The organism is Streptomyces sp. NPDC091371, from assembly GCF_040684275.1.
Taxonomy (GTDB): domain Bacteria; phylum Actinomycetota; class Actinomycetes; order Streptomycetales; family Streptomycetaceae; genus Streptomyces.
The window spans coordinates 1-57671 of the sequence record NZ_JBFBFP010000047.1 but is presented as its reverse complement, the minus strand read 5'-3'; the positions used below and the strand labels follow the sequence as shown (position 1 = coordinate 57671).

Sequence of the window (57671 nt, the reverse complement as noted above, 5' to 3'; positions counted from 1 at the left end):
CGGGCCGTGAGCTGGGGGAGGACCGGGAGCAGGCCCTCTTCTACGGGGGCCTGCTCCAGGCTCGTCAGGAGGACCACCAGCGAGCGGCGCGGGGCGCTGCGGAGGATGGTGGAGACCAGCGTGCGGGAGTCCGTCTCGACCAGTTCCGGTTCGAGGGTGGCCATGGTGTTGACGAAGGCCGGGAGGGTGTCGGCGGCCGAGCGGCCCTGGACCTGGGCGCGGGGGCGGCGGTCGTGGGCCAGGAGGTCCACGCGGTCGCCGGCGCGGGTGGCCAGGGCGGCGAGGAGCAGGGCCGCGTCCATGGCGGCGTCCAGGCGCGGGGCGTCGCCGACGCGGCCCGCCGAGGTGCGGCCGGTGTCCAGGCAGATGAGGATGTGGCGGTCGCGTTCGGGGCGCCAGGTGCGGACTGCCACCTTCTGCTGGCGGGCCGTGGCTCGCCAGTCGATGGAGCGGGTGTCGTCGCCGGGGACGTAGTCGCGCAGGCTGTCGAACTCGGTGCCCTCGCCGCGGGTCAGCACGCTGGTGCGGCCGTCCAGTTCGCGCAGGCGCGCGAGGCGGGAGGGGAGGTGCTTGCGGCTCGTGAAGGGTGGCAGGACGCGGACCGTCCAGGGGATGTGGTGGGAGGCCTGGCGGGCCAGGAGGCCCAGGGGGCCGTATGAGCGGATCGTGACGCGGTCGGCCTTGCGGTCGCCGCGGCGGGTGGGCCGCAGGCGCGTGGTGAGGCGTCGGCGTTCCCCCGGAGGGACGGTCATGGTGTGGCGGGAAGCGGGGCCTTCCGTGCCGGGGAGCCAGCTGCTGGGGGGCCAGGCGTCGCGGATGCGCGCGCGGAGCGTGCGGGTGCCGGGGTTGGTGAGGGTGAGGTGCACGTCCGCCGTCTCGCCCAGGCGGACCGAGGTGTCGCCCGAGCGGCTGAGGATCAGCGGGCGGACGGGGGCCGCGAGGGCGTAGTCGACCGCGCAGGCCAGGGCGAGCGTGCCGTTGACCGCGAGCATCCCCGTCCAGCTCGGCTCCAGGATGCCGACGGGGATGCTGCCGAGGGCCGCCAGCAGGGCGGCGCGTCCGGTGAGGGCCATCAGCGGGGGACGGGGACGTGGGAGAGGATCGCGGTGATGACCGAGTCCGCGGTGACGCCTTCCATTTCGGCTTCCGGGCGCAGCTGGACGCGGTGGCGCAGGGTCGGGAGGGCGAGGGCCTTCACGTCGTCGGGGGTGACGTAGTCGCGGCCGGTGAGCCAGGCCCAGGCGCGGGAGGTGGCCAGCAGCGCGGTCGCGCCTCGCGGGGAGACGCCGAGGGTGAGGGACGGCGATTCGCGGGTGGCTCGGCAGATGTCGACGACGTAGCCGGCGATCTCGGAGGAGACGGTGGTGCGTGCGACGGCCTGGCGGGCGGCTTCGAGTTCGGCGCGGCCGGCGACCGGGCGGACGCCGGCGGCGTGCAGGTCGCGGGGGTTGAAGCCGGCGGCGTGCCGGGTCAGGACGCCGATCTCGTCCTCGCGGGAGGGGAGGGGCACGGTGAGCTTGAGGAGGAAGCGGTCCAGCTGGGCTTCCGGGAGGGGGTACGTGCCTTCGTACTCGACCGGGTTCATGGTGGCGGCGACGAGGAAGGGCTCGGGGAGCGCGCGGGGCGTTCCGTCGACCGTGACCTGGCGCTCCTCCATGGCTTCGAGGAGGGAGGACTGGGTCTTGGGGGGCGTGCGGTTGATCTCGTCCGCGAGGAGGAGGTTCGTGAAGACCGGGCCGTTCTGGAAGGAGAACTCGGCGGTGCGGGCGTCGTAGACGAGGGAGCCGGTGACGTCGCTCGGCATCAGGTCGGGGGTGAACTGGACGCGCTTGGTGTCGAGTTCGAGGGAGGCGGCGAGGGCCCGTACGAGGAGGGTCTTGGCCACGCCGGGGACGCCTTCGAGGAGGACGTGGCCGCGGCAGAGCAGGGCGACGACGAGGCCGGTGACGGCCGAGTCCTGGCCGACCACGGCCTTGCCGATCTCGGTGCGGAGCGCTTCGAGGGAAGCACGGGCGCTGTCCGCGGTCGCGGTCGCGGTCGTGGCGGTGGCCGCGGACTCGGTGGTCGGGTACGTCATGACGTACGGACCTCTCTTTCGAGGGCGTCGAGGTGGTCGGCGAGCGCGACGAGTGCCGCGTCGTCGGAGGGGATGGAGCCGAAGAGGATGTCGGTCACGTCCCGGGCGCCGTCCGTGAGCCGGGCGGAGACCGCCGGGGCGAGGGTGGCGGGGTCGTGGGCCTGGGCGTGCGGTACGCCCGTCAGGGCGGCGAGGCGTTCGCGGGCGGCGGCGCGCAGCACGGTGGCGGCGCGGTCGCGGGCGCGGGCCTTGCGGTAGAGGCGGGCGCGGCCCTCGGTGGCCTCGGAGGCGCGGATGGCGACGGGGAGGTTCTCGGTGACGAGGGGGCCGAGTCGGCGGGCGCGCCACAGTGCGGCGAGGGCCGCGGCGACGAAGAGCTGGAGCAGGGCCCAGGACCAGCCGGCGGGTGCGAGGTCGAGGAGGCTCCGTTCCTCTCCGGCGGCCTGGGATTCGGCGTCGGCGTCCGCCAGCGACGGCATGTACCAGACGAGGTTCGGGCGGGAGCCGAGGAGTTGGAGGGCGAGGGAGGCGTTGCCTTCGTCGGCGAGGGCTTCGTTGAGGAGGATCGTGCCGGATCCGAGGAGGACGGTGTCGCCCCCGTTGGTGCCGGTGGGGAGGACCAGGAGGGTGGGGTGGCCGCCGGCGGGGTAGCAGGTGGTGGTGCCGGTGCCGGTGCCGGTGCCGGTGCCCGTGCTGCCGTCTTTGCCGGTGCTGTAGCGCGTGCCGTCGCCGAGGGTGGCGCGGCCGGCGGACGTGGCGGCGGGGAGGGCGCAGGCGGGGTCGAGGTTCTCGGCGTCGGCGTCGCCCTTGGAGTGGACGCCGGGGGCGAGCTCGGTGAGGGAGTGGCTGCCGGGGGCGATGAGGATGGTGCGGCCGCCGGAGAGGTCCGAGGCCCAGCGGATCTGGCGGCGCTGGGTGGTGCCGAGGCGGTCGGGGTCGGTGACCAGGAGGGTGGTGCGGGGGCCGGTGGCCTCGGCGGCCTCGCGGGCGGTGGTGACCACGCGGGTGGTGACGCCGCGCTCCTTGAGGAGCTCGGCGACGGCGCGGCTGCCGAAGGGGTCGGCGGAGCGGGGGTCGAGGAGGCCGTGGCGGCTGCCGGAGTTCAGGGCCGCCAGCACGGTGGCGCCCGCGGCGAGCACGCCGAAGAGGAGCAGGCCGCGGCGGATGCGGCGGGCGGTGGGGCGGCGCCGCTGAAGTGGGGTCGGGGTGCTTTCGCCGGGGGCGGGGGGATGGTCGGTTCCGCCGGGGGCGCCGGTTCCGCCGGGGCTGCCGGGGGCCGGGGCCGGGTGGCCGGTTCCGGCGGGGCCGGTGGCGCGCCGGGGCGTCTCCTCGGACACCGAACGTTTCCAGGGGTCGGTGGGCCGAGGGTGGCCCAGTTCGGTGTCCTGCGGGGAGCGCCCCGGCACACCCCCGACCCCGTCGGAACCGGCGGGCGGGATGGCCGGCTGCGGGTGGCCCGGCAGGTCCCCGGTCCGGTTGGAACCGGCGGGCGGCGTGGCCCCGGGTGGGGTGGGTGGCTGCGGGGGGACCGGCAGGTCCCCGGTCCGGTTGGAACCGGCGGGCGGCGTGGCCCCGGGTGGGGTGGGTGGCTGCGGGGGGACCGGCACGTTCCCGGCGCGGTCGGAGCCGGCGGGCGGCGTCATGCGGTGGGTCCCGTCAGGAGCGGCTTCGTGCGGGTCAGGGTGGTGTCCAGGGCGCGCATGCGGGCGTACGTGTCGGCGTCGGCGGTGCGGCCGCCGTACGTGATGTCGTCGAAGGTGCGGGCTGCCGAGCGGAGGTCGGTGGAGTGCTCGGGGAGGGAGACGGAGGCTTCGGCGGCGGCCTCGTCGGCGGTGCGGCCCGGGCGGGGGTCGAGGAGGGTGCGTTCCTCCAGGGAGCGGACGACGGCGCGCATGCGTTCCTGGACGGCCTCGGTCCAGCGGCCGGCGGCGGCGTGCGCCTCGGCGGCGGTTCGGTGGTCCGCGGCGCTGCGGATGCCGTCGTCGAAGAGGGTGTGGGTGGAGGTGGCGGTGCGCCGGGGGGAGCCGAGGCGCCACCACAGGGCGGCGATGGCCAGGGCTGCCAGGAGGACGATGGCGAGCAGGCCGAAGGTGCCTCCGGGGGTCGCGCCGGAGGCAGAGCCGAGTACGTCGTCGAGCCACTCGAAGAACTTGCGCAGGGCGCGGTCGAGCAGGCCCGGGTCGTTCTGGTGGTAGATCGGCTTGGACAGCTCGCGTTCGGCCGCTTCGCGGGCCGGGTCGTGCGGTGTCGTCACCGGTGGTGTCGCCGCGGTGATGAGGCCCCCCGTGCTCATCATGTGTGGGTCAGCCTCCGGTCGTGCCGTAGTTCTCGACGCCGGCCGCCCGCGCGAGCTCCAGGTCGAGTCCTTCGCGGCGGATGCGCTGGTCGACGTAGAGGAGGACGGTGACGCCGGACTGGATCGGCATGACCACGCTCTGCGCGATGATCAGGCCGACGGCGCTGAGGATCAGCGTTCCCCAGGCGTTCTGCGCGGCGGGGTCCTGCATGCTGTCGAGCCCGCCGCCGAAGAGGGAGAAGCCGAGCATCTGCAGCGGCATGACGATGATCGCCGCGAACAGGGCGGTGATGATGAGCGTCAGCAGCGTGATGCCGAAGATCCGCCACCAGGAGCCCTTGACGAGCTTGGAGGAGCGGGCGAAGGCCTTGAAGACGGTGCTCCGCTCCAGCATCAGGGCGGGCGAGGCCAGGCTGAACTTGACCCAGAGCCAGACGAGCAGCCCGAACCAGACGAAGAAGGCCAGGACCAGCAGGCCGATGCTCTGGGCCAGGGCCGCGGGCACGATCAGCACCACGCCCATGAGGACGGCGCCGACGGCCATCAGCAGGGTCAGGCCGATCAGGCGCAGCACCTGCGGGCGGGCGTCGCGCCAGGCCTCGGCGACGGAGGAGTGCTGGCCGAGCACGGCACGGCTGAAGATCATCGTGAGCATCGCGGTGACCACGATGCCGCCGAGGAACTGGAGGAACTGGGCCGCGGCGCCGGCCGGCAGGGCGGTGCTCAGGTTGTTGAGCACCTCCTCGGCCGATACGTCGTCCTGGTTCGCGGAGATGATGAGGTCTTCGAGCAGCAGCTTCTGGACGAGCATGCTGAGCACCTGGACCACGGTGGCGACGACCACGGTGATCGGCAGGACCGAGCGCCAGTGCGTGCGCATGGTGGCGACCGCGCCGTCGAGGATCTCGCCGACCCCCAGGGGGCGCAGGGGGATCACTCCGGGCTTGGCGGCCGGGGGCTGGCCCCACTGGCCGGGGCCGCCGGGATAGCCGTACTGGCCGCCGTACGGGGGCTGCTGCGGGCCGTACGAGCCCCAGCCCGCGCCAGGCTGGGGCGGGGGCGGCTGCTGGCCGGCGGCCGGGCCCGTCCTCCCCCAGACTCCGTCCGGGGGGACCCCGGGCCCGGGCGGCGGCTGCTCGGCGGACCACTTCGGTGCGTCAGCGGGTTGTGCGGGAGGCTGCGGCTGCTCGCCGTCGGACGGGGAGGACCCGGGCGTAGCCCAGCCCGGAGAGTCGTTCATCGTCGCTCCTTCACGTGCACCTGCTGTGGCGGGGGCGCTGGTCGGCTGCCATCGTGCCATGTGGGGTCCACGAACGGACCAGCCGTCCCCCCCGGATAAGCGGCAGCCCGTACCTTCAATTGTCACCCGGATCCGGGGCAGACTGGTCGACCTGTTCTCCACGCAGGTCCGAGGGGCGATTTCCAGCCCTTTTGGCTGTGGGGCAGCTCACCGCCGGGTAACGATTAGCTAATGGGATGATGTCAACCATGAAGGGACGCGTCCTTGTCGTCGACGACGACACCGCGCTGGCCGAGATGCTCGGCATTGTGCTGCGTGGAGAAGGTTTTGAGCCGTCGTTCGTAGCGGACGGTGACAAGGCACTTGCTGCCTTCCGGGAGGCGAAGCCGGACCTGGTGCTGCTCGACCTCATGCTTCCGGGTCGGGACGGCATAGAGGTCTGCCGCCTGATCCGGGCCGAGTCCGGCGTGCCGATCGTCATGCTCACCGCCAAGAGCGACACGGTGGACGTGGTCGTGGGCCTGGAGTCCGGGGCCGACGACTACATCGTCAAGCCGTTCAAGCCGAAGGAGCTGGTGGCCCGTATCCGGGCCCGCCTGCGCCGGTCGGAGGAGCCCGCGCCCGAGCAGCTGGCCATCGGTGACCTGGTCATCGACGTGGCAGGGCACTCGGTCAAGCGGGACGGTGCCTCCATCGCCCTGACCCCGCTGGAGTTCGACCTGCTGGTCGCGCTCGCCCGCAAGCCCTGGCAGGTCTTCACCCGCGAGGTGCTGCTTGAGCAGGTCTGGGGCTACCGGCACGCGGCGGACACCCGCCTGGTCAACGTGCATGTGCAGCGACTGCGCTCCAAGGTCGAGAAGGACCCGGAGCGCCCCGAGATCGTTGTGACGGTGCGCGGTGTCGGCTACAAGGCCGGACCGAGCTGACGTGCAGTCCGGCAGGCCCCGCGGCGGCTCCTTCTGGGGGGCGCTGCGGGGAGGCAGGCTGCTCCAGGACGGGGCGCCCGGCGGCCCGCTGCTGCGGCTGTGCGTACGTCTCGTACGCCGGCCGCTGCTTCCGGCTGTCCGGCTGTGGCGGCGCAACATCCAGCTCCGGGTGGTCGCCGCCACCCTGCTGATCTCGCTCTCCGTGGTCCTCGCGCTGGGCTTCGTCGTCATCGCACAGGTGAACAAGGGCCTCCTCGACGCGAAGGAGGAGGCGGCGCAGAGCCAGGCCGCGGGAGGGTTCGCGGTCGCACAGGAGAAGGCCAACGCCCCCGCGACCGTGGACGGACCCGACGCCGCCGACAGCAAGGTCGGCCGGGACGCCAGTACGTGGATGAACTCGCTGGTCAAGCAGCTCGCCAGTGGCGGTCAGACCGCCTTCGAGGTGGTCGCGCTCGGCGCGGGCACCGGTGAGCAGGCGCTGCCCGGCGCGCAGGGCGTCAAGGGCGCCCGTGCCTCCGGCAACGTGGATCCGACCGCGAGCGTGCCGGTCGGCCTGCGGCGGGCCGTCGACCACGCCACCGGCACCTTCAAGACCTTCTCCGAGATCCGCTACACCAGCGGGGCGGGGCAGAAGGCCCCGGAGCCCGCGCTGGTCGTCGGCAAGCGGCTCACGGACATCAACGGGGACCCGTACGACCTGTACTACCTCTTCCCCCTCACGCAGGAGGAGGAGTCCCTCAATCTGATCAAGGTCACCATCGTGACCGCGGGCCTGTTCGTCGTCGTCCTGCTCTGCGGTATCGCCTGGCTCGTCGTACGCCAGGTGGTGACCCCGGTCCGGATGGCCGCCGGGATCGCCGAACGGCTCTCGGCCGGGCAGCTCCAGGAGCGGATGAAGGTCACCGGCGAGGACGACATCGCGCGCCTGGGCGAGGCCTTCAACAAGATGGCCCAGAACCTCCAGCTCAAGATCCAGCAGCTGGAGGACCTGTCCCGGATGCAGCGCCGCTTCGTCTCGGACGTCTCCCACGAGCTGCGCACCCCGCTGACGACGGTCCGGATGGCCGCCGACGTCATCCACGACGCCCGCGTCGACTTCGACCCGGTCACCGCACGGTCCGCGGAGCTGCTCGCCGGCCAGCTGGACCGGTTCGAGTCGCTGCTGGCGGACCTCCTGGAGATCAGCCGCTTCGACGCCGGCGCCGCCGACCTGCAGGCCGAGCCCATCGACCTGCGGGACGTCGTACGCCGCGTCATCGACGGGGCCGAGCCGCTCGCCGAGCACAAGGGGACCCGGATCCGGGTCCTCGGAGACACCCAGCCCGTCATCGCCGAGGCCGACGCCCGGCGGGTGGAGCGGGTGCTGCGCAACCTCGTCGTCAACGCCGTGGAGCACGGCGAGGGCCGCGACGTGGTGGTCCGGCTCGCGTCCGCGGGCGGGGCCGTCGCCGTGGCCGTACGGGACTACGGGGTCGGGCTCAAGCCCGGCGAGGCCACCCGCGTGTTCAACCGGTTCTGGCGTGCCGACCCGGCGCGGGCCCGCACGACCGGCGGTACCGGCCTCGGCCTGTCCATCGCCGTCGAGGACGCCCGGCTGCACGGCGGCTGGCTCCAGGCGTGGGGCGAGCCGGGCGGCGGGTCGCAGTTCCGCCTGACCCTGCCGCGCACCGCGGACGAGCCGCTGCGCGGGTCGCCGATCCCGCTGGAGCCCGAGGACTCCCGGGCCAACCGGGCCAGGGCCGCCGCCGAAGAGGCGGGCAGCGCGGCGCCCGCCCGGCCGGCGGAGGGCGCCGACCGGTCGCCGATACCGCCCAGGTCGCCGGTGGCCGGGGCGGTGCCCGTGCCCACCGATCCGACAGCCCTTCCGGGGAACGGGGCCAGGGTCGTGGCCCGGCCCGCCGAGCAGGCACCACAGGAGGACCGAACCGATGGACGCTGAGCCCAGGAGCGCGCGCACCGTACGCTTGTGCGCCCTCGGCGCGGTCGCCCTGCTGGCGGCCGGCTGCGCCTCCATGCCCACCCACGGTGAGATCCGCCAGGTGCAGGGCTCGCAAGGCGTCGACTCGCAGGTCCGGGTGTTCGGCGTACCGCCCGCCGACAAGGCGGGGCCGGCCGAGATCGTCAAGGGCTTCCTGGAGGCCATGACCAGCGACGACCCGCAGCTGGAGACGGCCCGCAAATACCTCACCGAGGACGCCGCGAAGAGCTGGAAGCCCGGCTCCACCGTCACCGTTCTCAAGTCCGGCCTCAGCCGGTCGCCCGTGACCGGTGAGAAGGACCCCGACGGGCCCCGCTGGAAGGTGACCGGCGAGAAGCTCGCGACCGTGGACGAGCGCAGCGCGTACCAGCCGGAGACGGGCGGCGGGCAGTACGAGTGGTTCCTCCAGCTCGTCCAGGAGAAGGAGAGCAGGCAGTGGCGGATCGCGACCCCGCCCAAGAGCCTCGTGCTCAGTGAGTCCGACTTCCAGCGCATCTACATGCCGGTCAACAAGTACTACTTCGCGGGCGGTTCGCTCGTCGCCGACCCCGTCTACGTGCGTCAGCGCGCCGACCCGGACTCGCGCATGGACCCCACGACGCAGACCGTCCAGTCGCTGCTGGCGGGGCCCTCCAACTGGCTCGCCCCGGTCGTCGAGTCCAGCTTCCCCACCGGGACGGAACTGCGCGAGGGCACCAAGTCCCTGTCGTACGACGGCCAGAAGCCGCTGCGCGTGCCGCTCAACGAGAAGGCCGAGAACGTCACGCAGCCGCAGTGCCGGAAGATGGCCACGCAACTCCTGTACACGGTCAAGGATCTGACGGGCTCCCGGCTCGACCAGGTCGAACTGCTGCGCGCCGACGGCAAGACCTCGCTGTGCTCGGTGGACGAGGTGGCGGCGCGCACGATCGCAGGGCGGCCCAGGACCCCCGAGTACCAGTACTTCGTCGACAACGAGAAGCGGCTGGTCCGCATGAAGCTCGACGGGGTCAACGAGGACCAGCAGGCCCGGCCCGAGCAGGTGCCGGGACCGCTGAGCACCCCCGTCGCCTTCAAGGTCAGCTCGGCCGCCGTGACGTACGACGAGAGGCGCGCGGCCGTGGTCTCCGATGACGGGCACGGCCTGTACGTCGTGCAGCTGGCCGGGACCGGCGTCATGCCGCAGCAGCCGGTGCTCACGAGCAGGGGGACCGGTACGGACACCCTGACCGCGCCCAGCTGGGACGCGGCGGGCGATCTGTGGGTCGCCGACCAGGATCCGCAGCACCCGGGCCTGTGGCGGGTGCCGGGCGGGTCAGGGGTCCCCGAGAAGGTACAGGTGGCGGGGCTCGACGGCCGGAAGATCACCTCGCTGAAGGCCTCCGCCGACGGGGTGCGGATCGCGCTGCTCCTGGAGCAGGCCGGCAGCCGCAAGACGCTGTGGGTGGGGCGGATCGAGCGGCCCGAGGGCAAGGGCGGCACGGAGGCGGTGTCGGTGCGCGAGCTGCGCCCGGCGGCCCCGCAGATGGCGGACGTGACGGCGATGAGCTGGGCGCCGCGCGGCCGGCTGCTGGTGGTGGGCCGGGAGAGCGGCGGGGTCGTGCAGGCCCGCTACATGCTGGCGGACGGCTCGATGGTCGCGGCGAGCCTGCCCGGGGCCACCGGGCTGGTGGCGGTCGCGGTGGCCGTCTCGGAGGACGAGGCGAAGCCGAAGCCGGTGGTGGGGTACTCGGCGGACGGCATCGTGTGGCTGCCGCCGGGGGCGCAGTGGCGCACGGTGGCGGCGGGCGGCCGGGCTCCGGTGTACCCGGGCTGAGGCCGGGCGGCCGGACGGTTCCCGTTTGCCGCTGGGTGCCGGTTGACCTGCGGTTTCGTGGTTGTCCACAGGGGTGGCGGGCGTGCGGCGGGCCCGGCACAGTGGATCCATGCGGGGGTGGTGGCAGGAGCTCGCCGGGCTGGTCCTGCCGGTGGACTGCGCCGGGTGCGGCGCCGCCCGGGTGCTGTTGTGCGCCGGCTGCCGGGAGGCGCTGAGCGGGGCCGGGGCGGGGCGCGTGCGGCCCTCGCCGGCGCCGGTGGGGTTACCGGTCGTGCACGCGGCCGCGGGCTACGAGGGGGCCGTACGGGCGGTGCTGCTGGCCCACAAGGAGCGCGGGGCGCTGCCGCTGGCCGGGGCGCTCGGCCATGCCCTGGCGGCGGCGGTCCTGGCGGGCGGAGGGGGGCCGGGGGAGCGGGAGGTGGCCCTGGTGCCGGTTCCCTCCGCGCGGCGGCAGGTCCGGGCGCGCGGGCACGATCCGGCGCGCAGGATCGCGCTGGCCGCGGCGGGGAGGCTGCGGCGGGCCGGGGTGCCCGCGCGCGTGGTTCCCGTACTGCGGCTGCGGCGGGCGGTGGCGGACCAGGCGGGGCTGGGGGCCGGGGCGCGCCGGGAGAACCTCGCGGGGGCGCTGGAGGTGCGCCGGGGCGGGGCGCGGGCGGTGGCGGGCGCGGCGGTCGTGCTCGTGGACGACCTCGTCACCACGGGGGCCACGCTGGCGGAGGCGGCGCGGGCCGTGCGGGCCGCGGGGCTGGGGGCGGCCGGAGCCGGGCCGAGGGCCGCCGTGGTCGCCGCGACGGGCGGATACCCGAAGAGACCAAAAATCCCGTGAATAGATTTGGAACTGCCGGGGAAGGCCCATCGTTGCAGGTAGTAAGAGAGATCAGTGACGGGATCGGAAGAACGTCCCGGTAGCGGGTGCCGACAACCGTCATAGAGGGATATGTTCGGTTGTAAGGACTGGCGAGCCTTGGGCCAGCACGCATCGCTGTCTCTCGACTCCGAAGTCGGTGGGGTGTAGATCTTGCCGATGGGGGAGGAGGAGGTGGAAGTCGCCAAGTCCGTGGCTCCGGCCTTCACCGGAGCCTGGTGCGAAAGGGAGACGCTTCGCCCCATGAGGCGGAGCTATCCGGGAACGGAGTTCTGCGTGGACATCGTCGTCAAGGGCCGTAAGACCGAGGTGCCCGAGCGGTTCCGCAAGCACGTGGCCGAGAAGCTGAATCCCGAGCGGATCCAGAAGCTCGACGCGAAGGTGATCAGCTTGGACGTCGAGGTGTCCAAGGAGCACAACCCGCGCCAGGCCGACCGTTCCGACCGCGTGGAGATCACCCTGCATTCGCGGGGTCCGGTGATCCGTGCCGAGGCTTCTGCCGCCGACCCGTACGGGGCGCTGGACCTGGCTCAGGAGAAGCTGGAGGCCCGGCTGCGCAAGCAGCACGACAAGCGCTACACGCGCCGCGGCAACGGACGTCTCTCGGCGGCGGAGGTCGCCGACGTGGCGGGCGCCGCAACGCTCAACGGCAGTGGCCAGCCGGTCGGTGAGGAGAAGGCGAACGGGGTACCGATCACCCGGATCGGATCCATCGAGGTGCAGGGCGAAGGCCCCCTCATCGTCCGCGAGAAGACCCACTCGGCCGCACCCATGTCGCTCGACCAGGCTCTTTACGAGATGGAACTGGTCGGCCACGACTTTTATCTGTTCGTCGACTCCGAGACCAAGCTGCCCAGCGTCGTCTACCGCCGTCACGCCTACGACTACGGCGTCATTCACGTGAATCCCGACGGGGCCTCCAGCTCGGAGGAACCGCGAGGCGGTGCCGGCGGCGCGCTCGGCGGCTGAGACCACCCATTCGTCGCCCCTGCGGGTCGCTCAGGCGTCCGCAGGGGCACCTGTGTGACGGGTATGCGCCAGGCGTGGCCGTCGGTCGCCCCCGTGCCGTGGTGCGGGCATGGAATCATGGCGGACAGTCAACCGGCGGCGGAGTGCGTCCGGTTGGTCCGGCGGCTCAGCACATGCAGGGGGAGGAACGATGGCGGACGGCTTCGGGCCGGTGCGAGGTGACGACGGCGCGGGCTGTCGTGACGCGGACCGGGCGGCGGAGGGGGAAGCGGCCGGCTCGCGGGGCGGGGAGCCCATCCGGGTGCTCGTGGTCGACGACCACGCGCTGTTCCGGCGCGGACTGGAGATCGTCCTCGCGCAGGAGGAGGACATCCAGGTCGTCGGCGAGGCCGGGGACGGGGCGGAGGCCGTGGACAAGGCGGCCGATCTGCTGCCGGACATCGTGCTGATGGACGTACGGATGCCCAGGCGCGGCGGGATCGAGGCGTGCACCTCGATCAAGGAGGTGGCGCCTTCCGCGAAGATCATCATGCTGACGATCAGCGACGAGGAGGCCGACCTCTACGACGCGATCAAGGCGGGGGCGACCGGGTACCTCCTGAAGGAGATTTCGACGGACGAGGTGGCGACGGCCATCCGCGCGGTCGCGGACGGACAGTCGCAGATCAGTCCGTCGATGGCGTCGAAGCTGCTCACCGAGTTCAAGTCGATGATCCAGCGGACCGACGAGCGGCGGCTGGTGCCGGCTCCGCGGCTGACCGACCGGGAGCTGGAGGTCCTGAAGCTGGTGGCCACCGGCATGAACAACCGGGACATCGCCAAGGAGTTGTTCATCTCCGAGAACACCGTGAAGAACCACGTCCGCAACATCCTGGAGAAGCTCCAGCTGCACTCCAGGATGGAGGCCGTGGTCTACGCGATGCGGGAGAAGATCCTCGAGATCCGCTGATCGCCTCCCGCGGGGTCGGCAGGACTGGTGGGGCCCGCGTGTGCGATCGACTGCGGGCCGTGCGTGGCTGGTCGCGCAGTTCCCCGCGCCCCTGGGGGGCCCGGTCAGGTGGCCAGTGCCGCCAGTTCGGCGGTGACCGCGGCGGCCTCGGCGGCGTTCTGCGCGCGCTCCACCCGGACCGCGTCGCAGCCCACCCACTCGGCCGCCTCCCACAGGGCCTGCGCCATTGCGGGCGCCGCCTTCGGGGAGGCCAGGGAGAGCTGCCGGGCGACCAGGGTGCGGCCCTCGCGGGCCGGGTCGACGCGGCCCTGGAGCAGACCGCCCGCCAGCAGCGGCATCGCGAAGTACCCGTGTATCCGCTTCGGCTTGGGGACGTACGCCTCCAGGCGGTGGGTGAAACCGAAGATCCGCTCCGTGCGCGGCCGGTCCCACACCAGGGAGTCGAAGGGCGACAGCAGCGTCGTGCGGTGGCGGCCGCGGGGGGCCGTGGCCAGGGCCGCCGGGTCGGCCCAGGCGGGCTTGGCCCAGCCCTCCACCTCGACCGGGACCAGCCCGGAGTCCGCGACCACCGCGTCGAACTGCTCGCCCTTGAGGCGGTGGTAGTCCGCGATGTCGGCGCGGGTGCCGACGCCCAGGGACTGCCCGGCCAGTGCGACGAGACGGCGCAGGCACTCGCGGTCGTCCAGGTCGTCGTGGAGCAGGGCGTCGGGGACGGCGCGCTCGGGCAGGTCGTACACCCGCTTCCAGCCCCGGCGCTCACTGCACACCACCTCGCCGGTGTCGAGCAGCCACTCCACCGCGATCTTGGTCTCGGACCACTCGAACCACTCGCCGCCGTTCTTGGCGCCGCCCAGCTCGGTCGAGGTCAGCGGGCCGTCGGCCTTGAGCCGGTCCAGGACCGCCTTCGTCGAGTGGTCCTTGTCCTTGAGGTGGTGCCAGCGGTGGCCGCGGGCCCGGTTGGCGCGGCGCCGGAAGGCGAAATGCGGCCATTCCTCGATGGGGAGGATGCAGGCCGCGTGCGACCAGTACTCGAACGCGTGGCGGTCCGACCAGTACGCCTTCTCCACGGCGTCCCGGCCGACCGCGCCCAGGCGCGCGTACGGGATCAGCTCGTGCGAGCGGGCCAGGACCGAGATGGTGTCCAGCTGTACGGCGCCGAGGTGGCGCAGGACCCCGCGGACCCCGCCCCGGCGGTCGGGAGCCCCGAGGAAGCCCTGCGCGCGCAGGGCGATCCGGCGGGCCTCGTCGGCGGACAGCGAGAGCGGGGTCGAGGTCATCTCCGGAGCCTAGCGGCGGCCACTGACAGCGGGCGCGTACGGCAGCCGCGAGGGCAGTCCGAGGTCGGCGGGGAGGAGGGCGCCGGCCCAGCAGTCCAGCAGGGCGCCGTCGTGTTCCATGCCGGCGCGCTGGACGCCCTCGATGCGGAAGCCCGCGCGCTCGGCGGCGGCCCGGGAGGCGTCGTTGCCGACCCCGGCGCGCCAGACGAGGCGCACGACGCCCGCCTCGGTGAACGCCCAGCGGGCGACGGCGCGCAGGGCCTCTGTCATGTAACCGCGGCCCCGGTGACCGGCGACGGTCCAGTACCCGATCTCGTGGGTGTGGGCGCCGGTCCGGTGCACGGCGAGCGTGGCGACGAGGGGGCCGTCCGCCCCGAGCCGGACGGCGAAGTTGTACGCGGTGTCCTCGCGCCACCCGGTCGGGACGCTCTCCGTCACGTACTTCTCCGCGTGGGCCTGCTCGTACGGGACCGGCACCGAGATCCGGCGCTGGATCTCGGGGTCCTGGCAGGCGGCGTGCACCTCGGCCGCGTCCCCGGGAGTGTGGGGACGCAGCACGAGGCGCTCGGTGGTCAGCGTGATCGGCTCCACTACGCGGAAGCCGACGGCACGTACGGCACGCGAGAGGGCAGGCCGAGGTCGGTGGGGAGGAGGCCGGCGATGCGGCAGTCGAGCATGGTGTCGCGGCCCTGCATGCCGGCGCGCAGGGTTCCCTCCAGCTGGAAGCCGGCCTTGCGCGCGACGGCCCAGGAGCCGGGGTTGTCGACGTCGGCCCGCCATTCGAGGCGCGCGGCGCCGAGCTCGGTGAAGGCCCAGCCGGCTACGGCGCGGACGGCCTCGGCCATGTAGCCGTTGCCCCGGTGCTCCTTGGTGGCCCAGTAGCCGATCTCGTAGGCGCGGTTCCCGAACACCTCGTGCACGTGCACGCCGACCGCGGCGACCAGCGGGCCCTCGGCCCCGAGGCGGACGGCGAAGCTGTACGCCGTGTCCTCGCGCCACCCGGTCGGGACCAGCTCGTTCACGAAGGTCCGCGCGTGCTCGCGCTCGTAGGGGGAGGGCACGAGGGTGAAGCGCTGGATGTCCGGGTCCTGGGCGGCCGCGTACACCTCGTCCTCGTCGGAAGGGGCGAACGGCCTCAGGACGAGCCGGTCGGTGGTCAGTGTGGTGGGCTCCATGAATGGATTCTGCTGCCACCGCCACCTGCGGGGCGAACACTTTTCGGGAATCTCGCGGGGGAAGCGGCACCTTCCGTGTCACCCGTACGTTCTCAATACGGGCACCCGCGCCCTCGCGGCTACGGCGGACCTCCCGGCGCGACCACGTCCTCGCTTACGATGGCCGTTACGGTGGGGCCCACCTGCCGTGCCCGTGTACGTACAGTGCCCAGGCCCGACCGGCAAGGAGACAAACCTCGGTGTCCGTCTTCAACAAGCTCATGCGTGCAGGCGAAGGCAAGATCCTGCGCAAACTGCACCGCATCGCGGACCAGGTCAACTCCATCGAAGAGGACTTCGTCAACCTCTCCGACGCCGAGTTGCGGGCGCTCACGGACGAGTACAAGCAGCGGTTCCAGGACGGCGAGAGCCTGGACGACCTGCTGCCCGAGGCCTTCGCCACCGTGCGCGAGGCCGCGAAGCGCGTGCTCGGCCAGCGTCACTACGACGTCCAGATCATGGGTGGCGCGGCGCTGCACCTCGGCTACGTGGCCGAGATGAAGACCGGTGAGGGCAAGACCCTCGTCGGCACGCTGCCCGCGTACCTGAACGCGCTGTCCGGCAAGGGCGTCCACCTGATCACGGTGAACGACTACCTGGCCGAGCGCGACTCCGAGCTGATGGGCCGGGTGCACAAGTTCCTCGGCCTGGAGGTCGGCTGCATCCTGGCGAACATGTCGCCGGCGCAGCGCCGCGAGCAGTACGGCTGCGACATCACCTACGGCACGAACAACGAGTTCGGCTTCGACTACCTGCGCGACAACATGGCGTGGTCGAAGGACGAGCTGGTCCAGCGCGGCCACAACTTCGCCGTGGTCGACGAGGTCGACTCGATCCTCGTCGACGAGGCCCGTACCCCGCTGATCATCTCCGGCCCGGCCGACCAGGCCACGAAGTGGTACGCCGACTTCGCGAAGCTGGTGACCCGCCTGACCAAGGGCGAGCCCGGCCAGCCTCTGAAGGGCATCGAGGAGACCGGCGACTACGAGGTCGACGAGAAGAAGCGGACCGTCGGCATCCACGAGGCCGGTGTCGCGAAGGTCGAGGACTGGCTCGGCATCGAGAACCTCTACGAGTCGGTGAACACCCCGCTCGTCGGCTACCTGAACAACGCCATCAAGGCGAAGGAACTGTTCAAGAAGGACAAGGACTACGTCGTCATCGACGGCGAAGTCATGATCGTCGACGAGCACACGGGCCGCATCCTCGCCGGCCGCCGCTACAACGAGGGCATGCACCAGGCGATCGAGGCGAAGGAAGGGGTGGACATCAAGGACGAGAACCAGACCCTCGCCACGATCACCCTGCAGAACTTCTTCCGCCTGTACTCGAAGCTGTCGGGCATGACCGGTACGGCCATGACCGAGGCCGCCGAGTTCCACCAGATCTACAAGCTCGGCGTCGTCCCGATCCCGACCAACCGCGCCATGGTCCGCAAGGACCAGCCGGACCTGATCTACCGCACCGAGGTCGCGAAGTTCTCCGCCGTCGTCGACGACATCGCGGAGAAGCACGAGCAGGGCCAGCCGATCCTCGTCGGCACGACGTCGGTCGAGAAGTCCGAGTACCTCTCGCAGCAGCTCTCCAAGCGGGGCATCCCGCACGAGGTGCTCAACGCCAAGCAGCACGACCGTGAGGCGACGATCGTCGCCCAGGCCGGCCGCCGCGGCGCCGTCACCGTCGCCACGAACATGGCCGGCCGCGGTACCGACATCAAGCTCGGCGGCAACCCGGACGACCTCGCCGAGGCCGAGCTGCGCCAGCAGGGCCTGGACCCCGAGGAGCACATCGAGGAGTGGGCGCACGCCCTCCCCGCGGCGATGCAGCGTGCCGAGGCGGCCGTGAAGGCCGAGTTCGAGGAGGTCAAGGAGCTCGGCGGGCTGTACGTGCTGGGCACCGAGCGCCACGAGTCGCGCCGTATCGACAACCAGCTGCGCGGCCGCTCCGGCCGACAGGGCGACCCGGGCGAGTCCCGCTTCTACCTGTCGCTGGGCGACGACCTGATGCGGCTGTTCAAGGCGCAGATGGTCGAGCGCGTGATGGCCATGGCCAACGTGCCGGACGACGTGCCGATCGAGAACAAGATGGTGACGCGCGCGATCGCGTCGGCCCAGTCGCAGGTGGAGACCCAGAACTTCGAGACGCGCAAGAACGTCCTGAAGTACGACGAGGTCCTCAACAACCAGCGTGAGGTCATCTACAGCGAGCGCCGCCGCGTCCTGGAGGGCGAGGACCTGCAGGAGCAGGTGCGGCACATGATGGACGACACGATCGACGCGTACATCGCGGCCGAGACGGTCGAGGGCTTCGCCGAGGAGTGGGACCTGGAGCGCCTGTGGGGCGCGTTCAAGCAGCTCTACCCGGTGAAGGTCACCATCGAGGAGCTGGAGGACGCGGCGGGCGACCGGGCGGGCATCACCGCCGAGTTCATCGCGGAGTCCGTCAAGGACGACATCCACGAGCAGTACTCGGCGCGCGAGAAGGCGCTCGGCTCCGACATCATGCGCGAGCTGGAGCGGCGCGTGGTGCTGTCGGTGCTGGACCGCAAGTGGCGTGAGCACCTGTACGAGATGGACTACCTGCAGGAGGGCATCGGCCTGCGGGCGATGGCCCAGAAGGACCCGCTGGTCGAGTACCAGCGCGAGGGCTTCGACATGTTCAACGCCATGCAGGAGGGCATCAAGGAGGAGTCCGTCGGCTACCTGTTCAACCTGGAGGTCCAGGTCGAGCAGCAGGTCGAGGAGCTTCCGGTGCAGGACGCGGTGCCTTCGATGACGAAGGAGCCGGTGCCGGCGGCCTCTCGGCCGGAGATCCGGGCCAAGGGGCTGGACGCTCCGCAGCGGCCGGACCGGCTGCACTTCTCCGCGCCGACGGTGGACGGGGAGGGCGGGGTCGTCGAGGGCGACTTCGAGTCCGACGGCGTTGCCGGTGGCGAGGGTGACGGGATGACGCGGGCGGAGCGGCGGAAGGCCGCCAAGGCCTCTGGCGGTCGTCGCCGGAAGAAGTAACCCCTGCGGGGTTGAGCTCGTCGGCCGGGGCCGGACACCTTGGGTGGTGTCCGGCCCCGGCCGCGTTTGTGCGGTCGGCCGGGTGCCGCGCCGTTGCCGGGGCTCCGCCCCGGACCCCGCGCCTCAAACGCCGGCGGGGCTGGGTTTGCCTCCGGCGGGGCTGGAAACCTCAGGGCAGCGGGCCCTGGATTTCCACTGCCGCGCAGCGCCAGCGGAGGTCTGGGCCCTGTTCCAGGCGGAAGGCCATGGCTGTCAGGCGGTCGCCCGTGGCGATGCGGGCGAAGGCTTCGATGACGCCCGGGCCCGGGGTGAAGCGGCCGCACTGGCGGATGACCGGGCGTAGCCCCTTGCGGGCGGGGCCGTCGGCGGGGGCCAGGGTGACCAGCTGGTCGTAGGCCTCGCCAATGGTGTGGCCCAGGAGCGAGTGGACTGGGCGCAGGCCGCTGACGACCGCCAGCAGCCGGTCGGCGAACCAGTGGTGGGGGCCGAGTTGCAGGGTCCGCGGGGGGCCCGCCGGGCGACGGGTGTCGCGGCGGCCCGCGGGCCTGGTGCGGGAGGCTCCCGCCGGGCGCCGGCTGCCCCAGCCGCCGATCGTGCCGCGCAGTTTCGTCTCCATGATGACCTCCCGTACCAGTGAGTAACTTCGCCGGATCCTCCATGCGTCGATGACGTTGCGCAACCACTTGGCTACTTTCCGTGCGGGCGTGGTCGATTTCACCTATTCGAGTGGGTACAGGTCCGGGTCGGGCCTTCCTGAGCACCGGTCCGGGCCGGGAGTGGACGGCAGCAGGCCCAACTCCAACAGCCCGAAGGAGTACCGGGCGGTCACTCTGACGGTCAGGGCGCGGCCGGCCGTATCCTGGGGAGGTTTCCGACTACCGAAAGCAGCCGGCCATGCGCGTGTACGTCCCCCTGACCCTCCCCGGGCTCGCCGAGGCGCACAAGGCGGGTGAGCTGGGTCCCGCCCCGCTGCGTGCGTACGCCGTCACGCCCGGGCTGCGCGAGTGGTACGTGTCGGACGACATCGAGGAGCTGGAGTACGCCGCCCTCGGCCGGGCGGCCGCCGCCTCCCTGCGGATGCTCGCCCAGGAGGACGGGGCACCGCGCAAGCGGGTCGTCGTCGCGCTCGACGTGGACGACAAGGCCGTCAGCGCCATCCCCGGGGTCGACGAGGCGACGCTCGGGCAGGTGAGCCTGGCCGCGGCCGTCCGGCTCACCGTGGCCGCCGCCGTGCACGTCGACGCCGATGACGCCCTGGAAGACGTCTCCGCGGCCGCCGCCGCGCTGGAGGCCGCCGACGGCGGGGACGACGACGCGCAGTTCACCGTGGACGGGGCCGAGGACCACGAGCTGCTGTGGTTCGGGGTGCAGGAGATCCCGGGGCTGTTGCGATGACGAGCCATATCGTGTGGGACTGGAACGGGACGCTGCTCCACGACATCGATGCCGTGATAGCCGCGACGAACGCCTCCTTCGCCGAGCTCGGCCTCGCGCCGATCACGCTGGAGACCTACCGCGAGCTGTACGTCGTACCGGTGCCCAAGTTCTACGAGCGGCTCATGGGGCGGCTGCCCACCGATGAGGAATGGGTCGTCATGGACGAGACCTTCCACCGGCACTACTGGGCCGCCGCCGAGGACGCCGGGCTCGCCGAGGGCGCCCGCGAGCTGCTCCAGGACTGGCAGCGGGACGGGCTCACCCAGTCGCTGCTGTCCCTCGCGCCCCACGAGAAGCTCGTCCCGCTCGTCCGGGCCCACGGCATCGACCGGCACTTCCTGCGCGTCGACGGGCGGATCGGGCCCTCCCACACCTCCAAGGCGGGGCACCTCGTACGCCACATGGCCGCCCTGGACGGGACGGGTGTGACAAGCGGCCGTACGGTCCTCATCGGAGACGCCGTGGACGACGCGCTCGCCGCCGCCCACGTGGGCGCCCGGGCCGTCCTGTACACGGGTGGCTCCCACAGCCGCGCCAGTCTGGAATCGGCCGGTGTGCCGGTCGTGGACACCCTGGCAGAGGCCGTACGCACTGCTCGCGAACTGGCCGAATAGCGCCTGGCACGGTCCGCCGGCCGCGTCGCTGGCCAGAGTGTCAAAGTTCCACCCCGAGATTTGTACAGATGCAGTGAATGACGACCTGGGGGTGGGGCGAGATAGCCTTGTACCCGTGATCAGCGCGATAGTCATCGGCGGCACTGGAGCCTCCGGCATGCGCCCGGCGCACGACTGTGCCCGGGCCTTCGCTGATTCTCGCTCCCGGGACTCCCTGCCGAACATGGCTGATTCCCTCCCGGGTGCCTCTCCCGACGGCATAGCGTCGATATCGATCACTGACGGACATCCCGCCCCAGGGCGGCGCTCCGTCATTCCTTCCTTCACCTACGTCACGCAATGGCGCGCGACAGGAGCCAGAGGACATGCAGACCAAGCTGGACGAAGCAAAGGCCGAGCTGCTCGCACGGGCGGCCCGGGTAGCTGAGAACAGCCCGGCCGGGGGGCTACTTCCGACTGGGTCCGAGCAGGGAGAGCGTCCCGACCGGGACACCGTGCTCTCCTACCTCCAGCGCTACTACCTGCACACAGCCCCCGAGGACCTCTCGGACCGGGACCCGGTCGACGTGTTCGGGGCGGCGCTCTCGCACTACCGGATCGCCGAGAACCGTCCGCAGGGCACCGCGAACGTACGCGTGCAGACCCCCACGGTGGAGGAGAACGGCTGGACCTCCAGCCACTCGGTCGTCGAGGTCGTCACCGACGACATGCCCTTCCTCGTGGACTCCGTGACGAACGAGCTGTCCCGCCAGGGCCGCGGCATCCACGTCGTGATCCACCCGCAGGTCGTCGTCCGCCGTGACGTCACCGGCAAGCTCATCGAGATCCTCGGCCCCGACTGCGACGCGCACGGCCCCCGTACCGCGCGCCCCCACGACTCCCTCGTCGAGTCCTGGATCCACGTCGAGATCGACCGCGAGACCGACCGGGCCGACCTCAAGCAGATCACCGTCGACCTGCTGCGCGTGCTCTCCGACGTCCGCGAGTCCGTCGAGGACTGGGAGAAGATGCGCGACGCCGCGCTGCGCATCGCCGAAGGCCTGCCCGAGGAGCCCACCGCCCCGGACCTGCGCGAGTACGAGCTCGAAGAGGCCCGCGAGCTGCTGCGCTGGCTCTCCGACGACCACTTCACCTTCCTCGGCTACCGCGAGTACAACCTCGTCGACGGCGACGCCCTGGCCGCCGTGCCCGGCACCGGCCTCGGCATCCTGCGCTCCGACCCGCACCACAGCGGCAAGGACGACGGCCACCCGGTCTCGCCGTCCTTCAACCGGCTGCCCGCGGACGCCCGCGCCAAGGCCCGCGAGCACCGCCTGCTGGTGCTGACCAAGGCCAACAGCCGCTCCACCGTGCACCGCCCCTCGTACCTCGACTACGTCGGCGTGAAGAAGTTCGACGCCGACGGCAACGTCGTCGGCGAGCGCCGCTTCCTCGGCCTGTTCTCCTCCGCCGCCTACACCGAGTCCGTGCGCCGCGTGCCGGTCATCCGCCGCAAGGTCTCCGAGGTCCTCGAAGGCGCCGGCTTCGCGCCGAGCAGCCACGACGGCCGCGACCTGCTGCAGATCATGGAGACGTACCCGCGCGACGAGCTGTTCCAGACCCCGGTCGACCAGCTCCTGCCCATCGTCACCTCCGTCCTGTACCTCCAGGAACGCCGCCGGCTGCGGCTGTACCTGCGCCAGGACGAGTACGGGCGCTACTACTCGGCGCTCGTCTACCTGCCGCGCGACCGCTTCACCACGGGCGTCCGGCTGCGGCTGATGGACATCCTCAAGGAGGAGCTCGACGGCATCAGCGTCGACTTCACCGCCTGGAACACCGAGTCGATCCTCTCCCGCATCCACTTCGTCGTCCGCGTCCCGCAGGGCAAGGAACTGCCGGTCCTGACCGAGTCCGACGTGGAGCGCATCGAGGGCCGCCTCGTCGACGCCGCCCGCTCCTGGGCCGACGGCTTCTCCGAGGCCCTGGTCGCCGAGCTCGGCGAGGAGCGCGCCGCCGAGCTGCTGCGCCGCTACGGCACCTCCTTCCCCGAGGGTTACAAGGCCGACCACTCGCCGCGCGCGGCCGTCGCCGACCTGGTGCACCTGGAGAAGCTCTCCGCCAGCGAGCGCCCCTTCGCGCTCTCCCTGTACGAGCCCGTCGGCGCGGGCCCCGGCGAGCGCCGGTTCAAGATCTACCGGACCGGTGAGCAGGTCTCGCTGTCCGCGGTCCTGCCCGTGCTCCAGCGCCTGGGCGTCGAGGTCACCGACGAGCGGCCGTACGAGCTGCGCCGCTCCGACCGGGTCAGCGCGTGGATCTACGACTTCGGTCTGCGGATGCCCGTCGCCGGCAACGGTGAGAACTACCTCGGAGACGACGCCCGCGAGCGGTTCCAGGAGGCCTTCGCGGCCGTGTGGACCGGCGACGCGGAGAACGACAACTTCAACACCCTGGTGCTGGGCGCCGGGCTGACCTGGCGGCAGGCCGTCGTGCTGCGCGCGTACGCCAAGTACATGCGCCAGGCCGGCTCCACCTTCAGCCAGGACTACATGGAGGACACCCTCCGCAACAACGTCCACACCACCCGCCTGCTGGTCTCCCTCTTCGAGGCCCGCATGTCGCCCGGCCGCCAGTCCGCCGGCAGCGAGCTCGTCGACGCCATGCTGGAGGAGCTGGACGGGGCCCTGGACCAGGTCGCCTCGCTGGACGAGGACCGCATCCTGCGGGCCTTCCTCACCCTCATCAAGGCCACCCTGCGGACCAACTTCTTCCAGCTCAACGCCGCGGGCGAGCAGCACTCGTACGTGTCGATGAAGTTCGACCCGCAGGCCATCCCGGACCTGCCGGCCCCGCGCCCGGCCTTCGAGATCTGGGTGTACTCCCCGCGCGTCGAGGGCGTCCACCTGCGCTTCGGCAAGGTCGCCCGAGGCGGCCTGCGCTGGTCCGACCGCCGCGAGGACTTCCGTACGGAGATCCTCGGCCTGGTCAAGGCGCAGATGGTCAAGAACACCGTCATCGTCCCGGTCGGCGCCAAGGGCGGCTTCGTCGCCAAGAACCTCCCCGACCCGTCGGTGGACCGCGACGCGTGGCTCGCCGAGGGCATCGCCTCGTACAAGATCTTCATCTCGGCGCTGCTCGACATCACCGACAACATGGTCGCCGGCGAGGTCGTGCCGCCGAAGGGCGTCGTCCGCCACGACGAGGACGACACCTACCTCGTCGTCGCCGCCGACAAGGGCACCGCGACCTTCTCCGACATCGCCAACGGCGTCGCCGAGGACTACGGCTTCTGGCTGGGCGACGCCTTCGCGTCGGGCGGCTCCGCCGGCTACGACCACAAGGGCATGGGCATCACCGCCCGCGGCGCCTGGGAGTCCGTCAAGCGGCACTTCCGCGAGCTGGGCCACGACACCCAGACCCAGGACTTCACGGTCGTCGGCGTCGGCGACATGTCCGGTGACGTGTTCGGCAACGGCATGCTGCTCTCCGAGCACATCCGCCTGGTCGCCGCCTTCGACCACCGGCACATCTTCATCGACCCGAACCCGGACGCGGCCACCTCGTACGCCGAGCGCCGCCGCCTGTTCGACCTGCCGCGCTCCTCGTGGGCCGACTACGACACCTCGCTGATCTCCGCGGGCGGCGGCATCCACCCGCGCAGCGCGAAGGCCGTCCCGGTCACCGCGGCGATGCGCGAGGCCCTCGGCATCGAGGCGGGCGTCACCAAGATGACCCCGGCCGAGCTGATGCAGGCCGTCCTCAAGGCCCCCGTGGACCTGGTGTGGAACGGCGGCATCGGCACGTACGTCAAGGCCACGGCCGAGACGCACACGGACGTCGGCGACAAGGCCAACGACGCCATCCGCGTCAACGGCTCCGAGATCCGCGCCAAGGTCATCGGCGAGGGCGGCAACCTGGGCCTGACCCAGCTCGGCCGGATCGAGTTCGCCCACCACGGCGGCAAGGTCAACACCGACGCCATCGACAACAGCGCGGGCGTGGACACCTCCGACCACGAGGTGAACATCAAGATCCTGCTCAACGCGGTCGTCGCCGACGGGGACATGACCGTCAAGCAGCGCAACAAGCTGCTCGCCGAGATGACCGACGAGGTCGGCTCGCTGGTGCTGCGCAACAACTACGCGCAGAACACGGCCCTGGCCAACGGCTCGGCCCAGGCCCCGAGCCTGCTCCACGCCCAGCAGCGCTTCATGCGCCGCCTGGAGAGCGAGGGGCTGCTCAACCGCGAGCTGGAGTTCCTGCCCGCGGACCGCCAGATCCGGGAACTGCTCAACACCGGCAGGGGCCTGACCCAGCCGGAGCTGGCCGTCCTCTTCGCCTACACCAAGATCACGGTGGCGGACGAGCTCATCCACACCGAGCTGCCGGACGACCCGTACCTGCGCCGCCTGCTCCACGCCTACTTCCCGGGCGCGCTGCTCCAGAAGTTCCCGGAGCAGATCGACGCGCACGCGCTGCGCCGCGAGATCATCACCACGCTCCTGGTCAACGACACCGTCAACACCGGTGGTTCGACCTTCCTGCACCGCCTGCGCGAGGAGACCGGGGCCTCCCTGGAGGAGATCGTCCGGGCGCAGCTCTCGGCCCGCGAGATCTTCGGCCTGGCCGATGTGTGGGACGCGGTGGAGGCCCTCGACAACGAGGTCGCCGCCGACGTGCAGACCCGGGTGCGGCTGCACTCGCGCCGTCTGGTCGAGCGCGGTACCCGCTGGCTGCTGAACAACCGGCCGCAGCCGCTCCAGATCACCGAGACCATCGCGTTCTTCGCGGCGCGGGTGGCCGAGGTGTGGGCGGAGCTGCCGAAGCTGGTGCGCGGCGCGGACCTGGAGTGGTACCAGTCGATCGTCGACGAGCTGACGGGCGGGGGCGTCCCGGAGGAGCTGGCGGCGAAGGTGGCCGGGTTCTCCTCGGCCTTCCCGACGCTGGACATCGTCGCGATCTCGGACCGTACGGGTGTGGACCCGCTGGGCGTCGCCGAGGTGTACTACGACCTCGCCGACCGCCTGGACATCACCCAGCTGATGGACCGGATCATCGAACTGCCGCGGGCCGACCGGTGGCAGTCCATGGCCCGCGCGTCCATCCGCGAGGACCTGTTCGCGGCGCATGCCGCGCTGACCGCGGACGTTCTGGCGGTGGGCGACGGGGACTCGACTCCCGAGGAGCGCTTCAAGGCGTGGGAGGAGAAGAACGCGGCGATCATCGGCCGGTCGCGGACGACTCTGGACGAGATCCGGGGGTCGGACGACTTCGACCTGGCCAATCTTTCGGTGGCGATGCGGACGATGCGGTCGCTGCTGAGGGCGCACAGCTAGCCGGTTCTGCTGAACGGGCCGGGCCCGGGACCTTGGTGGTCCCGGGCCCGGCCCGTTCCTGTGTCTTCGGGTGCGGCGCCGTTGCCGGGGGCGCTGCCCCCGGACCCCCGCGCCTCAAACGCCGGCGGGGCTGGAATTGCCGCTGCGCGGCAACCCAGCCGCGCCTGGGGGACGGCAGTGGCCATATCCAGCCTCGCCGGCGTTTGAGGCGCGGGGTCTGGGGCGGAGCCCCAGGGTTTGAGGCGCGCGTCAGTTCCTGGCTGAGGTGAAGGCTTCGTACGCGTCGCAGACGACATCCGCCGGGCCGTCCATGCGGAGCACGCCCGCCTCCAGCCAGATCGCGCGGTCGCAGGTCTCGCGGACCGTGCCGATGCCGTGGCTGACCAGGAAGACCGTGCCCGCGTGTTCGCGCAGTTCCTCGATGCGGGCCTGGCTGCGCCGCTGGAACGCGGCGTCGCCCGTGGCCAGGGCTTCGTCGATCATCAGCACGTCGTGGTCCTTGGCGGCGGCGATGGAGAACCGCAGGCGGGCGCCCATGCCGGAGGAGTACGTACGCATGGGCAGGGAGATGAAGTCGCCCTTCTCGTTGATGCCGGAGAAGTCGACGATGTCCTGGTAGCGGTCCTTGATCTGCTCGCGGGTCATGCCCATGGCGAGGCCGCCGAGGACGACGTTGCGTTCGCCCGTCAGGTCGTTCATCAGGGCGGCGTTCACGCCGAGGAGGGACGGCTGGCCGTGGGAGAAGATCCGGCCCCCGGCCACCGGCTGGAGGCCGGCGATGGCCTTCAGCAGGGTGGACTTGCCCGAGCCGTTGGTGCCGATGAGGCCGATCGCCTCGCCCTTGTAGGCGGTGAAGGTGACGCCCTTGACGGCGTGCACCTCGCGGATGCCGGGGGCCGGCTTGCGGGAGAAGAGCCGGCTCAGGGCCGCGGTGGCGGCGCCCTTGGCCTTGCCTCCGCCGTGGACCTTGTAGATGACGTGGACCCCGTCCGCGATGACGGTGGGTACGCGGGTTTCGGTGAGCTCAGCCACGGCCGTACTCCTCCTCTGCCTTCCAGAAGTAGATGAAGCCGCCGACTCCGGCGAGCAGCGCCCAGCCGATGGCGATCGGCCACACGTGGTGGGGGAGCGAGCCCGCCTTGAAGCTGTCGATGAGTGCGAAGCGCATCAGGTCGATGTAGACGGCCGCCGGGTTGAGCTTGAGCATCATCAACACCCACTGCGGCAGGTGGTCCGTCTTCAGCATGGTGTCGATGGACCACATGACGCCCGAGGAGTACATCCAGGTGCGGAGGACGAACGGCATCAGCTGGCTCACGTCCGGGCTCTTGCTGCCGATCCGGGCCATGATCATGGCGCAGCCGGCGGCGAAGACGGCCATCAGGAGCAGGGTGGGGGCCGCCAGGAGCCAGGCCGGGTTCGGGGTCTGGCCGAAGGCGATCAGCAGGATGACCAGGGCGCCCATGGTGACCAGCAGCTGCTGGAAGAGCTGCACGACGGTGGAGATGGGCAGGCTCGCGCGGGGAAAGTGCAGGGCGCGGACCAGGCCGAGGTTGCTGTGGACGGAGCGGGTGCCGGCGTTGACGGAGCTGCCGATGAAGTCCCAGACGAAGACGCCGGTGATCAGGAACGGCAGGTAGTCCGCCACGCCGTGGCTGGCGTGCATGACGATGCCGAAGATGAAGTAGTAGACCGCCGCGTTGAGCAGCGGGGTCACCAGGTGCCAGACCTGGCCGAGCCGTTCGGTGCTGTACGTCGCCTGCATGCGGGCGGTCGCGTACGCCGTCACGAAGTGGCGGCGGTCCCAGAGCTCCGCGATGTAGCGGGGGAGGGTGGGGCGGGCGCCGCTGAGGGTGAGGCCGTGGGCCGCCGCGAGGTCCGCGAGCTGGGCGGAGGTCGGGGCGGGGGCCGGGGCGGCGGGTGAGGGTTTGGCGGGTGCGGTCGAGGTGGTCACGAGGGTCGCTTTCGCCGGGGGCGGGGCGTGGCGAACGATGGAACGGGTCCGTATCGTCGCTACGGCGAGGGTAGGACGTGATGCGTCGGAACGCAACCGTATCGTCGTGACGTGACGCGGTTATGCTCTGTGCATGACCACGGATCCTGCCGCTTCCGCCCCTGCCCCCCGTCGCGCCCCTGCGGGCGCCGCTGTTCTGCGTGAGGACGTGACCGAGGCGATCCGGGCGGCGGTGGTGGAGGAGCTGGCCGCGGTCGGCTTCTCGCGGATGTCGATCGAGGGGATCGCGCGGCGCGCGGGGGTCGGCAAGACCGCGGTGTACCGGCGGTGGAAGTCCAAGCTGCACCTGGTGCTCGACCTGGTGGGGGCCTTCGCGGTGGACGGGCTGCCGGTGCCGCGGACGGGGTCGCTGTACGGGGACGTACGGGCCCTGCTGGAGGTCATGTCGCACGTGCTGCGGCACCCGGTGGCGTCCGCGGTGATCCCCGACCTGCTGGTTGAGGCGGCGCGGAACCCGGAGATCGCGGACGCGGTGCGGGGGGCGTTGCTGGACGGGCAGCGGCGGCTTGCCGCGGGCATCGTCGGCGAGGCGGTGGCGCGCGGCGAGCTTCCGGACGGGGTCGATCCGGATCGGGCGCTCGATCTGGCGATCGGGCCGCTGTACTGGCGGCAGGTCGTGGTCCGGGACTCCGTCCAGGGGGACTACCTGGACGAGCTGGCGCGGTCCGTGGTGGCGGGGCTCCGCGCCGAGTAGCCCCGGCGGGGGTGGGGTGCCGCTGCGCGGAGCCGTCCCCTACCCGCCCTTCCTCCCCCAGCTACCGCTGGGAGGTGCCCCCGGTTCCCCGGGCGCTGCCCGGACCCGGTCCTCAAACGCCGGACTGGCTGAAAGACCCTGGGGCTCCGCCCCAGACCCCGCGCCTCAAACGCCGGCGAGGCTGGAATTGCCCTGCGGGCATCCAGCCGCGCCTGGCGGAGCCCCAGCAGCCGCGCCGCACCCGTACATCCCGCAGGGGTTACGGCCAGGCCGGGGTCAGGGTCGGGGTCGGGTTCGGGGTGGGAGCGGCGGTAGCCGGGGGGCAGGGGTGGCGGTCTTCCAGGGGGATGACCGCCGGGACGGGGTTCGGCTGGGAGAGGAAGACGCGGCGGACCACCCGCTCCGCCGCGTGCCCGTCGTCGTACGAGCAGAAGCGCGCGCGGAACGCGGCGCGCAGCTGCGCCGAGCGGGAGCCCTGCCAGTGGCCGGTGGTGAAGATGTCCACCAGCTCGTCCGCCGTGCGGGCGATCGCGCCGGGCGGGCACGAGCGGAGGTCGAAGTAGGTGCCGCGGGCGGCCTCGTACGCCTCCCAGTCGTCCGCGTGGATCACGATCGGCCGGTCCAGCGCGGCGTAGTCGAACATCAGGGACGAGTAGTCGGTGACCAGCGCGTCCGAGGCCAGGCAGAGCTCTTCGACCGACGGGTACGAGGAGACGTCGATCAGGCGCGGGTGGGACTCCGCCACCGCGTAGGAGTCCGCGTACGTGAGGTGCGTACGGGTCAGGATCGTGAAGCGCGGGCCCAGGTCGCGCAGGACCCGCTCGAAGTCCAGGTGGTCCGGCCGGCTGCGCCGGTAGTCGCGGTGCGTGGGGGCGTACAGGATCGCCGTCGAGCCCGCCGGGATGCCGAGGCGTTCGCGTAGTTCCAGGACGTCCGCCTGGGTGGCGCGGTGGAAGGGGTCGTTGCGGGGATAGCCGTATTCGAGGGTGGTGTAGGAGGCGGGTACGGCCTTCTCCCACACCAGCGTGGAGTGCCGGTTCGCCGAGAGCAGGTAGTCCCACTGGTCCGCGCCCCGCAGCAGGCCCGCGAAGTCCGTCGTCGGGGTGGCCGCCGGGCGGTCCTGGAGGTCCAGGCCGACCCGCTTGAGCGGGGTGCCGTGCTGGGTCTGGAGCAGGATCTGGCCCGGGCGCTTGACCAGGGCGCGCTCGAAGTTGACGTTCGTGGTGAGGTACGTGGCCCGGGCCAGGGCCGTCCAGTACGCCTTCGAGCCCGGCCGCAGGAGGGACGTCTCGCGGGGGAGGGTCGGGGCGTGCTCCGGGTCGCAGATCCACGCCGTCCGCATCCGCGGCGCCAGCTCCCGCAGCTTCGCCTCGATCGCGGCCGGGTTGCAGGCGTAACCGCCGTGCCAGTACGCGGAGAAGACCGCCAGCTCCGGGCGGAGCGGGAGCAGGCGCTGGGCGCGGTAGTGCAGGCGCAGGGCCGCTTCGCGCAGGCCCCGCCCGAGGCCGGCGGCGCCGCGGCCGGCGGCCAGGGCGAAGGAGCGCAGGACCGACAGCAGGCGGTACGTGCGGCGGGTGCCCAGCCGCATGAGGGCGTGGCGCAGCTGGTCCGTACGGGACAGGGACAGGGGCGGCGCGCCGACCCGGCCCGGCGCCCGGTAGCGGCGCAGGAGGACCGAGGCCCGCTTGAAGAACTCGGCCCGGGCGGCGCGCGGGAGGCGGCGCGGATCGGCGTACAGGGTGCAGAAGTGGCCGGCCATCCTGCGGTGCACGGCGGGGCGCCAGCGCTCCAGTTCGGGGCGGCCGCCGAGGTAGCCGAAGACCCGGTCGTACTGGTCGAAGATGTCGAGGTGGCGGCGGCTGGTCGTGGTCAGGATCGAGCCGGTGCGCCGCTGGCGGTAGTGCACGCAGACCCGGTCCAGGACGGCGACGGACTCGGCGGCCAGCAGCGCCGGGTAGGTCCAGGGGGTGTCCTCGTACAGGCCGGGCGGGAAGCGCAGCCCCTCGCGCTCCACGTACTCGCGGCGGTAGGTCTTGTTCCACACCACCATCAGCATGCCGAGGAGGGCCGGCCGGTCGGCCAGGCGGAAGCTGGCCGGGCCCTCCTCGGAGAGGCGGTGCGCGAGGCTGTTGCGGACCAGCTCGCCCGTCCAGAAGGTGCGCGCGTAGTCGTAGACGAGGACGTCGGGGGAGCCGGTGTCCTTCAGCCGGTCGGTGATGGCCTGCAGGGCGCCGGGGGCGAGGGTGTCGTCGCCGTCGAGGAAGACCAGGTAGTCGCCGGTGGCCCGGGCCAGGCCCGCGTTGCGGGCGGGGCCCAGCCCGAGGTTGTGCGCCAGGTGCACGGCGGTCACCCGGGAGTCCCGGGCCGCGTACTCGTCGATGATCGAACCGCAGGCGTCCGGGGAGGCGTCGTCGACCGCGATCAGTTCCAGATCCGGGTACGACTGCGTCAGGACCGAGTCCAGACTCTCCTGGAGGTACGCCTGGACCTTGTACGCGGGCACGATGACGCTGAACCGGGGCACGGCACATCCAGGGGTCGGCGCGGGCATATTTCCCAGCAACCCCCGGCGTGGCGATCGGGTTACGCAGCGTGTGGCATTCGGGTTACGGAGCGTCAACACCGCACGTCAACCGTGGTCTGCTACTTGATCGCGCCCGCCATCACCCCCGAGACGAACTGCCGCTGGAAGGCGAAGAAGACGACGAGCGGGACCACCATCGACAGGAAGGCGCCGGGCGCCAGTACGTCGATGTTGTTCCCGAACTGCCGCACCTGCTGCTGGAGCGCGACCGTGACGGGCGGGTTCGCCGAGTCCGCGAAGACCAGCGCGACCAGCATGTCGTTCCACACCCACAGGAACTGGAAGATGCCGAGCGAGGCGATCGCCGGACCGCCCAGCGGCAGCACCACCCGTGTGAACAGCCGCAGTTCGCCCGCCCCGTCGAGGCGGGCCGCCTCCAGCAGCTCGCGCGGGATCTCCGCGAAGAAGTTGCGCAGCAGGAAGACCGCGAAGGGCAGCCCGAAAGCGGTGTGGAACAGGACCACGCCCGCCGTGGTCTCGAACAGCCCGATGGAGCCGAAGAGTTCGGACACCGGGATCAGCGCCACCTGTACGGGGACGACGAGCAGCCCGACGACGACGAGGAAGAGCCAGTCCCGGCCGGGGAACTCCAGCCAGGCGAAGGCGTATCCGGCGAACGCTCCCAGGGTGAGCACGAGGAGGGTGGCCGGTACCGCGATCGCGACGGTGCTCAGGAGGGAGCCGGTGATCGTGTCGTTGGCCAACAGTCGCTCGTAGTTGGCCGCCGTCAGGCGGGAGGGGGCGGTCAGCACCTGCCACCAGCCGCCCCGGTTGAGGTCGGCGGGGGAGAGGAAGGAGGAGACCAGCAGGCCGAGGGTGGGCAGCAGCCAGAACAGCGCGGCGGCCACCAGGAACACGCGCGCGCCGCCTGCGGCGAGCCTGGCGAAGGCGGGGCGGGCCCCGATCCCGGCCCTGGCCCCGGACGCGGCCCCGGCTCCCGGCCTGGCCCCGGCTCCCGGCCCGGCCGCGGCGGGCCCGGTGTGGGCGGTCGGGCGCGCGGCGGGGTCGCCGGCGGTCGGCCGGGCCGGTTCGGCCGGGTTCGGGTCCGGTACCTCGTCGAAACCGGTCATCGGGAGCCCTCCTTCCTGAGCCGGCGGATGTTCACGAGCATCACCGGCACCACCAGCACCAGCAGCAGTACGGCGATGGCGCTGCCCAGACCCGGGTCGGCGTCCGTGCCGAAGGAGGTCCGGTACAGCTGGAGCGCGAGGACGTTCGCGTCGTCCTGGACCGCGCCCGGGGCGATCACGAAGACCAGGTCGAAGACCTTCATGACGTTGATGACGAGGGTGACGAGGACGACCACCAGCACGGGCGCCAGCACCGGGACGGTGATCCGGCGGAACACCTGCCACTCGTTCGCCCCGTCCACCCGCGCCGCCTCCAGCAGCTCGCGCGGTACGGCCGCCAGCCCGGCCCCGATCAGAACCATCGCGAAACCGGCCCACATCCACACGTACGCCCCGACGACCGCCGGGGTCACGAGCGCCGGGCCCAGCCACTGCACCCCCGCGTACGCCTCCCGGAAGTTCGAGGCGGGCAGCCGCAGCAGGGCGCCGTCGGCCGCCGCGGGCAGGGTGAAGGTGCCGTCGGCGCGGGTCGTCGCCGAAGCGACCACCCTGCCGTCCTTGACCGCCTCGATCCGCATGCCGGCGAAGGCCGACTCGCTCGGGTCGACCGCGTTCGTGCGGCCGCCGCCGCCCCGGGTGAAGTCCTGCCAGGCCGTCCCGGTCACCTTGCCCGGCTCGGCCGGTGCGGCCTTCGCCGTACGGGTGCCCTCGGGCAGGGCCTCGGGGGCCACGCCGACCAGCGGGAGGGCGGCCGGGGTGCCCGCCCGTACGGGATCACGGGTGACGAAGGCGCCCCCGTCGGCCGGGACCAGCGGGGAGTCCCGGCCCGGGCGGGCCTTGGGGAAGGCCGAGGACTCCGCGAAGGTGTCGTGGACCCCGACCCACACCGCGTTGGCGACGCCCCGGTCGGGGTCGTGGTCGTAGACCAGCCGGAAGATGATGCCCGCCGCCAGCATCGAGATCGCCATCGGCATGAAGACCAGCAGCTTGAACGCCGTTCCCCAGCGCACCCGTTCGGTCAGCACCGCGAAGATCAGGCCGAGGGCGGTGGCCGTGGCCGGCGCCAGGACCACCCACACCGCCGTGTTCTTCAGGGCGGTGCGGATGGTGTCGTCCTGGAGGATCTGGCGGTAGTTGCCGGCGCCCACGAAGGAATCGCCGGAGCGGTCGAAGAGGCTGCGGTAGACCGAGTAGCCGATCGGGTGCACGACCAGCGCGCCCAGCAGCACGAGGGCCGGGAGGAGGAACGCCGCCGCGATCAGGCGGCGGCGCCGCGCCTCCCGGGAGGTGGCCGCCACCGGGATCAGTTCCCGTAGGCCTTGGCGGCGTCCGCCTCCAGTTTCGCCTGGGTGCCCGCCACGTCCGACGGGTTCGCCAGGAAGTCCTGGAGGGCCTTCCACTCACCCGCGCCCGGGGTCCCGCCGAAGGCCGACGGGGCCTGGTCCGACATGTCGAAGCGGAAGTCGTCACCCGCCGCGATCAGCGCCTTCGCGATGTCCCGCTGGATGTCGTTGGGGTAGGCGGAGGGGCTGACCGCCTTGTTCGGGGAGACGAAACCGCCCTCGCGGGCCTGGATCTCCGCCGCGTCCGCCGAGGCCAGGAAGGTCAGCAGCGCCTGCGCGCCCTTCGACGGCTTCAGCGCGACCGCCACGTCACCGCCCGAGACCACCGGCGCCTTCGCGCCGACCGCCGGGAAGGGGAAGACGAGGGCGTCCTTGCCCACCTTCGCCTCCGTCTGCGCGATGTTCACCGCCACGAAGTCGCCCTCGTAGACCATCGCGGCCGCCGGCCGGTCCCCGCCCGTGAAGGTCTGGGTCACCGACTTCGGGAACTCCGTCGACAGGGCCCCGGTCGGCCCGCCCGCCAGGAAGTCCTTGCGCCCGAACAGCTCGGCCAGGGTGGTCAGCGCCTGCTTGACGCTGTCGTCCGTCCACTTGATCTGATGCTTGGCCAACTGGTCGTACTTCTCCGGGCCCGCCTGCGAGAGGTAGACGTTCTCGAACCAGTCGGTGAGGGTCCAGCCGTCCGCGCCGGCCACGGAAACCGCCGGGGTGCCGGAGGCGGAGAGGGTGTCGGCCGCCGTGATGAGGTCCTTCCACGTCTTCGGCGGCTGCACGCCCGCCGCCTCGAAGGCCTTCGCGTTGTACCAGATCAGCGACTTGTTGGCGGCCTTGTAGTACACGCCGTACTGGGTGCCGTCGACCGCGCCGAGCTTCTTCCAGCCCGCCGAGTAGTTCGCGTCGAGCTGGGCCTGGGCCTCCGCGCCCACCGGCTGCGCCCACTTGTTCTGCACCGCCGAGACCAGCGCCCCGACCTGCGGGAGCAGCGCCACGTCCGGCGGGGCCCCGCCCGCGATCTTCGTACCGAGGAAGGTGACGATCGGGTCCTGCGCCGGGACGAAGGTGACCGAGGCACCCGTCCGCTTCTCGAACTCCTTCAGGACCTTGGTGAAGTTCTCCTGCTCCGGGCCCGTCCAGACCGCCGCGACCTCCAGCTTCTCGCCGGTCAGCTTCGGTAACTCCACCCGCGGGGCGGCCGAACCGCCCTGGGGCGCCTTCGACACCTCGTCCGTGGCGGACTTGCCCTTGCCGTCGTCGCCGCAGGCGCTGAGCACGAGCGCGCCCGCCGCGGCCAGTGCGGCCCAAGTGAGTGTCGTACGGCCCGTTCCGTGCTTGCGCATGGTTCTGCCCCCGATGCCCGTGTGTGCACGTGGTGTGTCCCGGACCACAAGGTCTACGCCGACCCGCGCGCCCCGCGCAATACCGCCTCGCGGGGCGCGCGCCCACTTCTACGGCGAGGGCGGGAAGAGCACCGGTACGGCCGAGACCAGGTGCGAGGCCCGGTCCAGGGCGCTGGCCAGCAGGGCGAGGTCGGTCGGGCCGTTGCCCAGCTCGCGCACCGGGCGGCGGGCCGGCGGGTCGCCCATCCGCTCCCACTCCACCGGGACCACAGTGGGCCGCAGGGTCGCCGTCCGGGGGATCCGCCCGGTGACCCGGCCCGCCTGGAAGGGCACCGTCCGCCCGTCCGCGTGCCGCAGCAGGCCGCGGCCCGGGCCCGGCTGGTCGGGGGCGTCCAACTCCACCCGCAGGGTCGTCAGACGGGCGAGGAGGGTGTCGGCCGTACGGTCCGGACGGGCGCTCGTCGCCACCATGTGCACGCCGAGCCGGGCGCCCTCGCGGGCCACCGCCTCCAGCGCCCGGACCACCGAACCGGCGGCGGGCCGGCCCGTGGCCCCGAGCCCCGGCGCGACCAGCGCGTCGAAGTCGTCCACCAGCACCACCAGCCGCGGCAGCGGACTGGGCCCCGCCGGATCGGTACGGGTCGCGGAGGAGCGCAGCCGCAGCGTGCCCGAGCGCAGCGGGTCGAGGTCGCCGCGCAGCTCGCCCGCGGTGGGCTGGCGGGGCGACACCATCCGGTCGGCGAGCTCCCGGCCGGAGTGCCACTCGGCGAACGGCACGCCGTCCAGCAGCTCGGCGCGGCGCTTGAGCTCGGCGCCCAGCGCCTGCGCGAACTCCCGCATGCGCAGCGGATCGGAGGCCACCAGGTGGGCGGAGACGTGCGGGAGCTCGGTGCAGGGCAGCAGGCCGTCGCCGCGCTCGCCGCCCGCCCCGTCGAGCAGGACCAGGCCGAGCCGGTCCGGGCGGGCCGCCGCCGACAGCGAGGCCGCCACCGAACGCAGCAGCTCCGTGCGGCCGCTCCCGGCCGGCCCCTCGATGAGCAGGTGCGGGCCGTCGTGGACGAGTTCGGCGCCGACTGCCCCGCGCCGGCCGCTGCCGAGCACGATCTCGGCCAGGCCGCCCACGCCCTGCCCCTGGTCGGTGGCGGCGGCCCAGCGGGCCATCAGGGAGGCCGGGGTGGCCCGGGCCAGCCCCAGCTCGTCCAGCAGCCGCGCGGTGGCGGGCAGCGCGGCGGCGGCCGGGCGGTAGGCGCCGGCTTCCGCGGAGCCCTCGGTGGTGCGCAGGGGGGCCAGCGCGCGGGCGAAGCGTTCGGCCCAGGCGGCGGAGACGGCGTCGGCGGTGGCGGTGCCGCCGGTGGGCACCGGGCGGCCGCCGGTGACCGTGAAGGTCCGGACGGCCGTGGCCACGTCCCCGCTGAGCAGGGCGACCGCGCCGCAGTCCCGGAAGGCGGGGGAGCTCGCGCAGGCCGCCTCGTACGTGTCGGTGACCGGGGAGGCGGGGGTGGCGGCCGGGGCCTCGGCGAGCGCCAGGACGTGGATCCCGGCGGCCGGGCCGTGCGAGGCGAGCCGCCCGGTGAGGTCGCGGAGCGGGCCCGCGCCGGGATCGCCGTCGAGGACGAGCAGGGTGTACGGGCCCTGGTACACGGCGGCGGCCCGCCGGACCTGGTCGGCATCGGCGGCAGCCCAGTGCGTGCCGAGGGGTCCGTCGTCCAGCCGCCGGGTCAGCTCGCCGGTGCGTGCGGCGGCCTGGTCGCGGTCGTACGCGAAGAGGAGCCGGCAGTCCTGGCCGTGCGCGGGGCGTACGTGGGGCAGCCAGCCGAGCCAGCCCCAGTCGCGGCGGCGGTCGGCGAGGCCGCGGGCGCGGTCCGTGCTCAGCAGCACGATCTCCAGCTGCCCGGGTGCGTGCAGGGCGGCGGCCTGCGCGACCAGCCAGCGGGCGACCCCGGCCAGCCGGGCCCGCGGGCCGGCCACGCCGAGGCCCCCGACGGAGGTCAGGGACATCCGGCTGCCGGCGCCGAGCCCGACCTCCAGCAGGCGCGGGTCGCCGGGCGTACGCGACCACAGGCGCTCGGTGGGGCCGAGTGCTGCGAGCAGCAGTGCGGCGGGGTCGTCGGCGTCGGGGGCGACGGCGACGGCCGGAACCGGCTCGGGCGGAGCCTCGGCGAGGTCCTCCCCGCGCACCCACTTCCGCGCCCAGGCCCCGATCCCCTTCCGCCGCGCCCTCCCGGGGGGCTGCGCGTGGGGGTACTCGTCCGGCGTCCCGCCGGGGCCGGTCGGCGTGCCGCCCGCGCCCGGCCATCCGACCGCGCCGGAGGCGCCTGCCGGGCCGCCGGAGGCGGGTGCCCCGCCGGGGCCGTGCGGCCCGGGTACGGCCGTGCCGGGGGTGTCCGGCGTCGTGCCGGGGGTTCCGGGGTGCGCCCCGGGGGGCGTGGCGGTCCCGCCGGGGCCGGTGGGCGTGCCGCCCGGGCCCGGCCGTCCGTCCGCGTCAGGGCCCGTCACCTGGGCCGACAGGGAGAGGTGGCCCTCCAGGTCCGGGGTGGTGGGGCGGGGGGCCGCGCCCGCCGGGGAGAGGCGGAGGGTGGACTCGCCGACCCGCAGGAGCGAGCCCGGCGGCAGGGCGACCGGCTGCGGGCCCACCGGGGCGCCGTCCAGCGTGGTGCCGTTCGTGGAGTCCAGGTCGGCCACCGCCACCCGCCCGTCGGGCAGCACCGTCACCGCGCAGTGCAGCCGCGACACGTCGGGGTCGTCCAGCGGCACGTCGGCGTCGGCCGAGCGGCCCACGCGGATCTGCCCGCTGTGCAGCAGGTGCACGCCGCCCGCGTCGGGTCCGGCCACCACGTGCAGCTGCGGGGCGCCGAGGCCCTCCTCCGGCAGCACGTCCGGCACCGGCACGTTCAGCGCCAGCACCGCCCCGTCGACGAGCGGCGGCTCGCCCAGCACCCGCCGCTGGAGGTCGAGCCGCTCCGCACCGGCGTACAGCACGACCGTGCCCCCGGTGTCGGGTCCGCCGACGGTCGCCGCGAGCCCGGAGGCGACCGCGGCCAGCACGGTGCCGACGGGCGCGGTGACGAGCACGTCACAGCTGGCTGGGGCGCTCGCGGTCTGGTGGCCGCTGCGCGACCCGAGGACGGTCAGCCGGATCTGCATCGCCGTCAGCGGTCCCTTCTGCGCGGTGGGCGCGATGTGGCGCCCGGCAGGGGGAATGACGGGACGGGCATGGCTGCCCGGTCGTCGCCCCCCACCCGGCGCGGACGCACGCGTCGTCCGGTCAGGTCTGCAGGAAGGCGGGGCTCCCGTCCCGTGCCTTCCGTACGTGTGCATCCTCGCACCTGCCGCGGACAACACGCCCAGCACCCGCCGACAAGTGATCTTGATCGATCAGCGGACGTGCCGGACCTCGCGGAATCCGGATCAAAAAGCGCCAGGGGCATACGCCCGGAACGCCACCCTTCGTACATACGTGCGGCAACCAACCTCCGGCGACCCGCGTCTTCCACAGGGACACCCCCTAGAGTGGGCCGGAAAACCGATCGATACACACAGCAGCAGGGAGCGCGAGACGTGCGGCCAGTCGGCAGCAAGTACCTGCTCGAGGAGCCGCTCGGGCGCGGCGCCACGGGCACTGTCTGGCGTGCCCGCCAGAGGGAGACCGCCGGCGCCGAGGCGGCCGTGGCCGGCCAGCCCGGCGAGACCGTGGCCATCAAGGTCCTCAAGGAGGAGCTGGCCCAGGACGCGGACATCGTCATGCGCTTCCTGCGCGAGCGCTCCGTCCTGCTGCGCCTGACCCACCCCAACATCGTCCGCACCCGCGACCTCGTCGTCGAGGGCGATCTCCTCGCCCTCGTCATGGACCTGATCGACGGCCCGGACCTGCACAAGTACCTCCGCGAGAACGGCCCGTTCAGCCCGGTCGCCGCGAGCCTGCTGACCGCCCAGATCGCGGACGCGCTCGCCGCCAGCCACGCCGACGGCGTCGTCCACCGCGACCTGAAGCCCGCCAACGTGCTGCTCGACGAGCGCGGCGGCCAGATGAAGCCGATGCTCACCGACTTCGGCATCGCCCGCCTCGCGGACTCCCCGGGCCTGACCCGCACCCACGAGTTCGTCGGCACCCCCGCCTACGTCGCCCCCGAGTCCGCCGAGGGCCGCCCGCAGACCTCCGCCGTCGACATCTACGGCGCCGGCATCCTGCTCTACGAGCTGCTCACCGGCCGTCCGCCGTTCGCCGGCGGCACCGCCCTCGAAGTGCTCCACCGCCACCTCAGCGAGGACCCGCAGCGTCCCTCGACCGTGCCCGAACCGCTGTGGACGGTCGTCGAGCGCTGCCTGCGCAAGGAGCCGAACGAGCGCCCCAGCGCCGTCAGCCTGGCCCGCGCGCTGCGCGTGGTCGCCTCCGGCATCGGCGTGCACTCCTCGGCCGCCGAGGTGGAGGCCGCGCTCGGCGTCGGCGCGCTGCTCGCCCCCGACCCCTCCCCGGCGCCGGTCCCCGAGACCCCGGGCGCCGCCGACGCCACGCAGGTGCTGCCAGGCGGCGCCGGTGCGGGCGCGCCCATGGGCGCGTACGACCCGAACGCCATGACCTCCGTCATGCCGCCGGTCGGCGCGGCCGACGCGACCACGGTGCTGCCCAACACGGGGGGCCCGGGCGCAGACCCGACCTCCGTGATGCCGCCGGTGCAGCGGCCGGACTCGCCGCACCCGTGGCAGTCGCAGCTGCAGGCCGCCCGCGACCGCAACGAGCAGACGCAGATGCAGTACCTCGACCCGAGCGAGGACCCCCTGCGCCGCCGCCCGCAGCGCCAGGCGCCCCCGCCGCCGCAGCACCGGCCCCAGCAGCCCCCGCAGCAGCAGCCGTACCGGCAGGGCCCGCCGCCGCAGCAGCCTCCCCAGTACCGGCAGCCGCAGCAGCCGCAGCACCAGCAGTACGCGCCCCCGCCGCCGCAGCACTACCAGCCGCAGCAGCACCAGCCCCAGCCGTACCAGCAGCCGCAGCCGCCGCAGCAGCCCCAGTACCGCCAGCCGCAGCAGCAGCCCCCGCAGGCTCCGCCGCCGCAGGCCCCCCGGGAGCCGCGCGAGCCGCGCCGCCGGAGCGCCAACCCGGTGCGGATCCCCGGCCTCGGCTGCCTCAAGGGCTGCCTGGTGCTGGTCCTGATGTTCTTCGTCGCGGGCTGGCTCATCTGGACGTTCACCCCGCTCCAGGAGTGGGTCGGCACCGGCCGGGGCTGGTGGGACCAGCTGTGGACCTGGGGCTCCGAGATCGTCGACTGGGTGAGCGCCATCGGGGACGCGACGGGCTCCACCCAGCCCTGAAACGGAGCCCTGTAGCGCTGAGTTCGTGGATTTGTCGACTTCTGGGACGTGTTTTCGCCCGCAGAAGTGAAGGTCACCGCGAATCAGGGCCCCTGCTGGCCTCCAAGGCGCACCCGGCCGCGTAGCTTTGGTGCGTACGCCAGCCGCTGAGGGAGCAGTCGTGGCACGGAAGATCGGCAGCCGGTACACCGCGCACCAGATCCTGGGGCGCGGCAGCGCGGGCACGGTGTGGCTGGGCGAGGGGCCTGACGGGCCCGTCGCCGTCAAACTGCTGCGCGAGGACCTCGCCTCCGACCAGGAACTGGTCGGGCGGTTCGTCCAGGAGCGCAGCGCGCTGCTCGGTCTGGAGCATCCGCACGTGGTCTGCGTCCGCGACCTCGTCGTCGACGGCAACGACCTCGCCCTCGTCATGGACCTCGTACGGGGTACGGACCTGCGCACGCGCCTCGACCGTGAGCGGCGGCTCGCCCCCGAGGCGGCCGTGGCGATCGTCGCGGACGTCGCCGACGCGCTGGCCGCGGCGCACGCGGCGGGGGTCGTCCACCGGGACGTCAAGCCGGAGAACGTCCTCCTCGACATGCAGGGCCCGCTCGGGCCGGGCGGCGCGCATCCGGCGCTGCTGACCGACTTCGGCGTGGCCAAGCTGATCGACTCGCCGCGGCGGGCCGCCGGGGTCCGGACGTCGGCCCCCACCACCCGGATCATCGGCACGCCGGACTACCTGGCCCCGGAGATCGTCGAGGGCCTGCCCCCGCGGGCGGCCGTCGACATATACGCCCTGGCCACGGTCCTGTACGAGCTGCTGGCCGGTTTCACCCCCTTCGGCGGGGGCCACCCGGGCGCGGTGCTGCGGCGGCACGTCACGGAGACCGTCGTCCCCCTGCCGGGGATCCCCGACGAGCTGTGGCAGCTGATCGTGCAGTGCCTGGCGAAGGCCCCCGCGTCCCGGCTGCGCGCCTCGGAGCTGTCGGTCCGCCTGCGGGACCTGCTGCCGCTGCTGGCCGGGATGCCGCCGCTGGACGTGGACGAGCCGGACGACGCCGATCCGGATCCGGACCCCGCGGAGGAGCCGTCCGCGGCCGCCGCCGATCCGGTGCGGCGGCGGGGCGTGGTCCCGCTGGTGCCGGGCTCCTCCACCGACTCCAACCGGGACACCCACACCTCCATGCGGGTGCCGGGCCCGGACGAGCTGGCGGGCGGCGCGCTGGGCACGGCCCGCGTCCCCCGCCCGGCCGGCGGCCACCGGCCGGGCTCGGCCCGCCACCGCGCGGAGGCCGCGCGCAAGCGCCGGCTGGCGCTGTCGGGTGCGGCCGTGGCGCTGACCGCCGTGGTCGGCCTGGGCACGTGGCTCGCCGTCTCGGACGACGCGGCGCCCCCGCAGGACAACAAGCAGTCGGGCCCCCGCACCCCATAGCCGTGCGCCGCCGCTGCCGGGGCTCCGCCCCGGACCCCGCGCCTCAAACGCCGGCGAGGCCGGAGGGTGCGGCGGGTCCGCCCCGCACGCGGCCGCTTCGGCGCGACGATGCCCTCAAGCGCCGGGCGGGCTGGAATTGCCCTGCGGGCAATCCAGCCTCGCCTGGCTGACGGCATCAGCCACATCCAGCCCCTCCGGCGTTTGAGGAGCGGGTCTGGGCGGAGCCCAGGCGGCCCGGCGCAGCCGCACCGCCCGGCCCCGGCCCGGCAGGCGGGGGCTACGCCGGGACGACCAGTTCCGGGTGCCAGCGCCGCGCCACGGCCGGGTGGGCCCGGACCCAGCCCTTCAGCTCGTTGCGGCCGTACTCCGCGTGCAGCGGGTTCGACGCGTCGTGCAGGACGCCCGGCGCCGACCGCAGGTACTCGCCCGGCACCGTGTCGATCACGGCGTCCAGACGCGGGTTGTAGAAGAACGGCACCGAGTAGCGCTCCAGCGAGCCCGGCGGGCTGACCACCCGGTGGTCCGTCGCCGTCAGGTAGCCCTCCGTGGCGATCTCCAGCAGCTCGCCCAGGTTGACCACGAAGGCCCCCGGGAGCGGCGGGACGTCGAGGTAGCCCCCGTCCCGGACCACCTGGAGGCCGCCCACCGAGTCCTGGAGGAGCAGGGTGAGGAAGCCGTAGTCCTTGTGCGCGCCGACCCCCTGATCGGCGCCCGACGGCGCCGACCCGGGGTAGCGGATCAGCTTCGTGTGCAGGTGGGGGCGGTCCGCGAAGGCCGCGTCGAAGAAGTCCGCCGGGGCTCCGATCGAGGCGAGGAGCTCCTTGAGCAGCCGGTGGGCCACCGCCGCGAGCCGGGACTGCCACTCCAGGACCACCGTGCGGAGCTCCGGGAGCGCGGCCGGCCACTGGTTCGGGCCCTCCAGCCACAGGTACGCCGGGTCGCCCGGCCCCAGCACCGGCGCGGGCCGCTCCGCGCCGACGTCCAGCTGGTCCCGCCAGTCGGAGGCGCCGCCGGTCAGCTCGTGGCCGATCCGGGTGTAGCCGCGGAAGTGCGGGGAGTTGAGGTTGCTCACGGCGAGCCGGTCGGCCTCCGGGAGGGCGAAGAAAGCCCTGGTCAGATCCAGGATGCGGGCGCTCTCGGCGGCGGTGACGCCGTGCCCGGTCAGGTGCAGGAACCCGGTGTCCCTGGCCGCTGCGTGCAGCTGCTTGAGGAACTCGGGCCGCTGGGCCGGGTCGTCGGCCTGGGAGAGGTCCAGGACGGGCAGGGAGGAGGTCGAGGAGTTCGAGGTGTGCGCGGACGGCATGACGGCTCCGTTTCGGATGTCACGGGGTCCTGTTCCCCTTCAGGTGGCGGGGGCCGCGGGTGGGAGGTCCGCCGGCAGGGATGGCGCCGGGACCGCTGGGCCGCGTACAGGACCAAGTCGGATCGGGGTGGATCAGGCTTGGAACAGGTCCGGCGGCAGACAGCTCGTCGTGGTGACACGCATGTGGTCCACATGGCGGCGCTTGACGAGGAGAACGGTCATACGCTGAGCGTACGCCCGTACGAGCCGCCATCAGTACGGGTGATTCGGCCTGCCCGGACGGCCTCGTCCGCGGACCGGCTACGCTGGACCCGTGGCAGTCGTCGATGTTTCCGAAGAGCTGAAGTCCCTCTCCTCGACCATGGGGTCGATCGAGGCCGTCCTGGACCTCGACAAGCTGAGGGCAGAAATCGCCGTGCTCGAGGAGCAGGCCGCCGCGCCGTCCCTGTGGGACGACCCGGAGGCCGCTCAGAAGATCACGAGCAAGCTTTCGCACCTCCAGGCGGAGGTCCGCAAGACCGAGACCCTGCGCGGCCGCATCGACGACCTCGCGGTGCTCTTCGAGCTCGCCCAGGAAATGGACGACGCGGACACCCTGGCGGAGGCGGAAGCCGAGCTGACGTCCGTGCGCAAGGCGCTGGACGAGATGGAGGTCCGGACCCTGCTCTCCGGCGAGTACGCCGAGCGCGAGGCCCTGGTCAACATCCGCGCGGAGGCCGGAGGCGTCGACGCCTCCGACTTCGCCGAGCGCCTCCAGCGCATGTACCTGCGCTGGGCCGAGCGGCACGGCTACCCGACCGAGGTCTACGAGACCTCGTACGCGGAAGAGGCCGGCATCAAGTCGACCACCTTCGTCGTCAAGGCCCCCTACGCCTACGGCACCCTCTCCGTCGAGCAGGGCACGCACCGCCTCGTGCGCATCTCGCCCTTCGACAACCAGGGCCGCCGCCAGACCTCCTTCGCGGGCGTCGAGGTGCTGCCGGTCGTCGAGTCCAGCGACCACGTCGAGATCGACGAGGGCGAGCTGCGCATCGACGTGTACCGCGCCTCCGGCCCCGGCGGCCAGGGCGTCAACACCACCGACTCGGCCGTGCGCATCACGCACCTCCCGACCGGGATCGTGGTGTCCTGCCAGAACGAGCGCTCGCAGATCCAGAACAAGGCCAGCGCCATGAACGTCCTCCAGGCCAAGCTGCTCGAGCGGCGCCGCCAGGAGGAGCAGGCCAAGATGGACGCCCTCAAGGACGGCGGCAGCTCCTGGGGCAACCAGATGCGCTCCTACGTCCTGCACCCGTACCAGATGGTCAAGGACCTGCGGACGGAGTTCGAGGTCGGCAACCCGCAGGCGGTGCTCGACGGCGAGATCGACGGCTTCCTGGAGGCCGGTATCCGCTGGCGCAAGCAGCAGGAGCAGACCGCGTAGGACAGACATCGAGAAGGGCCCGGACACCTGTGGTGGCCGGGCCCTTCTCGATGTTCACGGCATGTGATCGGTACGCCTACGCGGTCTGCTGCGCCACCAGGACGAGCGCCGCCACGAGGATCACCATGAGCACGATGAGCGTCACGGGATTCAGGCCGGAGAAGGGGCCCTCCTGCTGCTGGAGGCGCTCCCGGTTCGCCCGGCACACCGGGCAGCGGCCCTGGCTGACGGGCGCGGCGCAGTTCGCGCACACGAGCCGGTCATATGTCATGCGCTCCTCCTCTCGTCCCCTTGGTCCTCTTACTCATGTACAACGGCACGGGGAACCACTCCGTTCCCCCTACCACTGTGCCAGCTTCGCCGACATTCGGCGCGGCCCGTCCGGGCAATCGCGGTCACAGGCCCCCCGGACCCGGGGACATATCGGGCAACTCCGGTAGCCGGGTCCACACCTCGCACTCGTTCGCGTATGGTCACGCACACCTACTCCCGGCGACCGTGGTGCACCCGTGATCCGATTCGACAGCGTCTCCAAGTCCTACCCGAAGCAGAGCCGTCCCGCACTCAGAGAAGTCTCCCTCGACATCGCGAAGGGCGAGTTCGTCTTCCTCGTCGGCTCCTCCGGCTCCGGCAAGTCCACCTTCCTGCGGCTCATCCTGCGCGAGGAGCGGGCGAGCCACGGCCAGGTGCACGTCCTGGGGAAGGACCTCGCCAAGCTCTCCAACTGGAAGGTGCCGCAGATGCGCCGCCAGCTGGGGACCGTCTTCCAGGACTTCCGCCTGCTCCCGAACAAGACGGTGGCCGAGAACGTCGCCTTCGCCCAGGAGGTCATCGGCAAGCCGCGCGGCGAGATCCGCAAGGCCGTCCCCCAGGTCCTCGAGCTCGTGGGGCTCGGCGGCAAGGAGGACCGGATGCCCGGCGAGCTCTCCGGCGGTGAGCAGCAGCGCGTGGCCATCGCCCGCGCCTTCGTCAACCGGCCCGCCCTGCTCATCGCGGACGAGCCCACCGGCAACCTCGACCCCCAGACCTCCGTCGGGATCATGAAGCTGCTGGACCGGATCAACCGGACCGGCACCACCGTGATCATGGCCACGCACGACCAGCAGATCGTGGACCAGATGCGCAAGCGCGTCATCGAACTCGAACAGGGCCGACTCGTACGCGACCAGTCGCGCGGCGTCTACGGCTACCAGCACTGAAAGGCCCTTGAGACGTCATGCGCGCCCAGTTCGTCATGTCGGAGATCGGCGTCGGCCTCCGTCGCAATCTCACCATGACCTTCGCGGTCATCATCTCCGTGGCCCTCTCGCTGGCCCTCTTCGGCAGCTCCCTGCTCATGCGCGAGCAGGTGACCAAGATGAAGGGCTACTGGTACGACAAGGCCAACGTCTCGATCTACCTCTGCAACAAGCAGGACGCCCAGGAGGCCAGCGAGGCCGCCGCCAAGCCCGACGGTTCGGCCGCGGGCTCCACGGGCGTCGCCACCTGCCGCAAGGGCGCGGTGACCGATGAGCAGAAGAGGCAGATCGAGGCCGAGCTCAAGCAGATGCCCCTGGTGAAGTCCGTCGCCTACGAATCGGCGGACGAGGCCTTCAAGCACTACCAGGAGCGCTTCGGCAACACGGCACTCGCCTCCTCCATCACCCCGGACCAGATGCAGGAGTCCTTCCGGGTCAAGCTGAAGAACCCGGAGAAGTACAAGGTCGTCACCTCCGCCTTCGCCGGCCGCGACGGCATCCACACCGTCGACGACCAGCGCCAGGCCATCGACGACCTGTTCCGGATCCTGAACTACCTCAACATCGCCGCGCTCGCCATCATGCTGATCATGCTGGTCGTGGCGCTGCTGCTGATCGTCAACACCGTGCGCGTCTCCGCCTTCAGCCGCAGGCGGGAGACCGGGATCATGCGGCTGGTCGGCGCGTCCAGCTTCTACATCCAGGTCCCCTTCATCATGGAGGCCGCCGTCGCCGGGCTCGTCGGCGCGCTCTTCGCCTGCGCGATGCTCGCCTCCGGCCAGTACTTCGTGATCGACCACGGTGTGAACCTGCGCGACAAGATCCAGCTCATCGACTTCCTCGGCTGGACCTCGGTGCTCGGCAAGCTCCCGTACGTCCTCTTCATCGGCCTGCTGATGCCCTCCATGGCCGCGTTCGTGGCTCTGCGCAAGTACCTGAAGGTGTGACAAGCGCCCCGCGAGCGGTCCGGCCAACCATCCGTACCGCAGCGGGGCTTGTCCTAGACTCGGCGCCATGCCGGGCTTGCCGAGTATTCCCGCCTTCTGTCTCCGGCCCCGCGACGCACGTCGCGGGGCCGTTTTGACGCTGGTCTTCCTCGCGTCCGTCACCGCCGCCGTGGGCACGGGCTGCTGGGACCGCGGGGAGAGCGCCGCCGCCGCACTCGTGGCGGACGCCCCCGAACCGCCCCGTGCCACGGGCACCGCCGACCGGGAGGCCGTGGCCCGCGCCGTCGCCGAGGCCGTCGCCGAGGGCAAGTCCGGCAAGAACGCCGCCCAGGAGGTGGTCAGCCGCAGCGGCGACCGCTGGGGCACCGTCTACGACCAGGGCGAGTACGCCGCCTTCGCCGAGGGCCTCGACGGCCGCTGGACCGGCGTCGGCCTGTGGGCCAAGCGGGCCCGCGACGGCCGGATCCAGGTCGACAAGGTCGAGCCCGACAGCCCCGCCGCCCGGGCCGGCCTGCGCGCCGGGGACCGGCTGCTGAGCGTCGACGGGCACGCCGTCACCGGCCTGGCCGTCGCCGACGTGATCTCCCTGCTGCGCGGCGAGGCCGGCACCCCCGTCGTACTGAACCTGACCCGCGACGGCGCCGACCTCACCGAGACGGTCCGCCGCGAGCAGCTGCGCACCGAGCCGGTGACCGTGCGCGAGCTCCCCGGCGGCATCACGGTCATCAAGGTGGCCTCCTTCACCCGCGGCTCCGGCGACCAGGTCAAGGCCGCCGTCCGCGCCGCCCCGCCCGGCGCCGGAGTCATGCTCGACCTGCGGGGCAACCCCGGCGGACTGGTCACCGAGGCGGTGACGGCCGCCTCCGCCTTCCTGGACGGCGGGCTCGTGGCCACGTACGACGTACGCGGAGACCAGCGCGCCCTCTACGCGACCCCGGGCGGCGACACGACCCGGCCGCTGGTGGCCCTCGTGGACGGCGGCACGATGAGCGCGGCCGAACTGGTGACGGGCGCCCTCCAGGACCGCGGCCGGGCGGTGGCGGTCGGCAGCCGCACCTTCGGCAAGGGCTCGGTGCAGATGCCGACGGAACTCCCCGACGGCTCGGTCGCCGAACTGACGGTCGGCACCTACCGCACGCCGGGGGGCCGCAGCCTGGACGGCAGCGGGATCACCCCGGACCTGGCGGCGGGCGAGCGGGCGGAGGAGCGGGCCGTCGCGGTATTGGGTGGCCTCGGGGTGGGTCGGTAGTGCGAAAATGACCGCACTATGGCTAAGGAAAAAGGGCGCAAGCTGATCGCCCAGAACAAGAAGGCGCGGCACGACTACACGATCCTCGACACCTACGAGTGCGGTCTCGTACTCACGGGCACCGAGGTCAAGTCCCTGCGCCAGGGCCGGGCCTCGCTGGTCGACGGCTTCGTGTCGGTGGAGAGCAACGAGGCGTGGCTCTACAACGTCCACGTGCCGGAGTACAGCCAGGGCACCTGGACCAACCACAGCGCCCGGCGCAAGCGCAAGCTCCTCATGCACCGCGAGGAGATCGACAAGCTGGCGCGCAAGGCGGACGAGGCGGGTCACACGGTCGTGCCGCTGACCCTGTACTTCAAGGACGGCCGGGCGAAGGTGGAGATCGCCCTGGCGAAGGGCAAGAAGGAGTACGACAAGCGCCAGACGCTCCGCGAGAAGCAGGACACCCGCGAGACGAACCGCGCGATCTCGGCGATCCGCCGCAAGCAGCGGGGCACCGTTTAACCTCCTGGCACACGGTGGTCCACTTCGCGTAGGATGGCGTCAGCACCACCTCACAGGGGTGGAGCAGTTTGAAAAATCAACATGGGGATGATCGGTTTCGACAGCGGATGTCGATGCAGGGGAAGCGAGCCGAGGAAGCGGCAATGATCTCGTAAACCATATGTCGCAAAAAATAATCGCCAACTCCAAGAGCGATAACTCCCGCTTCACCCTCGCTGCCTAATAACAGTGAGCTGAAGCCTCTGTGAGGAGCGTCAGCCCGGAAGTGGTCCCGGTCCGGATCCTGGCGTCAATTAGGGATCTAAACCTCTAGCCCCGGTCACGGGGGTTGGAGGGAAATCAAACAGTGACTGAGCCCGTCGGAGACTTGTCCGTGTGATCTCCGGGGCTGAGAAAAGCGCAGCGGAATGCGCTCGGAGAAGCCCTGCTTCTGCACCGTTGGACGCGGGTTCGATTCCCGCCATCTCCACTCATCCCATGTGGGCAAAGGCCCCGCAGCCTCTCGGCTGCGGGGCCTTTGTCATGTCAGTAGCGGTAGCGGGCCTTGAGGATCTTCACTTCTTTCTCGTCTGCCCGGTACACGAGGCGGTGCTCGTCGTCGATCCGGCGGGACCAGTAACCCGACAGCTCGCCCTTCAGCGGCTCGGGCTTCCCGATCCCGGTGAACGGGTCGCGCTGGATCTCGCCGATCAGGCGGGTGATCCTGCGAGCCATCTTCAGGTCCGAAGAAAGCCAGAACAGGAAGTCCTCCCAGGCGGCGGGGTCGAAGTGAACGCTCCTCATTCCTCGCCCCCGGACAACTCCCTCAGCTCGTCCAGGGTCTTGGCGACGGCGGACGCCCCTTCACGGTCGCGCGCGACAGCCTCCATCAAGCGCTGGGCGTTGGCGGGGGAGCGCAGGAGATAGACGGTCTCCTGCCACGAGTCGTAGTCGTCGGCGGACATGAGGACGGCGTCACCGCTCTTGGAGGTGATGCGCACCGGGGCGTGGTCGGTGTTGACCCGCTCGATCAGGGGGAACAGGGTTGCCCTGGCTTCGCTGGCGCTTATGGACATGGCGCCCACTCCTCTCTGAGTTGTACGGGTTCATGGTACAGGGTAGGTACCGGAAAGTGGTACGACTCGACTACGCAAAGGCCCCGCGGCCGGATGGCGGCCGCGGGGCCTTCGTCATGCGGGGAGGGGCGTCAGGAGCAGTACGAAACCTTGTTGAGGTTCAGCGCGTAGCGGGCCGTGATCCAGCCGGAGCCGTCGGCGAGCTTGTACCAGATCGCATTGCCGTCGACGCTCTGACCCTTGACCTTGCACTGCACGTTGACCACCGCGCCGCTGCCGATCTTGCCGACCTTCCCGTACTTGGTGCCGGGACCCGAGCGGACGCCCAGGCTCTTGCCCGGCTTGACGATCTTGGCCTTCGACTTGTGCGTGTGCTTCGGGGGCTTGGGCTTGCCGTGGTCGTGGTGGTGGCCGCCGCACTTCTTGCAGTGGCCGGGCTTGCCGGTGTCGCCCTTCGGGCCCTTGGGGCCCTGGGGTCCCTGCGGTCCCTGGGGGCCCTGCGGACCGGGCTTGCCGGGGCGGCCCTTCTTGCCCTTGTCACCCTTCTCGCCCTTGGGGCCCTGCGGGCCTTGCGGGCCCTGGGGACCCTGCGGGCCCTGCGGTCCGGGGGGACCGCCCGCGGGGCCCTGGGGTCCTTGCGGTCCCTGGGGGCCTTGCGGTCCCTGCGGGCCCTGGGGGCCTCCGGCCGGGCCCTGCGGTCCTTCCGGTCCCCGCGGGCCGGCCGGTCCGGCGTTGCCCGGGGTGCCCTGCGGGCCCTGGGGGCCGGGGACTCCCTGCGGTCCCTGGGGTCCCGGGGGGCCTCCGGCCGGGCCGGGGTTGCCCTGCGGTCCCTGCGGGCCGGCGGGGCCGGGGTTGCCCTGGTTGCCCTGCGGGCCCTGGGGGCCGGCCGGTCCGGGGTTGCCCTGCGGGCCTTGCGGGCCCTGCGGTCCCGGGGGGCCTCCGGCGGGGCCGGGGTTGCCCTGCGGGCCCTGGGGTCCGGCGGGTCCGCCGGGGCCGGCCGGGCCTTGCGGGCCCTGCGGGCCGGCGGGGCCCTGGTCGCCCTTGTCGCCCTTGTCGCCCTTGGGGCCGGGCTTGCCGGGCTTGCCGTGGTGGCCGGGCCTTCCGTCGTGGCCGTGGTGCCCGTCGTGTCCGTCGTCGCCCTTGTCGCCCTTCGGGCCCGCCACCGGGGTGGCGACGGCGAACAGTGCGGCGGGGGCGTCGGTGCCGGCCGCCCATTCGCCGCCGACCAGGGTGGTGCCCTGCGGGGCGTTCTTGTCGACCCGTACGGTCACGCCGAGCTGGGTCTGCGCGTTCGCCGCGAAGCGGAAGCCCGCGCGGGTGGCGGCGTTGCAGGTCAGCTGGCGTGCGTCGGCGGATCGCGTACACGTGGTGGCCGCGCGCTTGCCGTCCCAGTAGAAGCGGGCCTCCGGGAAGGTGGTCCGTTCCGGGGCGGTGATCCGGAAGGTGCTGCTGAGGGCCGGCTGCGAGCCGCCCTGGGCCGCGATGACGACGCGGCCCGTCATGCCGGGGGCGATCGAGGGGACGTACGGCTGGGAGAACCGGATGTTCGACGAGTCGGCCAGGGCCGGCACGGCCGGTACCAGAGCGGTCGCGGTGACGGCCGCGACGATCAGGGCCGACGAAACGGAGCGGGAAGCAGACAGCAAGGGGTGTTCCTCCGCACAGGGAAGGGCGTTGGGGGAAGACATCCCAGTTATTGCCGATCATGAGCGGCGCCGGTGCGTACCACGCGGGCACGATCACCCGCCCGCCGGATCAAATACGATTGATCGCCCGCCCTTTCGCCGCCACCGCAAGGGCCGCCAGCGCGGCCCCCGCGGGCAGTACGTACGCCACCACCGGGCCGGCGTGGTCGACCGTCAGGCCCGCGCACGCCGAACCGGCGGCGATACCGGCGAAAATGGCGGTGACGGCGAGGGTCATGCCCTCGTTGAGGCGCCCTTCGGGGGTGCGGGCGTGCACCCGGGACATCGCGGTGACCATCGTCGGGGCCGTGGCCATCCCGGCGAGGAGCAGGGCCACGCAAAGGGCGGCCAGGGAACCGGTGTTCGCCGCCGCCCACGGCAGGGTCATCAGCAGCGCCAGCGCGATCACGCAGGTCCGCAGCGAGCGGGGGCGCAGCGTGCCGTAGAGCAGGCCGGCCGCGCAGGAGCCCGCCGCCTGGAGGGCCAGCACCAGGCCGGAGGCCGCGCCCAGCCCGAGCTCGTCGAGGTGGGCGATGGAGGCGACCTCCATCGAGCCGAAGACCGTGCCGAGGGCCAGGAACAGGAGCAGCAGCGGCGCCAGGGCGCGCACGGGGGAGCCGCGCCGGGGCGCCGCCGTCACCGGGGGCTCCGTGGAGCGCTGGAGGGTGAAGACCACCATGCCAATGAGGAGCAGGGCCGCCCCGGCGAGGGTGCCCGCCTCGGGGAAGGCGGTGGTGCAGAGGAAGGCCGCGAGGACCGGGCCGAGCATGAAGGACAGCTCGTCGGCGGCCTGCTCGAAGGACATCGCCGTGTGGTGGGCGGCCGGGTCGCCGCGCAGCAGGTGCGTCCAGCGGGCGCGGGACAGGCCGCCGATGTTCGGGGTGGTCGCGGTCGCGGCGTAGGAGGCGAAGAGGGTCCAGGCCGGGGCCTCCGTACGGACGCACACGACCAGGCTGAGCGAGCCGAGGACGGCGATCAGCGCGGCCGGGAGGGCGATCCGGGCCTGCCCGTGGCGGTCGACGAGCCGGGCGGTCCAGGGCGCCACCAGCGCGGTCGCGGCCAGGCCGGTCGCGGTGACCGCGCCGGCGAGGGCGTACGAGCCGCGCTGGCCGGCGATCATCATGACCGCGCTGACCCCGAACATGCCCATGGGGAGCCGGGCGATGAGGTTCCCGGCGGTGAAGCCGCGGGTGCCGGGGAGGGCGAACAGGCGGCGGTACGGCCCGCGCGGCCGCCTGGTCCGGGCGGGTACCGGAGTGCGCGCCGGGGCGGCGATGACGAGGGTGGTGCCGGTGACGGTCATCCGGGGGGAGCGGGCGGTGGTGGCGGTGGTGGCGGGCATGGGTCAAGCCTCGGGCCGGGCCCGCGCCGTGGTCCAACACCTGTTCGGAGCCCATTCACGCCTTCGTGTTGTTAGTCTCCACGAGTGATACCCCGTGATGTGGAACCCCGCCTGCTGCGCGGGTTCGTCGCCGTCGCCGAGGAGCTCCACTTCACGCGCGCCGCCGCCCGCCTGTACGTCGCCCAGCAGGCACTCAGCAGGGACATCCGCCGGCTCGAACAGACCCTGGGCGCGGCCTTGTTCGTACGGACCACCCGCGCCGTCGAGCTTTCCGCCGACGGCGAGCGGCTGCTGCCGCTGGCGCGGCGGGTGCTGGCCGCGCACGAGGAGCTGGCCGCCGCCTTCACCGCACCCCGCGCCCTCCTCGTCGACCTCAACACCGACGGGCCCTGCACCCCCCGGACCGTGCTGGAGCGGGCCCGCGAACTCGCCCCGGACTGCGAGCTGATGGCCCGCTTCGAGAGCGGGCTCACCTACGCCGCCGCCGAGGTCGTCGCCGGGCGGCTCGACGTCTCCTTCGGGTACGCCGAAGGGCTCGACCCCGCACTGCGGGCGCGGCTCGCGGTGGCGCCCGTACGGTACGAGCCGCTCGCCGTGCTGCTGCCCGAGGACCACCCGCTGGCCGCGCTGGAATCCGTACCGCTGGACGCGCTGGCCGGGGAGACCGTGTACGCGGGCGCCGGGAACCCGCGGACCGTCGAGTGGACCGGGCTGGCGCGCGAGCTGTTCGCCGGGCGGGGCATCGAGGTGGCGCCGCCCGCGCCGGTGGCCATCGGCAAGGAGGAGTTCCTGCGGGTCATGGCCAAGACCCGCAACCCGGTGCTGGTGGCCGTCGGCTTCCTCGACATGCCGCAGTGCGTGAAGCGGCCGCTGACCGATCCGGTGCCGCTGTCGCCGCTGTCCATGGTGTGGAGGAGGGGCTTCACCCATCCCGGGCTGGACGCCCTGCGCGCGGCGGCCGCCGGCCTCGCCGCCGACGGCGGGTGGCTGGTTCCCCCTCCCGGCAGCCGACTGCCGAAGGGGCTCACACCCGGCCCCGGCGGTGGGTGAGAGCAAGGTTTCCCGGCGGTCATCCGGCGGGGACCGGGGCCGAAACGCGCCGTTCCTACGGTCGTCACCACGGACGCGACAGCTGTGGAGGCGTGTGATGACCGGTACGACCGCACCGCGCAGGGGAGGCCGCTGGATCGAGCAGTGGGATCCCGAGGACGAGACCTTCTGGAAGGAGACCGGCGAGCGGGTCGCCCGCCGCAACCTGGTCTACTCCGTGCTCTCCGAGCACATCGGCTTCTCCATCTGGACGCTCTGGTCCGTGATGGTCCTCTTCATGAGCCCCAAGTACGGGATCGACCCGGCCGGGAAGTTCTTCCTGATCGCCACCGCCACCTTCGTCGGCGCGCTCGTACGGGTGCCGTACACCTTCGCCGTCGCCCGCTTCGGCGGCCGGAACTGGACGGTCTTCAGCGCGCTGCTGCTGCTCGCGCCGACGGTGGCCGCACTGGTGGTCATGGAGCCCGGGACCTCGTACGGGACCTTCCTGCTCGTCGCGGCCCTCACCGGGGTGGGCGGCGGCAACTTCGCCTCGTCGATGACGAACATCAACGCCTTCTTCCCGCTGCGCAAGAAGGGCTGGGCGCTCGGCCTGAACGCCGGCGGCGGCAACATCGGCGTGCCCGTGGTGCAGCTGGCCGGACTGCTGGTCATCGCCACCGCCGGCGCCACGGAACCGCGGATCCTGCTGGCCGCCTACATCCCGCTCATCGTGATCGCGGCGGTGCTGGCGGCCGTACGGATGGACAACCTGGCACCCGTGCGCAACGACACGGGCGCGGTCCGCGAGGCCGTCAAGGACGCCCACACCTGGATCATGTCCTTCCTCTACATCGGCACCTTCGGCTCGTTCATCGGCTACAGCTTCGCCTTCGGGCTCGTGCTCCAGACCCAGTTCGGGCGCACCCCCCTCCAGGCCGCCTCGCTGACCTTCATCGGACCGCTGCTCGGCTCGCTGATCCGGCCGGTGGGCGGTGCCCTCGCGGACCGGTTCGGCGGGGCGCGGATCACCCTGGGGACCTTCGTGGCCATGGCGGCGGCGACCGGCGTGGTGGTCTTCGCCTCGCAGCGGCACTCGCTGGCGGTGTTCCTCGTCGGCTTCGTGGCGCTGTTCGTCCTCAGCGGGCTCGGCAACGGATCGACCTACAAGATGATCCCGGGCATCTTCCAGGCCAAGGCGCTGGCCCGCGGCATGAGCGGCGAGGCCGCGGCCGCCTACGGGCGACGGCTCTCCGGGGCCTCCATGGGGCTGATCGGGGCGGTCGGCGCGCTCGGCGGGCTCGGCATCAACCTGGTCTTCCGGGAGGCGTTCCTCAGCTCCGGATCGGGCACGGCGGCCTTCGTCACCTTCCTCGGCTTCTACGCCGTGTGCTGCGCGGTGACCTGGGCGGTATACCTTCGCCGGCCGGCGGCCGCGGTGCTCCCGACGGCCGGGGTCGAGGCGAAACCGCAGCTCACGTCGGTGTAACCGGGGCGAAATACGGGTGAACCGAGCCTGACACGCCACCTTGGCAGGCTCGGTCCACCCGTACCGCCCCCCGCACGCGTCAGCAAGGCAGGTCACGATGGACGACACCACCACCGGCCCCCTCGCGGGCTTCACCGTCGGAGTCACCGCGGCCCGGCGGGCGGACGAACTCATCGCCCTGCTGCGCCGCCGCGGGGCCGCCGTCGTGCACGCGCCGGCGCTGCGGATCGTGCCGCTGGCCGACGACAGCGAACTGCTCGCCGCCACGAAGGAACTCATCGGCTGCGCGCCGGACGTCGTGGTCGCCACCACCGCCATCGGCTTCCGCGGCTGGATCGAGGCCGCCGACGGGTGGGGGATCGGCGAGGAGCTGCTGGAGCGGCTGCGGGCCGCCGAACTGCTGGCGCGCGGGCCGAAGGTGAAGGGGGCCATCCGGGCCGCCGGGCTCGTGGAGACCTGGTCCCCGGACTCGGAGTCCCTCGCCGAGGTACTGGAACGGCTCCTCGCCGCCGGAGTCGCCGGGCGGCGGATCGCGCTCCAGCTGCACGGGGAACCGCTGCCCGGCTTCGTCGAGGCGCTGCGGGCCGGCGGGGCCGAGGTGGTGGTCGTCCCCGTGTACCGGTGGATGGCCCCGGAAGACCTGGCGCCGCTGGACCGGCTGCTGGACGCGGTGATCGGCGGCGGGATCGACGCGGTCAGCTTCACCTCCGCCCCGGCAGCGGCCTCCCTGCTGTCCCGCGCGGAGGAGCGGGGCGTACGGGAATCCCTGCTGGAGTCGCTGCGGGGCGGGGTGCTGTCCGCGTGCGTGGGGCCGGTGACCGCGCTGCCGCTGCAGGCGCACGGGGTGGACACCGTGCAGCCGGAGCGCTTCCGGCTGGGCCCGCTGGTCCAGCTGCTCTGCCAGGAGCTGCCGGGCCGGGCGAAGGTCCTGCCGGTGGCGGGGCACCGGCTCGAGGTCCGCGGGCACGCGGTGCTCGTCGACGCGGAACTGCGGCCCGTACCGCCCGCCGGGATGGCCCTGCTGCGGACGCTGGCGCGGCGGCCGGGGTGGGTGGTCTCGCGGGCCGAACTGCTGCGGGCACTGCCGGGGGCGGGCCGCGACGAACACGCCGTGGAGACGGCGATGGCCCGGCTGCGGGTGGCGCTGGGGGCGCCGAAGCTGATCCAGACGGTGGTCAAGCGGGGGTACCGGCTGTCGCTGGACGCGGGCGGGGAGGTCAAGTACGGGGACGTGCCGCTGGGTTGACCGGTGTGGGCTAGCGTGGCCGGATGATCACTGACGGGGTGGAGATGAGGGGCCTCGAGCTCGGCGACGCCGCCGCGCTGGCCGAGGCGTTCGCGCGCAACCGGGAGTACATGCGGGCGTACGAGCCGATCAGGCCGGAGGCCTACTACACCGAGGCGGGTCAGCGGGCCCGCATCGAGGACCTGCTCGCCGACCGGGACGGGGGGCGGCTGGTCCCGTGGGTGCTCGTCGAGACGGCCGGCGGTGCGGTGGTCGGCGCGATCAACCTGGGGTCCATCGCACTCGGGCCGCTGTGCAGCGGCGGGGTCGGCTACTGGGTCGACACGGCCTGGCACGGGAAGGGGCTGGCGACGGCCGCGCTGGCGGAGGTCCTGCGGGTCGCCCGCGAGGAGGTGGGGCTGCACCGGGTGGAGGCGGGGACGCTGGTCGACAACTTCGCCTCGCAGGCGGTGCTGCGGAAGTCCGGCTTCGAGGAGTACGGCCTCGCGCCGCGCTACCTCCACATCAACGGGGCCTGGCGCGACCACCGCCTCTTCCAGCGGCTGCTGCACGACGACCCGCCGGCCCGGTAGCCCCGGGGGCGCGCCGGGTTGCCGCTGCGCGGGACCGGTACCGGTTCGGGGGCTTCCGCATGCGCGCGCCGGGCGGCAATCTGGTGGCACGCCCCACGACGCGAGGCGGTGACGCGCATGCGGTTCGACTCAGGGCGGGTCTGCCTGGACCTGGTGGCCACTGAGCGCATCCGAGACGGCGACGAGCTGCGCACATGGCTCGCCGGAGCCGGCCTCGTCCCCGACCGGACGCCGCTTGCCCGCGTCGGCCCCGACTGGGTGGCGGCCTTCCAGACCCTGCGCCGGGACGTGGAGGCACTCGTACGGGCCGAACTCGACGGGACCGAACCGGAAGAGGCCGCCCTCGCCCGGGTCAACGCCCTGGCCGCGGGACCACCCCCCGGGCTGTGCGCCGTACGGGACCAGGACGGGCACCTCGTACGGGAGTTGTGCGGCGGAGTGGAATGCGGGGCGCTGCTCGCAGCGGTCGCCCGCGACGCCGTGGAGTTGCTGACCGACCCCGGCGACCTCGCGCTGCTGCGCGCCTGCGCGGGCGACGGCTGCGCCCGGGTCTACCTCGACACCTCCCGCGGCCACCGCCGCCGCTGGTGCTCCAGCGAACTGTGCGGCAACCGCGAGCGGGTGGCGCGGCACCGGCGGCGGGTGCTGGCGGCGGGGGGCGGGTAGGGAGCTTTGCCGCCGCGCGGGCGGGCCATCAGCATCTCGGCGCGCGGGGCCTGAACCGTTCGGCGGGGGCGGCAATTGGCGGGACCTTCACTGGGCGGAATCAGAGAGGGCGCGGGGGGTTTCCCGTCAGTCCCATGGTCCTTCCGTGTCGGGCCGGCCTGTAAAGGGCGCTCCTCCTTCGTCGTCGCGTCGCTTCGCGA

Annotated in this window: 45 protein-coding genes and 1 other RNA gene (1 of these 46 running past the window's edge); 24 read left to right on the top strand and 22 right to left on the bottom strand. The window is 72.5% G+C overall.

Annotated elements, in window-relative coordinates:
- The 5 genes from AB0O21_RS33640 to AB0O21_RS33620 form a co-directional block, all read right to left on the bottom strand.
- On the bottom strand, positions 1-1073 hold the 5' portion of the coding sequence (locus tag AB0O21_RS33640) for a DUF58 domain-containing protein (RefSeq protein ID WP_365177478.1). Its footprint begins 238 nt before the window's first position; 1073 of the gene's 1311 nt are visible here — the first part of the coding sequence; its start codon is at positions 1071-1073; its stop codon lies beyond the left edge, outside the window.
- The gene (locus AB0O21_RS33635) at positions 1073-2077 is read right to left on the bottom strand and encodes a MoxR family ATPase (protein WP_365177475.1); all 1005 of its coding nucleotides are present in this window, start codon (positions 2075-2077) and stop codon (positions 1073-1075) included. The genes AB0O21_RS33640 and AB0O21_RS33635 overlap by 1 nt, the downstream gene beginning before the upstream one ends.
- On the bottom strand, positions 2074-3243 hold the full coding sequence (locus tag AB0O21_RS33630; RefSeq protein WP_365177489.1) for a DUF4350 domain-containing protein: 1170 nt from the start codon (positions 3241-3243) through the stop codon (positions 2074-2076). Before AB0O21_RS33630 ends, AB0O21_RS33635 begins: the two co-directional genes overlap by 4 nt.
- Positions 3244-3716: 473 nt before the next feature.
- On the bottom strand, positions 3717-4373 hold the full coding sequence (locus tag AB0O21_RS33625) for a DUF4129 domain-containing protein (protein ID WP_365177472.1): 657 nt from the start codon (positions 4371-4373) through the stop codon (positions 3717-3719).
- Positions 4374-4380: 7 nt separating this feature from the next.
- Positions 4381-5613 (bottom strand): hypothetical protein, encoded by a 1233-nt coding sequence (locus tag AB0O21_RS33620; RefSeq protein WP_365177468.1) that lies wholly within the window; start codon positions 5611-5613, stop codon positions 4381-4383.
- A 236-nt stretch (positions 5614-5849) separates the two neighbouring features.
- Between AB0O21_RS33620 and mtrA the strand changes: the two genes are divergently transcribed.
- The 6 genes from mtrA to AB0O21_RS33590 all read left to right on the top strand — a co-directional run bounded on the left by mtrA (position 5850) and on the right by AB0O21_RS33590 (position 13095).
- Positions 5850-6539, top strand: a complete 690-nt coding sequence (mtrA, locus tag AB0O21_RS33615; RefSeq protein ID WP_189747360.1) for a two-component system response regulator MtrA — start codon at positions 5850-5852, stop codon at positions 6537-6539.
- 1 nt (position 6540) lies between these two features.
- Positions 6541-8478 carry an MtrAB system histidine kinase MtrB gene (mtrB, locus tag AB0O21_RS33610; RefSeq protein WP_365177464.1) on the top strand — a complete coding sequence of 646 codons (1938 nt, stop codon included), beginning with the start codon at positions 6541-6543 and terminating at the stop codon, positions 8476-8478.
- On the top strand, positions 8468-10312 hold the full coding sequence (locus AB0O21_RS33605) for an LpqB family beta-propeller domain-containing protein (protein WP_365177462.1): 1845 nt from the start codon (positions 8468-8470) through the stop codon (positions 10310-10312). Before mtrB ends, AB0O21_RS33605 begins: the two co-directional genes overlap by 11 nt.
- A 109-nt stretch (positions 10313-10421) precedes the next feature.
- Complete coding sequence (locus AB0O21_RS33600) at positions 10422-11138, top strand: ComF family protein (protein WP_365177460.1); 717 nt, start codon at positions 10422-10424, stop codon at positions 11136-11138.
- 282 nt (positions 11139-11420) lie between these two features.
- Positions 11421-12146 carry a ribosome-associated translation inhibitor RaiA gene (gene raiA / locus AB0O21_RS33595; protein ID WP_365177457.1) on the top strand — a complete coding sequence of 242 codons (726 nt, stop codon included), beginning with the start codon at positions 11421-11423 and terminating at the stop codon, positions 12144-12146.
- A 190-nt stretch (positions 12147-12336) separates the two neighbouring features.
- On the top strand, positions 12337-13095 hold the full coding sequence (locus tag AB0O21_RS33590; protein WP_365177454.1) for a response regulator transcription factor: 759 nt from the start codon (positions 12337-12339) through the stop codon (positions 13093-13095).
- Between the two features lie 104 nt (positions 13096-13199).
- Here the strand turns inward: AB0O21_RS33590 and AB0O21_RS33585 are convergent, their stop codons facing one another.
- Genes AB0O21_RS33585 through AB0O21_RS33575 form a run of 3 tightly spaced genes read right to left on the bottom strand, consistent with a single transcriptional unit; the run spans position 13200 to position 15547 of the window.
- Positions 13200-14372, bottom strand: a complete 1173-nt coding sequence (locus AB0O21_RS33585; protein WP_365177451.1) for a crosslink repair DNA glycosylase YcaQ family protein — start codon at positions 14370-14372, stop codon at positions 13200-13202.
- A gap of 9 nt (positions 14373-14381) precedes the next feature.
- Positions 14382-14963 (bottom strand): GNAT family N-acetyltransferase, encoded by a 582-nt coding sequence (locus tag AB0O21_RS33580; RefSeq protein WP_365177448.1) that lies wholly within the window; start codon positions 14961-14963, stop codon positions 14382-14384.
- Positions 14963-15547 carry a GNAT family N-acetyltransferase gene (locus AB0O21_RS33575; RefSeq protein ID WP_365177445.1) on the bottom strand — a complete coding sequence of 195 codons (585 nt, stop codon included), beginning with the start codon at positions 15545-15547 and terminating at the stop codon, positions 14963-14965. Before AB0O21_RS33575 ends, AB0O21_RS33580 begins: the two co-directional genes overlap by 1 nt.
- 239 nt (positions 15548-15786) lie before the next feature.
- Between AB0O21_RS33575 and secA the strand changes: the two genes are divergently transcribed.
- The gene (secA, locus tag AB0O21_RS33570; protein ID WP_365177442.1) at positions 15787-18594 is read left to right on the top strand and encodes a preprotein translocase subunit SecA; all 2808 of its coding nucleotides are present in this window, start codon (positions 15787-15789) and stop codon (positions 18592-18594) included.
- A 169-nt stretch (positions 18595-18763) separates the two neighbouring features.
- On the opposite strand, the gene AB0O21_RS33565 is transcribed toward secA, so the two are convergent.
- Positions 18764-19210 (bottom strand): Rv3235 family protein, encoded by a 447-nt coding sequence (locus tag AB0O21_RS33565; RefSeq protein ID WP_365177439.1) that lies wholly within the window; start codon positions 19208-19210, stop codon positions 18764-18766.
- A 278-nt stretch (positions 19211-19488) separates the two neighbouring features.
- On the opposite strand from AB0O21_RS33565, the gene AB0O21_RS33560 reads away from it, so the two are divergent.
- From AB0O21_RS33560 to AB0O21_RS33550, 3 genes are all read left to right on the top strand, one after another.
- Positions 19489-19989 carry a hypothetical protein gene (locus AB0O21_RS33560; protein ID WP_365177437.1) on the top strand — a complete coding sequence of 167 codons (501 nt, stop codon included), beginning with the start codon at positions 19489-19491 and terminating at the stop codon, positions 19987-19989.
- Positions 19986-20645, top strand: a complete 660-nt coding sequence (locus AB0O21_RS33555) for an HAD family hydrolase (protein ID WP_365177434.1) — start codon at positions 19986-19988, stop codon at positions 20643-20645. Before AB0O21_RS33560 ends, AB0O21_RS33555 begins: the two co-directional genes overlap by 4 nt.
- 365 nt (positions 20646-21010) lie before the next feature.
- Complete coding sequence (locus AB0O21_RS33550; protein ID WP_365177432.1) at positions 21011-25960, top strand: NAD-glutamate dehydrogenase; 4950 nt, start codon at positions 21011-21013, stop codon at positions 25958-25960.
- A gap of 249 nt (positions 25961-26209) precedes the next feature.
- Here AB0O21_RS33550 and AB0O21_RS33545 read toward each other — a convergent pair whose 3' ends face one another.
- Both AB0O21_RS33545 and AB0O21_RS33540 read right to left on the bottom strand, forming a co-directional pair.
- A complete protein-coding gene (locus tag AB0O21_RS33545; protein ID WP_365177429.1) occupies positions 26210-26992 on the bottom strand; it encodes an ABC transporter ATP-binding protein in 783 nt (260 codons plus the stop codon).
- On the bottom strand, positions 26985-27914 hold the full coding sequence (locus AB0O21_RS33540; protein ID WP_365177426.1) for an ABC transporter permease: 930 nt from the start codon (positions 27912-27914) through the stop codon (positions 26985-26987). Before AB0O21_RS33540 ends, AB0O21_RS33545 begins: the two co-directional genes overlap by 8 nt.
- Before the next feature lie 133 nt (positions 27915-28047).
- Between AB0O21_RS33540 and AB0O21_RS33535 the strand changes: the two genes are divergently transcribed.
- On the top strand, positions 28048-28668 hold the full coding sequence (locus AB0O21_RS33535; protein ID WP_365177423.1) for a TetR/AcrR family transcriptional regulator: 621 nt from the start codon (positions 28048-28050) through the stop codon (positions 28666-28668).
- A 259-nt stretch (positions 28669-28927) separates the two neighbouring features.
- On the opposite strand, the gene AB0O21_RS33530 is transcribed toward AB0O21_RS33535, so the two are convergent.
- From AB0O21_RS33530 to AB0O21_RS33510, 5 genes are all read right to left on the bottom strand, one after another.
- Entirely contained in the window at positions 28928-31192 is a 2265-nt protein-coding gene (locus AB0O21_RS33530; protein ID WP_365177420.1) for a bifunctional glycosyltransferase family 2 protein/CDP-glycerol:glycerophosphate glycerophosphotransferase, read from the bottom strand.
- Between the two features lie 119 nt (positions 31193-31311).
- Positions 31312-32322 carry a carbohydrate ABC transporter permease gene (locus AB0O21_RS33525; RefSeq protein WP_365177417.1) on the bottom strand — a complete coding sequence of 337 codons (1011 nt, stop codon included), beginning with the start codon at positions 32320-32322 and terminating at the stop codon, positions 31312-31314.
- Positions 32319-33620, bottom strand: coding sequence for a sugar ABC transporter permease (locus AB0O21_RS33520; protein ID WP_365177414.1), 1302 nt, complete (start codon positions 33618-33620; stop codon positions 32319-32321). Before AB0O21_RS33520 ends, AB0O21_RS33525 begins: the two co-directional genes overlap by 4 nt.
- 5 nt (positions 33621-33625) lie before the next feature.
- The gene (locus AB0O21_RS33515; protein ID WP_365177412.1) at positions 33626-35002 is read right to left on the bottom strand and encodes an ABC transporter substrate-binding protein; all 1377 of its coding nucleotides are present in this window, start codon (positions 35000-35002) and stop codon (positions 33626-33628) included.
- A gap of 108 nt (positions 35003-35110) precedes the next feature.
- Complete coding sequence (locus tag AB0O21_RS33510; protein ID WP_365177410.1) at positions 35111-38146, bottom strand: FHA domain-containing protein; 3036 nt, start codon at positions 38144-38146, stop codon at positions 35111-35113.
- A gap of 414 nt (positions 38147-38560) precedes the next feature.
- Between AB0O21_RS33510 and AB0O21_RS33505 the strand changes: the two genes are divergently transcribed.
- Both AB0O21_RS33505 and AB0O21_RS33500 read left to right on the top strand, forming a co-directional pair.
- A complete protein-coding gene (locus AB0O21_RS33505) occupies positions 38561-40309 on the top strand; it encodes a serine/threonine-protein kinase (protein ID WP_365177407.1) in 1749 nt (582 codons plus the stop codon).
- Between the two features lie 160 nt (positions 40310-40469).
- A complete protein-coding gene (locus tag AB0O21_RS33500; protein WP_365177404.1) occupies positions 40470-41723 on the top strand; it encodes a serine/threonine-protein kinase in 1254 nt (417 codons plus the stop codon).
- Between the two features lie 277 nt (positions 41724-42000).
- Here AB0O21_RS33500 and AB0O21_RS33495 read toward each other — a convergent pair whose 3' ends face one another.
- On the bottom strand, positions 42001-43026 hold the full coding sequence (locus AB0O21_RS33495) for a 2-oxoglutarate and iron-dependent oxygenase domain-containing protein (RefSeq protein ID WP_365177401.1): 1026 nt from the start codon (positions 43024-43026) through the stop codon (positions 42001-42003).
- A 313-nt stretch (positions 43027-43339) separates the two neighbouring features.
- Between AB0O21_RS33495 and prfB the strand changes: the two genes are divergently transcribed.
- The gene (gene prfB, locus AB0O21_RS33490; RefSeq protein WP_365177399.1) at positions 43340-44449 is read left to right on the top strand and encodes a peptide chain release factor 2; all 1110 of its coding nucleotides are present in this window, start codon (positions 43340-43342) and stop codon (positions 44447-44449) included.
- Between the two features lie 76 nt (positions 44450-44525).
- Here the strand turns inward: prfB and AB0O21_RS33485 are convergent, their stop codons facing one another.
- The gene (locus tag AB0O21_RS33485) at positions 44526-44720 is read right to left on the bottom strand and encodes a hypothetical protein (RefSeq protein WP_365177396.1); all 195 of its coding nucleotides are present in this window, start codon (positions 44718-44720) and stop codon (positions 44526-44528) included.
- Between the two features lie 238 nt (positions 44721-44958).
- On the opposite strand from AB0O21_RS33485, the gene ftsE reads away from it, so the two are divergent.
- The 5 genes from ftsE (at position 44959) to ssrA (ending at position 48859) form a co-directional block, all read left to right on the top strand.
- On the top strand, positions 44959-45648 hold the full coding sequence (gene ftsE, locus AB0O21_RS33480; protein WP_030771648.1) for a cell division ATP-binding protein FtsE: 690 nt from the start codon (positions 44959-44961) through the stop codon (positions 45646-45648).
- A gap of 17 nt (positions 45649-45665) precedes the next feature.
- Entirely contained in the window at positions 45666-46634 is a 969-nt protein-coding gene (gene ftsX, locus AB0O21_RS33475; RefSeq protein WP_365177393.1) for a permease-like cell division protein FtsX, read from the top strand.
- Positions 46635-46701: 67 nt separating this feature from the next.
- Positions 46702-47883, top strand: a complete 1182-nt coding sequence (locus AB0O21_RS33470) for a S41 family peptidase (RefSeq protein ID WP_365177391.1) — start codon at positions 46702-46704, stop codon at positions 47881-47883.
- A gap of 18 nt (positions 47884-47901) precedes the next feature.
- On the top strand, positions 47902-48387 hold the full coding sequence (gene smpB, locus AB0O21_RS33465) for an SsrA-binding protein SmpB (protein WP_365177388.1): 486 nt from the start codon (positions 47902-47904) through the stop codon (positions 48385-48387).
- Between the two features lie 83 nt (positions 48388-48470).
- Positions 48471-48859: a transfer-messenger RNA gene (gene ssrA, locus AB0O21_RS33460) on the top strand.
- Positions 48860-48912: 53 nt separating this feature from the next.
- Here the strand turns inward: ssrA and AB0O21_RS33455 are convergent.
- From AB0O21_RS33455 to AB0O21_RS33440, 4 genes are all read right to left on the bottom strand, one after another.
- Entirely contained in the window at positions 48913-49170 is a 258-nt protein-coding gene (locus AB0O21_RS33455; protein WP_365177385.1) for a Txe/YoeB family addiction module toxin, read from the bottom strand.
- Entirely contained in the window at positions 49167-49442 is a 276-nt protein-coding gene (locus AB0O21_RS33450; protein ID WP_365177382.1) for a type II toxin-antitoxin system prevent-host-death family antitoxin, read from the bottom strand. The genes AB0O21_RS33455 and AB0O21_RS33450 overlap by 4 nt, the downstream gene beginning before the upstream one ends.
- A gap of 131 nt (positions 49443-49573) precedes the next feature.
- Positions 49574-51088 carry an SH3 domain-containing protein gene (locus tag AB0O21_RS33445; RefSeq protein WP_365177380.1) on the bottom strand — a complete coding sequence of 505 codons (1515 nt, stop codon included), beginning with the start codon at positions 51086-51088 and terminating at the stop codon, positions 49574-49576.
- Positions 51089-51197: 109 nt separating this feature from the next.
- Complete coding sequence (locus AB0O21_RS33440; protein ID WP_365177377.1) at positions 51198-52469, bottom strand: MFS transporter; 1272 nt, start codon at positions 52467-52469, stop codon at positions 51198-51200.
- Between the two features lie 84 nt (positions 52470-52553).
- Here AB0O21_RS33440 and AB0O21_RS33435 point away from each other — a divergent pair, with 84 nt between their 5' ends.
- From AB0O21_RS33435 to AB0O21_RS33415, 5 genes are all read left to right on the top strand, one after another.
- Complete coding sequence (locus AB0O21_RS33435) at positions 52554-53519, top strand: LysR family transcriptional regulator (protein ID WP_365177374.1); 966 nt, start codon at positions 52554-52556, stop codon at positions 53517-53519.
- 97 nt (positions 53520-53616) lie between these two features.
- Complete coding sequence (locus AB0O21_RS33430; RefSeq protein ID WP_365177371.1) at positions 53617-54987, top strand: nitrate/nitrite transporter; 1371 nt, start codon at positions 53617-53619, stop codon at positions 54985-54987.
- Positions 54988-55084: 97 nt separating this feature from the next.
- Positions 55085-56233 carry a uroporphyrinogen-III synthase gene (locus AB0O21_RS33425; RefSeq protein ID WP_365177368.1) on the top strand — a complete coding sequence of 383 codons (1149 nt, stop codon included), beginning with the start codon at positions 55085-55087 and terminating at the stop codon, positions 56231-56233.
- A gap of 23 nt (positions 56234-56256) precedes the next feature.
- Positions 56257-56805, top strand: a complete 549-nt coding sequence (locus AB0O21_RS33420; protein ID WP_365177365.1) for a GNAT family protein — start codon at positions 56257-56259, stop codon at positions 56803-56805.
- A gap of 117 nt (positions 56806-56922) precedes the next feature.
- A complete protein-coding gene (locus AB0O21_RS33415; protein WP_365177362.1) occupies positions 56923-57471 on the top strand; it encodes a CGNR zinc finger domain-containing protein in 549 nt (182 codons plus the stop codon).
- Positions 57472-57671: the final 200 nt, after the last annotated feature.

Coding starts and splice junctions, on each gene's coding strand:
- smpB (WP_365177388.1), top strand. CDS start 47,902: ATGGCTAAGGAAAAAGGGCGCAAGCTGATCGCCCAGAACAAGAAGGCG.
- mtrA (WP_189747360.1), top strand. CDS start 5,850: ATGATGTCAACCATGAAGGGACGCGTCCTTGTCGTCGACGACGACACC.
- AB0O21_RS33515 (WP_365177412.1), bottom strand. CDS start 35,002: ATGCGCAAGCACGGAACGGGCCGTACGACACTCACTTGGGCCGCACTG.
- AB0O21_RS33605 (WP_365177462.1), top strand. CDS start 8,468: ATGGACGCTGAGCCCAGGAGCGCGCGCACCGTACGCTTGTGCGCCCTC.
- AB0O21_RS33575 (WP_365177445.1), bottom strand. CDS start 15,547: ATGGAGCCCACCACACTGACCACCGACCGGCTCGTCCTGAGGCCGTTC.
- AB0O21_RS33565 (WP_365177439.1), bottom strand. CDS start 19,210: ATGGAGACGAAACTGCGCGGCACGATCGGCGGCTGGGGCAGCCGGCGC.
- AB0O21_RS33440 (WP_365177377.1), bottom strand. CDS start 52,469: ATGCCCGCCACCACCGCCACCACCGCCCGCTCCCCCCGGATGACCGTC.
- AB0O21_RS33455 (WP_365177385.1), bottom strand. CDS start 49,170: ATGAGGAGCGTTCACTTCGACCCCGCCGCCTGGGAGGACTTCCTGTTC.
- AB0O21_RS33470 (WP_365177391.1), top strand. CDS start 46,702: ATGCCGGGCTTGCCGAGTATTCCCGCCTTCTGTCTCCGGCCCCGCGAC.
- AB0O21_RS33495 (WP_365177401.1), bottom strand. CDS start 43,026: ATGCCGTCCGCGCACACCTCGAACTCCTCGACCTCCTCCCTGCCCGTC.
- AB0O21_RS33430 (WP_365177371.1), top strand. CDS start 53,617: ATGACCGGTACGACCGCACCGCGCAGGGGAGGCCGCTGGATCGAGCAG.
- AB0O21_RS33550 (WP_365177432.1), top strand. CDS start 21,011: ATGCAGACCAAGCTGGACGAAGCAAAGGCCGAGCTGCTCGCACGGGCG.
- AB0O21_RS33415 (WP_365177362.1), top strand. CDS start 56,923: ATGCGGTTCGACTCAGGGCGGGTCTGCCTGGACCTGGTGGCCACTGAG.
- AB0O21_RS33625 (WP_365177472.1), bottom strand. CDS start 4,373: ATGATGAGCACGGGGGGCCTCATCACCGCGGCGACACCACCGGTGACG.
- AB0O21_RS33555 (WP_365177434.1), top strand. CDS start 19,986: ATGACGAGCCATATCGTGTGGGACTGGAACGGGACGCTGCTCCACGAC.
- AB0O21_RS33620 (WP_365177468.1), bottom strand. CDS start 5,613: ATGAACGACTCTCCGGGCTGGGCTACGCCCGGGTCCTCCCCGTCCGAC.
- AB0O21_RS33590 (WP_365177454.1), top strand. CDS start 12,337: ATGGCGGACGGCTTCGGGCCGGTGCGAGGTGACGACGGCGCGGGCTGT.
- AB0O21_RS33585 (WP_365177451.1), bottom strand. CDS start 14,372: ATGACCTCGACCCCGCTCTCGCTGTCCGCCGACGAGGCCCGCCGGATC.
- AB0O21_RS33425 (WP_365177368.1), top strand. CDS start 55,085: ATGGACGACACCACCACCGGCCCCCTCGCGGGCTTCACCGTCGGAGTC.
- AB0O21_RS33525 (WP_365177417.1), bottom strand. CDS start 32,322: ATGACCGGTTTCGACGAGGTACCGGACCCGAACCCGGCCGAACCGGCC.
- AB0O21_RS33535 (WP_365177423.1), top strand. CDS start 28,048: ATGACCACGGATCCTGCCGCTTCCGCCCCTGCCCCCCGTCGCGCCCCT.
- AB0O21_RS33420 (WP_365177365.1), top strand. CDS start 56,257: ATGATCACTGACGGGGTGGAGATGAGGGGCCTCGAGCTCGGCGACGCC.
- AB0O21_RS33450 (WP_365177382.1), bottom strand. CDS start 49,442: ATGTCCATAAGCGCCAGCGAAGCCAGGGCAACCCTGTTCCCCCTGATC.
- ftsX (WP_365177393.1), top strand. CDS start 45,666: ATGCGCGCCCAGTTCGTCATGTCGGAGATCGGCGTCGGCCTCCGTCGC.
- AB0O21_RS33635 (WP_365177475.1), bottom strand. CDS start 2,077: ATGACGTACCCGACCACCGAGTCCGCGGCCACCGCCACGACCGCGACC.
- AB0O21_RS33560 (WP_365177437.1), top strand. CDS start 19,489: ATGCGCGTGTACGTCCCCCTGACCCTCCCCGGGCTCGCCGAGGCGCAC.
- AB0O21_RS33485 (WP_365177396.1), bottom strand. CDS start 44,720: ATGACATATGACCGGCTCGTGTGCGCGAACTGCGCCGCGCCCGTCAGC.
- AB0O21_RS33510 (WP_365177410.1), bottom strand. CDS start 38,146: ATGCAGATCCGGCTGACCGTCCTCGGGTCGCGCAGCGGCCACCAGACC.
- AB0O21_RS33600 (WP_365177460.1), top strand. CDS start 10,422: ATGCGGGGGTGGTGGCAGGAGCTCGCCGGGCTGGTCCTGCCGGTGGAC.
- raiA (WP_365177457.1), top strand. CDS start 11,421: ATGAGGCGGAGCTATCCGGGAACGGAGTTCTGCGTGGACATCGTCGTC.